The sequence below is a fragment of the Lonsdalea britannica genome (assembly GCF_002111595.1).
GTDB lineage: Bacteria > Pseudomonadota > Gammaproteobacteria > Enterobacterales > Enterobacteriaceae > Lonsdalea > Lonsdalea britannica.
In genome coordinates this window covers 115,343-173,013 of the sequence record NZ_LUTN01000007.1, presented here as the reverse complement: position 1 = coordinate 173,013, position 57,671 = coordinate 115,343, and the positions used below count along the sequence as shown (strand labels likewise).

General features: G+C 57.8%; 44 protein-coding genes, 6 pseudogenes and 1 riboswitch (2 of these 51 running past the window's edge). Of the genes and pseudogenes, 21 read left to right on the top strand and 29 right to left on the bottom strand.

Annotated features, from left to right (window positions below; all coding sequences use genetic code 11):
* The 13 genes and pseudogenes from ftsQ to mraZ all read right to left on the bottom strand — a co-directional run.
* Positions 1–781 carry the 5' portion of a cell division protein FtsQ gene (gene ftsQ / locus AU509_RS08220; RefSeq protein ID WP_085652372.1) on the bottom strand. 77 nt of this gene lie to the left of the window's left edge, so 781 of the gene's 858 nt are visible here — the first part of the coding sequence; its start codon is at positions 779–781; its stop codon lies beyond the left edge, outside the window.
* Between the two features lies 1 nt (position 782).
* Positions 783–1,703 carry a D-alanine--D-alanine ligase gene (locus AU509_RS08215; protein ID WP_094118109.1) on the bottom strand — a complete coding sequence of 307 codons (921 nt, stop codon included), beginning with the start codon at positions 1,701–1,703 and terminating at the stop codon, positions 783–785.
* A 6-nt stretch (positions 1,704–1,709) separates the two neighbouring features.
* Complete coding sequence (gene murC, locus AU509_RS08210) at positions 1,710–3,170, bottom strand: UDP-N-acetylmuramate--L-alanine ligase (RefSeq protein WP_094118108.1); 1,461 nt, start codon at positions 3,168–3,170, stop codon at positions 1,710–1,712.
* A gap of 53 nt (positions 3,171–3,223) precedes the next feature.
* Positions 3,224–4,315 (bottom strand): undecaprenyldiphospho-muramoylpentapeptide beta-N-acetylglucosaminyltransferase, encoded by a 1,092-nt coding sequence (gene murG, locus AU509_RS08205; protein ID WP_085652369.1) that lies wholly within the window; start codon positions 4,313–4,315, stop codon positions 3,224–3,226.
* Positions 4,312–5,511, bottom strand: a complete 1,200-nt coding sequence (ftsW, locus tag AU509_RS08200) for a cell division protein FtsW (protein ID WP_085652368.1) — start codon at positions 5,509–5,511, stop codon at positions 4,312–4,314. Before ftsW ends, murG begins: the two co-directional genes overlap by 4 nt.
* The gene (gene murD / locus AU509_RS08195) at positions 5,511–6,824 is read right to left on the bottom strand and encodes a UDP-N-acetylmuramoyl-L-alanine--D-glutamate ligase (protein ID WP_094118107.1); all 1,314 of its coding nucleotides are present in this window, start codon (positions 6,822–6,824) and stop codon (positions 5,511–5,513) included. Before murD ends, ftsW begins: the two co-directional genes overlap by 1 nt.
* 4 nt (positions 6,825–6,828) lie before the next feature.
* Positions 6,829–7,911, bottom strand: coding sequence for a phospho-N-acetylmuramoyl-pentapeptide-transferase (mraY, locus tag AU509_RS08190; RefSeq protein ID WP_026741705.1), 1,083 nt, complete (start codon positions 7,909–7,911; stop codon positions 6,829–6,831).
* Positions 7,905–9,266, bottom strand: coding sequence for a UDP-N-acetylmuramoyl-tripeptide--D-alanyl-D-alanine ligase (gene murF / locus AU509_RS08185; RefSeq protein ID WP_094118106.1), 1,362 nt, complete (start codon positions 9,264–9,266; stop codon positions 7,905–7,907). Before murF ends, mraY begins: the two co-directional genes overlap by 7 nt.
* Positions 9,263–10,747: a UDP-N-acetylmuramoyl-L-alanyl-D-glutamate--2,6-diaminopimelate ligase gene (gene murE, locus AU509_RS08180; RefSeq protein ID WP_094118105.1), complete on the bottom strand. Its 1,485-nt coding sequence runs from the start codon at positions 10,745–10,747 to the stop codon at positions 9,263–9,265. The genes murF and murE overlap by 4 nt, the downstream gene beginning before the upstream one ends.
* Positions 10,734–12,496: pseudogene (locus AU509_RS08175) on the bottom strand (peptidoglycan glycosyltransferase FtsI). Before AU509_RS08175 ends, murE begins: the two are co-directional and overlap by 14 nt.
* A gap of 23 nt (positions 12,497–12,519) precedes the next feature.
* The gene (gene ftsL / locus AU509_RS08170) at positions 12,520–12,840 is read right to left on the bottom strand and encodes a cell division protein FtsL (RefSeq protein ID WP_026739107.1); all 321 of its coding nucleotides are present in this window, start codon (positions 12,838–12,840) and stop codon (positions 12,520–12,522) included.
* Positions 12,837–13,777: pseudogene (gene rsmH, locus AU509_RS08165) on the bottom strand (16S rRNA (cytosine(1402)-N(4))-methyltransferase RsmH). The gene ftsL and the pseudogene rsmH overlap by 4 nt, the downstream one beginning before the upstream one ends.
* 2 nt (positions 13,778–13,779) lie before the next feature.
* Positions 13,780–14,238, bottom strand: a complete 459-nt coding sequence (mraZ, locus tag AU509_RS08160; protein ID WP_026741699.1) for a division/cell wall cluster transcriptional repressor MraZ — start codon at positions 14,236–14,238, stop codon at positions 13,780–13,782.
* Between the two features lie 875 nt (positions 14,239–15,113).
* Between mraZ and AU509_RS08155 the strand changes: the two genes are divergently transcribed.
* Positions 15,114–15,575, top strand: coding sequence for an L-alanine exporter AlaE (locus AU509_RS08155; protein WP_085652361.1), 462 nt, complete (start codon positions 15,114–15,116; stop codon positions 15,573–15,575).
* A 198-nt stretch (positions 15,576–15,773) separates the two neighbouring features.
* On the opposite strand, the gene cra is transcribed toward AU509_RS08155, so the two are convergent.
* Positions 15,774–16,778: a catabolite repressor/activator gene (cra, locus tag AU509_RS08150; protein WP_094118104.1), complete on the bottom strand. Its 1,005-nt coding sequence runs from the start codon at positions 16,776–16,778 to the stop codon at positions 15,774–15,776.
* 1,044 nt (positions 16,779–17,822) lie between these two features.
* Between cra and leuA the strand changes: the two genes are divergently transcribed.
* The 4 genes and pseudogenes from leuA (at position 17,823) to leuD (ending at position 22,508) form a co-directional block, all read left to right on the top strand.
* Positions 17,823–19,400, top strand: a complete 1,578-nt coding sequence (gene leuA, locus AU509_RS08145) for a 2-isopropylmalate synthase (protein ID WP_094118103.1) — start codon at positions 17,823–17,825, stop codon at positions 19,398–19,400.
* Positions 19,400–20,491, top strand: coding sequence for a 3-isopropylmalate dehydrogenase (gene leuB, locus AU509_RS08140; RefSeq protein WP_094118102.1), 1,092 nt, complete (start codon positions 19,400–19,402; stop codon positions 20,489–20,491). Before leuA ends, leuB begins: the two co-directional genes overlap by 1 nt.
* 2 nt (positions 20,492–20,493) lie before the next feature.
* Positions 20,494–21,894 (top strand): 3-isopropylmalate dehydratase large subunit, encoded by a 1,401-nt coding sequence (gene leuC / locus AU509_RS08135; protein ID WP_094118101.1) that lies wholly within the window; start codon positions 20,494–20,496, stop codon positions 21,892–21,894.
* A 12-nt stretch (positions 21,895–21,906) separates the two neighbouring features.
* Positions 21,907–22,508: pseudogene (gene leuD / locus AU509_RS08130) on the top strand (3-isopropylmalate dehydratase small subunit).
* A gap of 48 nt (positions 22,509–22,556) precedes the next feature.
* Here the strand turns inward: leuD and AU509_RS08125 are convergent.
* From AU509_RS08125 to sgrT, 4 genes are all read right to left on the bottom strand, one after another.
* A complete protein-coding gene (locus AU509_RS08125; RefSeq protein ID WP_085652355.1) occupies positions 22,557–23,462 on the bottom strand; it encodes a siderophore-interacting protein in 906 nt (301 codons plus the stop codon).
* A 219-nt stretch (positions 23,463–23,681) separates the two neighbouring features.
* Positions 23,682–24,023 carry a ribonuclease G gene (locus AU509_RS08120; protein WP_085652354.1) on the bottom strand — a complete coding sequence of 114 codons (342 nt, stop codon included), beginning with the start codon at positions 24,021–24,023 and terminating at the stop codon, positions 23,682–23,684.
* A gap of 291 nt (positions 24,024–24,314) precedes the next feature.
* A complete protein-coding gene (gene proP, locus AU509_RS08115) occupies positions 24,315–25,820 on the bottom strand; it encodes a glycine betaine/L-proline transporter ProP (RefSeq protein WP_085652353.1) in 1,506 nt (501 codons plus the stop codon).
* 292 nt (positions 25,821–26,112) lie between these two features.
* Positions 26,113–26,277 carry a glucose uptake inhibitor SgrT gene (sgrT, locus tag AU509_RS08110; protein ID WP_085652385.1) on the bottom strand — a complete coding sequence of 55 codons (165 nt, stop codon included), beginning with the start codon at positions 26,275–26,277 and terminating at the stop codon, positions 26,113–26,115.
* A 106-nt stretch (positions 26,278–26,383) separates the two neighbouring features.
* On the opposite strand from sgrT, the pseudogene sgrR reads away from it, so the two are divergent.
* From sgrR to ilvN, 7 genes and pseudogenes are all read left to right on the top strand, one after another.
* Positions 26,384–28,041 (top strand): annotated as a pseudogene (gene sgrR / locus AU509_RS08105) (HTH-type transcriptional regulator SgrR).
* Positions 28,042–28,081: 40 nt separating this feature from the next.
* Positions 28,082–28,201: riboswitch (TPP riboswitch) on the top strand.
* Between the two features lie 43 nt (positions 28,202–28,244).
* Entirely contained in the window at positions 28,245–29,228 is a 984-nt protein-coding gene (gene thiB, locus AU509_RS08100) for a thiamine ABC transporter substrate binding subunit (protein WP_085652351.1), read from the top strand.
* Positions 29,204–30,814: a thiamine/thiamine pyrophosphate ABC transporter permease ThiP gene (gene thiP / locus AU509_RS08095; protein ID WP_094118100.1), complete on the top strand. Its 1,611-nt coding sequence runs from the start codon at positions 29,204–29,206 to the stop codon at positions 30,812–30,814. Before thiB ends, thiP begins: the two co-directional genes overlap by 25 nt.
* Positions 30,798–31,514 carry a thiamine ABC transporter ATP-binding protein ThiQ gene (gene thiQ / locus AU509_RS08090; RefSeq protein ID WP_094118099.1) on the top strand — a complete coding sequence of 239 codons (717 nt, stop codon included), beginning with the start codon at positions 30,798–30,800 and terminating at the stop codon, positions 31,512–31,514. The genes thiP and thiQ overlap by 17 nt, the downstream gene beginning before the upstream one ends.
* Positions 31,515–31,611: 97 nt before the next feature.
* Complete coding sequence (locus AU509_RS08085) at positions 31,612–31,731, top strand: ilvB operon leader peptide IvbL (protein ID WP_118894615.1); 120 nt, start codon at positions 31,612–31,614, stop codon at positions 31,729–31,731.
* 111 nt (positions 31,732–31,842) lie between these two features.
* Entirely contained in the window at positions 31,843–33,504 is a 1,662-nt protein-coding gene (gene ilvB, locus AU509_RS08080) for an acetolactate synthase large subunit (RefSeq protein ID WP_094118098.1), read from the top strand.
* A 4-nt stretch (positions 33,505–33,508) separates the two neighbouring features.
* Positions 33,509–33,802 (top strand): acetolactate synthase small subunit, encoded by a 294-nt coding sequence (gene ilvN / locus AU509_RS08075; RefSeq protein ID WP_026739090.1) that lies wholly within the window; start codon positions 33,509–33,511, stop codon positions 33,800–33,802.
* Here ilvN and AU509_RS08070 read toward each other — a convergent pair whose 3' ends face one another.
* The 6 genes and pseudogenes from AU509_RS08070 to AU509_RS08045 all read right to left on the bottom strand — a co-directional run bounded on the left by AU509_RS08070 (position 33,803) and on the right by AU509_RS08045 (position 39,226).
* A complete protein-coding gene (locus tag AU509_RS08070) occupies positions 33,803–34,561 on the bottom strand; it encodes a DedA family protein (RefSeq protein WP_085651819.1) in 759 nt (252 codons plus the stop codon).
* Between the two features lie 175 nt (positions 34,562–34,736).
* A complete protein-coding gene (locus AU509_RS08065) occupies positions 34,737–35,432 on the bottom strand; it encodes an ABC transporter ATP-binding protein (protein WP_085651818.1) in 696 nt (231 codons plus the stop codon).
* Positions 35,425–36,204 (bottom strand): ABC transporter ATP-binding protein, encoded by a 780-nt coding sequence (locus AU509_RS08060; protein ID WP_094118097.1) that lies wholly within the window; start codon positions 36,202–36,204, stop codon positions 35,425–35,427. Before AU509_RS08060 ends, AU509_RS08065 begins: the two co-directional genes overlap by 8 nt.
* The gene (locus tag AU509_RS08055; RefSeq protein WP_094118096.1) at positions 36,194–37,237 is read right to left on the bottom strand and encodes a branched-chain amino acid ABC transporter permease; all 1,044 of its coding nucleotides are present in this window, start codon (positions 37,235–37,237) and stop codon (positions 36,194–36,196) included. Before AU509_RS08055 ends, AU509_RS08060 begins: the two co-directional genes overlap by 11 nt.
* Positions 37,237–38,134, bottom strand: a pseudogene (locus AU509_RS08050) (branched-chain amino acid ABC transporter permease). The gene AU509_RS08055 and the pseudogene AU509_RS08050 overlap by 1 nt, the downstream one beginning before the upstream one ends.
* A gap of 27 nt (positions 38,135–38,161) precedes the next feature.
* Positions 38,162–39,226 carry an ABC transporter substrate-binding protein gene (locus tag AU509_RS08045; protein WP_409359755.1) on the bottom strand — a complete coding sequence of 355 codons (1,065 nt, stop codon included), beginning with the start codon at positions 39,224–39,226 and terminating at the stop codon, positions 38,162–38,164.
* Positions 39,227–39,720: 494 nt separating this feature from the next.
* On the opposite strand from AU509_RS08045, the gene AU509_RS08040 reads away from it, so the two are divergent.
* The 3 genes and pseudogenes from AU509_RS08040 to rluA all read left to right on the top strand — a co-directional run bounded on the left by AU509_RS08040 (position 39,721) and on the right by rluA (position 46,145).
* On the top strand, positions 39,721–42,096 hold the full coding sequence (locus AU509_RS08040; protein WP_094118095.1) for a DNA polymerase II: 2,376 nt from the start codon (positions 39,721–39,723) through the stop codon (positions 42,094–42,096).
* Positions 42,097–42,518: 422 nt separating this feature from the next.
* Positions 42,519–45,423, top strand: a pseudogene (gene rapA / locus AU509_RS08030) (RNA polymerase-associated protein RapA).
* Positions 45,424–45,491: 68 nt separating this feature from the next.
* Entirely contained in the window at positions 45,492–46,145 is a 654-nt protein-coding gene (gene rluA / locus AU509_RS08025; RefSeq protein WP_094118094.1) for a bifunctional tRNA pseudouridine(32) synthase/23S rRNA pseudouridine(746) synthase RluA, read from the top strand.
* 67 nt (positions 46,146–46,212) lie between these two features.
* Here rluA and djlA read toward each other — a convergent pair whose 3' ends face one another.
* Positions 46,213–47,100, bottom strand: a complete 888-nt coding sequence (gene djlA / locus AU509_RS08020; RefSeq protein ID WP_094118093.1) for a co-chaperone DjlA — start codon at positions 47,098–47,100, stop codon at positions 46,213–46,215.
* A gap of 150 nt (positions 47,101–47,250) precedes the next feature.
* Between djlA and lptD the strand changes: the two genes are divergently transcribed.
* The 6 genes from lptD to apaH all read left to right on the top strand — a co-directional run bounded on the left by lptD (position 47,251) and on the right by apaH (position 54,093).
* On the top strand, positions 47,251–49,644 hold the full coding sequence (gene lptD, locus AU509_RS08015) for an LPS assembly protein LptD (RefSeq protein ID WP_176223465.1): 2,394 nt from the start codon (positions 47,251–47,253) through the stop codon (positions 49,642–49,644).
* 100 nt (positions 49,645–49,744) lie between these two features.
* On the top strand, positions 49,745–51,040 hold the full coding sequence (surA, locus tag AU509_RS08010; protein WP_085651808.1) for a peptidylprolyl isomerase SurA: 1,296 nt from the start codon (positions 49,745–49,747) through the stop codon (positions 51,038–51,040).
* Positions 51,040–52,041, top strand: a complete 1,002-nt coding sequence (pdxA, locus tag AU509_RS08005; protein ID WP_094118092.1) for a 4-hydroxythreonine-4-phosphate dehydrogenase PdxA — start codon at positions 51,040–51,042, stop codon at positions 52,039–52,041. Before surA ends, pdxA begins: the two co-directional genes overlap by 1 nt.
* Positions 52,034–52,852, top strand: a complete 819-nt coding sequence (gene rsmA / locus AU509_RS08000; RefSeq protein WP_094108419.1) for a 16S rRNA (adenine(1518)-N(6)/adenine(1519)-N(6))-dimethyltransferase RsmA — start codon at positions 52,034–52,036, stop codon at positions 52,850–52,852. The genes pdxA and rsmA overlap by 8 nt, the downstream gene beginning before the upstream one ends.
* A 15-nt stretch (positions 52,853–52,867) precedes the next feature.
* On the top strand, positions 52,868–53,245 hold the full coding sequence (gene apaG, locus AU509_RS07995) for a Co2+/Mg2+ efflux protein ApaG (RefSeq protein WP_026739075.1): 378 nt from the start codon (positions 52,868–52,870) through the stop codon (positions 53,243–53,245).
* Between the two features lie 2 nt (positions 53,246–53,247).
* Positions 53,248–54,093, top strand: coding sequence for a bis(5'-nucleosyl)-tetraphosphatase (symmetrical) ApaH (apaH, locus tag AU509_RS07990; RefSeq protein ID WP_094118091.1), 846 nt, complete (start codon positions 53,248–53,250; stop codon positions 54,091–54,093).
* Between the two features lie 162 nt (positions 54,094–54,255).
* On the opposite strand, the gene AU509_RS07985 is transcribed toward apaH, so the two are convergent.
* The 4 genes from AU509_RS07985 to AU509_RS07970 all read right to left on the bottom strand — a co-directional run.
* Positions 54,256–56,142, bottom strand: coding sequence for a PhoX family protein (locus tag AU509_RS07985; protein WP_094118090.1), 1,887 nt, complete (start codon positions 56,140–56,142; stop codon positions 54,256–54,258).
* A 208-nt stretch (positions 56,143–56,350) separates the two neighbouring features.
* Positions 56,351–56,833 (bottom strand): type 3 dihydrofolate reductase, encoded by a 483-nt coding sequence (folA, locus tag AU509_RS07980; protein ID WP_094118089.1) that lies wholly within the window; start codon positions 56,831–56,833, stop codon positions 56,351–56,353.
* Positions 56,834–56,938: 105 nt separating this feature from the next.
* Complete coding sequence (locus AU509_RS07975) at positions 56,939–57,409, bottom strand: threonine/serine exporter (protein WP_085651801.1); 471 nt, start codon at positions 57,407–57,409, stop codon at positions 56,939–56,941.
* Positions 57,400–57,671: the 3' end of a threonine/serine exporter family protein gene (locus AU509_RS07970; RefSeq protein ID WP_085651800.1), read on the bottom strand. 505 nt of this gene lie beyond the right edge of the window; 272 of the gene's 777 nt are visible here — the last part of the coding sequence; its start codon lies off the right edge, out of view — the gene reads right to left on this strand; it ends in the stop codon at positions 57,400–57,402. The genes AU509_RS07975 and AU509_RS07970 overlap by 10 nt, the downstream gene beginning before the upstream one ends.

Genomic DNA, 57,671 nt, shown 5'->3' with positions numbered 1-57,671 from the left:
TAAACGCCGGACCCCAACCTACCGCCGCGCCTGAGTCGTAACGCAGATCCACGTAGTTAATCCGTTTGTTCCCGTCCTTCGCCTGCTGTTGAAGAAGCGGATACAACTCAATAAATCGCGCCAGACGGCGAGCCTGATCGTCGCGTCCCAACTGCAGGCGGATATCGTCTTCCAGACCGACCTGCCAGGAATGGCGCGCGGTCATCGCAACCATTTTCAGCTGGAACTTGCCGGCGCTCAGTATCTGGTTCATGTTCCGATACCCTTCCAGCACGTCGGCTTCGCTGCCTTCCGGCCCGTACAACATCGGCATCTTCTTATTACCGATACGTTCCGCCGGAACGCTGAAGGCGTTTCCGTCGCTGTCCACCATCAGCTGGTCATTCCAACGTGCGAAGGGCACGTATTCAACCAGATGAATCTTTAATTCGTCCGGCCACTGCTTGCGCACGCTAGCCTGTTTTATCCACGGCAGCCGTTCAATCTGCTGCTGGATGACGTTGACGTCCTGCGTCATAAACGTGCCCGGCGCTCCGAGCGACAGTATCGCCTGACGAATGTCGTCGTTGGTGGTGTAGGTTCTTTCCCCCGTCACCACCAGCCGAGACAGCGGCAGCCGGCTGGCATCTTGCATCCATCCCACCACCATCCAACTGCCCCAGGCGATGGTACCCACCACCATCAGCAGGAAAATCATGCCTGCCAGTTGGCCGCCATTGCTGCGACGCGCGCCGTTCGATTCGGGTTCGCGTCCGCGTGTGTTTAGCGCCGCTTGCGACATATCAGCTCGCCAGCTCCAAAATACGTGTCACCAATTGTGGAAACGTCAGGCCATGTTGTTTGGCGGCCATCGGTACCAGGCTGTGCTCGGTCATCCCCGGAGAGGTATTCACCTCTAACAGGTAAAATTTGCCGTCGTCGTCCATCATCACATCAACCCGTCCCCAGCCGCTGCAGTCCAGCGCGCGGTAGGCCGCCAGCGAGAGAGAAGCCAGTTCGCTTTCCTGCTCCGCGGTCAGACCGCTGGGGCAAAAGTAACGGGTGTCTTCCGACTCGTACTTCGCCTGATAGTCGTAGAACGTGCCCGTCGCCTGAATGCGGATCGACGGCAAGGTTTCGTTACCGAGAATAGCCACCGTAAACTCCGGACCGCTCAACCATTTCTCCACCATCACGTTTTCGTCATGATGGAAGGCCGCTTCCAACGCCGCAGGTAAGGCTTCAGCCTGTTCGACTTTGCTCATTCCGACGCTGGAACCTTCCCGACTCGGCTTGACAATCAATGGCATACCGAGAGGTTCTACTAACTTTAGCAAACCAGATGGATTACTGCGCTGAAACTGATGCCGATTCAGCACGATATAAGGTGCTACCGGCAAATTTGACGCCTGCCAAATCTGCTTGGTGCGACACTTATCCATCGTCAGCGCCGACGCCATCACGCCGCTGCCGGTATACGGCAGGCCCAGTTGCTCCAGCGCGCCCTGCATGGAGCCGTCTTCGCCTCCACGCCCGTGCAGCGTGATGAATACCCGGGTAAAGCCTTGTTCTTTGAGGTAACTGACCGGGAAGTCGCTGGGGTCTACCGCGCGCGCATCCACTCCTGCTTCACACAGCCCGGCCAATACGGCCTGCCCCGAGAGCAGAGAGATTTCGCGTTCTGCGGATGAACCACCCAGCAATACAGCCACTTTCTCAGTCATTTACTTTTACCCTTTGACCTGCGGCTGTAAGCGAGAATCCGCCAGCCTGCGGGCCAGTTTGCCGATATTACCTGCGCCCTGAACCATAACGAGGTCACCATCTTGCAGTGCCGGTGCCAACAATTCAGGTAAAGTCTCTACATCCGGTACCAAAATCGGATCAATCCTACCTCTTCCGCGAATAGTACGGCATAAAGAGCGGCTATCAGCCCCAGGAATAGGCGTTTCCCCTGCTGAGTAAACATCCAACATCAGCAAAACATCCACCTGAGACAGCACATGCGCGAAGTCGTCATACAGATCGCGCGTACGCGTATAGCGGTGAGGCTGGAAAACCATGACCAACCGTTTTTCCGGCCAGCCCGCTCGCGCCGCTTTAATCGTGGCGTCCACTTCCGTGGGATGATGGCCGTAGTCATCGACCAGCATGACCGCGCCGCTTTTACCGTTTACCGACTCCAGCGGATATTCGCCCAGGAAGTCAAAACGACGACCGGTGCCTTCGAAACGTTCGAGCGCCCGCAGGATCGCGTCGTCTTCAATCCCTTCTTCTGAGGCGACCGCAACCGCCGCCGCCGCATTCAACGCATTGTGGCGGCCAGGCGCATTCAGGGTCACGTGCAGCAAAGGTTTCCCCTGACGCTCCAGCGTAAAGTGGCCTTGAGCTCCTGTCTGACGGTAGCTGGCAATACGCACATCGGCATCGTCACAGAATCCGTATGTCGTCACGTGGCGTCCTACACGCGGCAGCAGTTCACGGACCACCTGATCGTCCAGACACATCACCGCGTGTCCATAAAACGGCAGGTTGTGCAGAAAGTTGATGAACGTCTGCTTCAGATTCTCAAAATCACCCTGATACGTGTCCATATGGTCGGCTTCGATATTGGTCACGATCGCCGCCATCGGCTGCAAATGCAGGAAAGACGCATCGCTTTCGTCCGCTTCTGCAATCAGGTAGCGGCTGGATCCCAGTCGCGCGTGCGTGCCTGCCGCTTTCACCAGTCCGCCGTTAACGAAGGTGGGGTCCAGACCGGCTTCCGCGTAAATACTGGTCACCATCGCCGTCGTCGTCGTTTTACCGTGAGTTCCCGCCACAGCAATGCCATGACGAAACCGCATCAGTTCCGCCAGCATTTCGGCCCGGCGGATCACCGGAATACGCGCTTCCTTCGCGGCAATGATTTCCGGGTTGTCGCCGGAAATGGCGCTGGAAACGACCACTACGCTCGCGCCGTTCACATTTTCCGGACGGTGGTGGAAATAGATCTGCGCGCCTAAATCACTCAGCTGCTGAGTAACGGCATTCGGTGCCAAATCGGAGCCGCTAATCTCATAGCCTTCATTAACCAGAACTTCGGCGATACCGCCCATGCCGGCACCACCGATGCCAACAAAGTGGATGTGCCGGACGCGATGCATCTCGGGCACGATTGAACGCAGTTTCGCCAGTTGTTGTGTATTCACTTTTACCTATCGCTACCTAATTGATCGCCGTCCTGTGTCCGGCGATGTCATGATTAATGTTGAACCGCTGCCACGTCTTGTGTACGCGCCGCCGCGACGACTTCCGCCGCAACGCGCTCGGTCGCATCAGGAATGGCGACCGATTGGGCCTTCTCGGCCATGTCGCGCAGCGTAGCGCGGTCCCAGCCGGCCAAGACATCGCTGACGGCGTCAACGCTGATCTGGGCCTGCTCGATAATTTTGGCCGCGCCCGCCTGTTCCAGCGGCAACGCGTTCCAGTACTGCTGCCGATCCTTATGTTGGAACGGCACGAAAAGCGCCGGCAAACCAGCGGCGGCGATCTCACTGACCGTCAGCGCCCCGGAACGGCAGACAACGACATCGGCCCAGGCATAAGCCTCGGCCATATCATCAATAAACTCGACCACGTTATGCTGCGGCTGTCCGGCTGCCGCATACGCTGCCTGCACGTCGGCTTGCGCGCCTTTACCAGTTTGATGCCAAAGGGTGATTCTGTCGCCCAGCGTGGCGGCCACGCCCGGCAACGTCTGATTCAATACCCGAGCGCCCTGGCTGCCGCCGATAACCAATACCCGGATAGGTCCGCTACGGTCAGCCAGGCGTTCCGCCGGTAACGGCAGCGCCAACACGTCAGTGCGCACAGGGTTTCCGACCACGGGCGCTTTAGGAAATGCGCCCGGAAACGCCTGCAGAACCGTTTTCGCAATACGCGACAGCCAGCGGTTGGTCAGCCCGGCGATGCCGTTCTGTTCATGCAACACAACCGGAATGCCGCACAGCCACGCCGCCAAACCGCCGGGACCGGACACATAGCCGCCCATGCCCAGCACGACGTCCGGCTGGTATTGGCGCATGATCGCCTGTGCCTGACGCACCGCGCGGAATATACGTACCGGCGCGCTGATCAACGCCTTAAGCCCTTTGCCGCGCAGACCGGAAATGCGGATAAAATCAATCTCAATCCCGTGCTTCGGCACCAAATCGGCTTCCATACGGTCAGCGGTGCCCAACCAGCGCACCTGCCATCCCTGCGCCATCAGATGATGCGCCACGGCCAATCCGGGGAACACATGGCCCCCGGTTCCGCCCGCCATCACCATCAAACGCTTGCCTTCGCCACTCATCGGGCACTCCTCGTAAACGCCTGCGCTTTCGTCAGACGCGTCTCATAATCTATGCGTAACAGCAGTACGATGGCGGTCGACATAATCAACAGACTGGACCCCCCGTAACTGACCAGCGGCAGGGTTAACCCTTTGGTCGGCAACATGCCCGCCGCGGCTCCCACATTGACCAATGTTTGGAAACTGAACCAAATGCCGATGGAACACGCCAGGAACCCTGAAAAGCGCTGATCGATCTGCAGCGCGCGGCGTCCAATCGACATCGCCCGAAAGGCGACGAAGAATATCATTAACAACGCTAAAACCACACCGATATAGCCCAGTTCTTCGCCTAAAATGGAGAAAATAAAGTCAGTGTGCGCTTCCGGCAGATATTCCAGTTTCTGAATCGAATTACCCAGTCCCTGCCCCCACACTTCGCCGCGTCCGAACGCCATCAGCGACTGCGTCAGCTGATAGCCGCTGCCGAACGGATCATCCCAAGGGTTCCAGAACGATGTCACACGGCGGATACGGTACGGTTCCGCAATAATCAGCAGACAGACCGCGAAAATGCCGCTGCCGATAATCGCCAGGAACTGCCAGAGTTTGGCGCCCGCCAGGAACAGCATGGCTAGCGTCGTAATAAACAACACCACGACGGTGCCGAGGTCAGGCTGCGCCAGCAGCAGCACCGCCAGCACCACCATCACGCCCATCGGTTTACAGAAGCCCCAGAAGTTGTTTCGCACCTCTTCGACTTTGCGCACCATGTAGCTGGAGAGGTAGCAGAACAGCGCCAGCTTCGACAACTCGGCAGGCTGTATGCGCAACGGCCCCAGCGAAATCCAGCGGGAGGCACCGTTGACCGAACTCCCGACGACCAAGACCACCAACAGCAGCACAATGGCCACCAGCAGCAGTACCGGGCTGTAACGCTGCCAGACTTCCATCGGCACTCGCATGGTGATCAGCGACAAACCGAACGCCAGCGCCAGATAGAGTCCGTCGCGCTTGGCGAACAGGAACGGGTCGCCAGCGAGGCGTTGTCCTACCGGCATGGAAGCGGAAGTCACCATCACGAAGCCGATGACCGCCAGTCCGAGCGTCAGCCACAGCAGCGTACGATCGTACAGCACGGCGCTGAGGTTATCGCTTTCGCGCGTCCCCATGACCCAGCGTCTCAATCGTTCCACTACTGCTCCTGCCATTTGCATCAGCCCAGTTCCTCCGCCAAACGTGCAAATTCATCGCCGCGCTGCTCAAAGCTGCGGAACTGATCCAGACTCGCGCAGGCTGGGGACAGCAAGACCACGTCGCCCGGGCTGACCTGCTGAGCAATGAGCGTCATCGCCTGCGCCAGGGTCTCGGTACGCTGAGCGACGTCAGGACGCAGCGCCGCCAGCAGATCGCCATCGCGACCGAAACAGTACAGCCGCACCTTATCGCCCTGAAGATAGGGCTTCAGCGGCGAGAAGTCGGCAGATTTGCCGTCTCCGCCCAGCAGCAGATGCAGCGTGCCGTCGATGCGCAAACCGCTCAGCGCCGCCTCGGTACTGCCGACGTTGGTCGCTTTCGAGTCGTTGATCCAGCGCACCTCGTTGCGATCCAGCACCAGTTGGAAACGATGCGCCAGACCGGTAAAGCCAGTGAGCGCGGCCAGCGCGGAAGCGCGCGGAATGCCCACCGTATCGGCCAGCGCCAACGCGGCGAGCGCATTGGTATAGTTATGCTGTCCGACCAATTTGATTTCACGCGTATTGATCACGCGCTCCCCATTAACCCGCAGCCAGGTTTCGCCCTGCTGCCGATTCAGGTGATAGTTGCCCACGTCCACGCCGAAGCTTAGACAGCGGTCGTCAGCCCCGCGCACCGGCATGGTCAGCGCATCATCGGCGTTCACCACGCAGACCGCGGCGTTTTCGTAAATGCGCAGCTTCGCGGCGCGGTACTGTTGCAGACCTAACGGATAACGGTTGGAATGATCTTCCGTCACATTCAGGATGGTGGCCGCCGCGGCATGCAGGCTACAGGTTGTTTCCAGCTGGAAGCTGGACAGTTCCAGCACGTACAGCTGGCACTCCTGCTTGAGCAATTCCAACGCGGGGACGCCGATGTTGCCGCCAACGCCTACCGACCAACCGGCCGCACGCGCCATATCTCCCACCAGCGTGGTGACGGTGCTTTTACCGTTCGATCCTGTAATCGCGACGATCGGCGCCTGCGCCTCGCGGCAAAACAGCTCGATATCGCCGACGATCTCAATGCCTGCCTCCGCAGCGTCGCATAATGCAGGCGTGGCCAGCGCGATACCGGGGCTGGCCACGATCAGGTCGGCGTCCATCAGCCAGTCTTCCTGTAAACCGCCCACATAACGTTCGACCTGCTCAGGCAGTTTATCCAGACCAGGCGGACTGACACGGGTATCCACCACGCGAGGCGTCACCCCGCGCGCAAGGAAGAAATCAACACAGGAGAGCCCGGTCAGGCCCAACCCGATAATGACGACTTTTTTACCCTGATAGTCCATGTCGTTACCGTACCTTCAGTGTGACGAGTCCAATGAGCACCAGCATCAGAGAAATAATCCAGAACCGCACAATCACGCGCGGTTCCGGCCAACCTTTAAGCTCATAGTGGTGATGAATCGGCGCCATGCGGAAAATCCGCTGGCCGCGCAGCTTAAAGGAGCCAACCTGCAGGATCACCGACAGCGTTTCGACCACGAACACGCCTCCCATGATCACCAGTAAAAATTCCTGACGCAGCAGCACGGCGATCGTCCCGAGCGCGCCGCCCAGCGCCAGCGAACCGACGTCGCCCATAAAGACCTGCGCCGGATAGGTGTTGAACCACAGAAACCCGAGTCCCGCGCCGACTATCGCCGTACACACCACCACCAGTTCGCTGGCATGGCGGATATACGGAATATGCAGATAGTTGGCGAAGTTCATGTTCCCCGTCGCCCACGCCACCAGCCCAAAGCCCGCGGCGACAAACACCGTCGGCATAATCGCCAGACCGTCCAGACCGTCAGTCAGATTGACGGCGTTGCTGGTGCCGACAATGACGAAATACGCCAGCACCACATACATCAACCCTAACTGCGGCATGATGTCTTTAAAGAACGGTACGACCAGCTGCGTCGCTGGCGTATCTTTGCCGATGGCATACATGGAAAAGGCGACGATCAGCGCCAACAGCGACTGCCAGAAATACTTCCAGCGCGCGATCAGCCCTTTAGTGTCTTTACGTACAACCTTGCGGTAGTCGTCCACGAATCCGACGATGCCGTAGCCCAGCAGTACCAGCAACACGCACCAGACGTAAGGGTTAGACAGGTTGACCCACAGCAGAACGGAAATCGTGATCGAAGCCAGTATCATCACGCCGCCCATCGTCGGCGTACCGCGTTTGCTGAAGTGCGACTCCGGCCCTTCGCTGCGAACGACCTGACCAATCTGTAAACGCTGTAACCAAGCAATCAAATGCGGCCCCATCCAGAGCGAGATCACCAACGCAGTCAGCAGGCTGACGATGGCTCGAAACGTCAGGTAGGAAAAGACGTTGAAGCCGGAATAAAATTTGACCAATTGTTCGGCCAGCCACACTAACATGTTGCCTTCTCCTGTAATGCGCGTACTACCTGCTCCATCGCAGCGCTGCGTGAGCCTTTTATTAAAATGGTAATCACTGTGTGTTCCGCCAACAGCGCCCGAAGACGGTCGACCACGGCGGCTTTATCCTGAAAATGTTCACCCTGCCCGCTGGCCTGGCTAATCCATTCGCTCAACGTGCCGACGCTCAGCACCAGGTCGATACCAGCGATTCGTGCCGCCTCGCCGACCTGACGGTGACAGGCTTCTGCTTCCTGCCCCAACTCCGCCATGTCACCGACGACCAGTACCCGATAACCCGGCATGTCCGCCAGCACCTGCACCGCCGCCGTCAGAGAACCCACGTTGGCGTTGTAGCTGTCGTCGAGCACCCGTTGTTCACCGCCCAGAGAGAGCGGGAACAAACGCCCCGGCACCGCCTGAAGCTGCGCCAGCCCAGATTTCACGTCCTCCAGCGATGCACCGACGGACATCGCCAGCGCCGCAGCCGCCAGCGCGTTGGCGATGTTGTGTTTACCCGGCAACGGTAACGTGACCTCAACCTCGCCGATCGGGCTGTGCAGGGTGAACGTCGTCCCCTGCGCTTGCACCGCGACATCGCTGGCGAAGAAGTCCACATCCTCTGCGGCTTCCGGCGAAAAACGCCAGACGGTTTTCTGCGTCAGCGTCGTTTGCCAATGCGGCCAGTCATTGCTGTCGGCGTTAAGAATGGCAACGCCATCAGCGGGCAGACCGTTGAAGATTTCGCCCTTAGCCTGCGCAACACCGGCCAGCGACCCGAACCCTTCCAGATGCGCCGCCGCAATATTGTTGACCAGCGCCGTTTCCGGCCGCGTGAGATCGGCGGTGTAGGCAATCTCGCCGATGTGGTTCGCGCCCAGCTCAATGACGGCGAAATCATGTTCCGGCGTCAGTCGAAGCAGCGTCAACGGTACGCCGATGTCGTTATTCAGATTACCGGCGGTATACAGGACATTGCCGCACTGCCGCAGAATCGCCGCGGTCATCTCTTTGACCGACGTCTTGCCGGACGAACCGGTCAGGGCGACGACGCGGGCCGACGATTGCTGCCGTACCCAGGCAGCCAGCGCGCCGAGCGCCAGCCGCGTATCCTTAACAATGAGCTGCGGCGCCGAAACGGGTAAGCGCTTACTCACCACCAGTGCTGCCGCGCCCTGACTTATCGCATTCTCGGCATAGTCATGGGCATCGAATTTCTCGCCCTGCAACGCCACAAACAGGCAGCCTTCCGTCAGATGACGGGTGTCCGTCGAGACGGCGTCGATCGCCAGATCGTCCCCTTCCAGACGGGCGTCTAATACGTTCGCCAATTGGCTCAGCGTTACGCGAATCATGCCACCACTCCCAACAGGCGTGCGACCGTCATGCGGTCGGAGTAATCCAGCCGCTGATTGCCCACGATCTGATAATCTTCGTGACCTTTACCGGCCACCAGCACCACATCATCCGGTCCGGCATGCATTACCGCGCTGCTGACCGCCGCTGCTCGACCTTCAATCGTCTGCGCTCGTCCGGCGTCCATCAGGCCGCTCAGGATATCTTTGACGATAGCCTGCGGCGCTTCGCTGCGCGGATTGTCGTCCGTCACGATGACCCGGTCGGCCAGCTGTTCCGCTACCGCTCCCATAAGTGGGCGCTTACCTCTATCGCGATCGCCCCCGCAGCCGAACACGCACCAGAGCTGCCCCTGACAGTGCAGTCTTGCCGCCTCCAGCGCTTTTTCCAGCGCGTCGGGCGTGTGGGCGTAATCAACGACTACGGTGGGTTTCCCTTCGGCATGGAAGACTTCCATCCGACCGCACACCGGCTGGATCGCCGTCGCCGTTTCAGCCAACGACTCCAGCGGATAGCCCAGCGCCAGCAGCGTCGCCAGCGCCAGCATAATGTTACTGACGTTGAACTCGCCCATCAGGCGGCTATGGATCATAGCCGGACCCCAACTGGAGTCCACCTGCGCGGTGAAACCGCTGTCATGATATTCAACGCGGGTCGCCTGCAGCCAACGGCTCCGACCCTCTGGCCGCGCTGAGCCCAGCGTCACGGCCACCGCATCAGGAAGCCGACTCAACCAGCGTCGACCCACTTCGTCGTCCGCATTGATAATCGCTTCACCGACCTGATGTTCCGCGAAGAGCGCCCATTTGGCCTCTTCGTAATGCGCCATGTCGCCGTGATAGTCGAGATGGTCGCGGCTCAGGTTGGTAAATACCGCGGCGGCGAAAGGCAGCGCGGCAACGCGATGCTGCACCAGTCCGTGGGAAGAGACTTCCATGGCGGCAAACGTCGCGCCCGCATCTACCAATTGGCTAAGCGTCTGCTGTACGCCGATGGCCGATCCCGTGGTGTTTTCCGCCGGGGTTTCCCGACCCAGCAAACCATTGCCGATGGTACCCATGACCGCGCTGGTTTCGCCCAGCGCCTGGCTCCACTGCGCCAGCAGCTGGCTGGTGGTCGTTTTGCCGTTGGTGCCGGTCACGCCGACCAGACGGAGTCTCTCTGCGGGCTGGCGGTAGAAACGTCCCGCCAGCGCCGAAAGCCGCTGATTAAGCTCATCCAGATAAATCACCGGCACGCCGTGCTTTTCACACACGGTGCCTTCCGGATTTTCCTCATCCGCTTGGGCGATCACCGCAGCCACACCTTGAGCGATGGCCTGCGCAATATAGCGTCGCCCGTCGGTTTGATGTCCGACGATGGCGACAAAAACGTCGCCCGCCGCGGCAATGCGGCTGTCCAGCGTCATGTCCCGCAGCGCGCGCTCGGGAACGTTGGCAACCCACGGCGCCAGCAAATCGTGCAAATTACGATCTGTCACCTGAGCCCTCTTTTCGGTTAATAACGAATTCATTTTTCTCCCCCGTCGCCAGGGCATCCGGCTCGATGTTCATGGTGCGAAGCACGCCGCCCATGATGGCGCCGAAGACCGGCGCGGAGACCGCACCGCCATAGTATTTCCCGGCCTGCGGGTCATTGATGACCACGACCAGCGCGAAGCGAGGATTACTGGCCGGGGCAACACCGGCGGTGTAAGCGATGTATTTGTTGATGTACTTGCCGTCCGGCCCGACTTTCTTGGCCGTACCGGTCTTGATGGCAATGCGATAGCCTTTGATGGCGGCTTTCGAGCCGCCGCCGCCCGGCAGCGCGACGCTCTCCATCATGTGCACCACGGTGCGTACGATGTTTTCAGGGAAAATACGTTCTCCCGGCACCGGCGGGTCGACTTTGGTAATGGAAAGAGGGCGATAGACGCCGAAGCTGCCGATTGTGGCGTACATCCTGGCCAGCTGCAGCGGCGTGACCATCAGACCGTAGCCGAACGAGAAGGTCGCGCGTTCGATATCCGCCCAGCGCTGGCGGTGAGGAAACAGCCTGAACTTTCGCCGACCAGCCCGAGGTTGGTGGGCTTGCCCAGACCAAAGCGAGAGTAAGTATCCACTAACACCGAAGAAGGCATCGCCAGCGACAGTCGTGATACGCCGACGTTACTCGATTTCTGCAGTACGCCCGTCAACGTCAGTTCGTTGTAGCGCGCTACGTCTTTGATTTCATGTCCGTTGATGTAATACGGCAGCGTATTTAGCACGCTGTTCTCTTTCACCACGTTGCGCTGTAGCGCGGACATCACCACCATCGGCTTCACGGTGGAACCCGGTTCGAAGATATCGGTGATGGCGCGGTTACGGATAACGTCGTTGGTGGTGCCGGACAGGTTGTTCGGGTTGTAAGACGGGCTATTGGCCATCGCCAGCACTTCGCCAGTGTTGACGTCAACCAGCACGGCAGTGCCGGACTCCGCCTTGTTGAAAGCGACGGCGTTATTCAACTCACGATAAACGAGCGCCTGCAGGCGTTCGTCGATGCTCAACATCAGGTTGTGCGCGGCCTGGCTGTCGACGGAGGAGATATCTTCAATCACGCGCCCGAATCGGTCTTTTCGTACGGTACGTTCGCCCGGTTGGCCGGTCAGCCAACGGTCGAAACTCTTCTCGACGCCTTCGATGCCCTGCCCGTCGATGTTGGTAAAACCGATCAAATGAGATGTCACCGGACCTGAAGGGTAGTAGCGACGGGACTCCTGACGCAGATTGATGCCCGGCAGCTTCAGTTTGTGAATGTATTCGCCGATAGCGGGGTTGATCTGACGCGCCAGATAAACGAAACGGCCGTTGGGGTTGGCGTTGACCTTGGTGGAGATTTGATCGAGCGGCATCTCCAGCGCGTCGGCCAGCGCTTTCCAGCGCGTATCGAGCGTGATGCCGCCGTGGTCGTTCACTTCCTTGGGATCGGCCCAGATAGCATTGACCGGGACGCTCACCGCCAGCGGACGACCCGCGCGATCGCTAATCATTCCGCGCGCGGTGGGCACTTCCTGCACGCGCAGAGAGCGCATGTCGCCTTCGCGCACCAGTTTATCCGGCGCAATGACCTGCAGATAGGCGGTACGCAGCATCAGGCCGACCAGACAGATCAGAATCCCCCCGCAAAGCAACGCAAAACGCCAGCTGACGAAGCTGGCATGTTCTTCCTGACGTTTCAACCTTCCGGTGCGTGCGGGTTTCATTTATTGAGTAATAACCTGTCAGTTCATTGTTTAACCACAATATTTTCCTGCGAAGGATCGACGTGTCCCATGTAGAGTTTTTCTATCGCGTTCTGCTCGACACGGCTATGGTCGCCCAGCGCATTCTCTTCCAGAATCAGGTTGCGCCATTCGATATCCAGCGCATCCCGTTCCAGCAGCAGGCGCTCGCGTTCTGCTGTCAGCAGACGAGTACGATGCGCCGTCGTCACTACGAGTACGGCCGAAATCAAAACAGCGACCAGCAACAGCAGCGGCAGTTTGCCGTGCCGCAGCAGATCTTCTGCAATGACGCCAGCCAACGAGTGACGTTCGTGCCCGATCATGAGGACAATCTCTCAGCGAAACGCAGTACGGAACTACGCGCGCGCGGGTTCTCCGCGACTTCAGCGTCGGACGGCTTCATTTTTCCTGCGATCTTCAGGGTTCTTCCCCCCTGTTCGCGGAGCTGCTCTTCCGTCAACGGCAGACCGGCAGGTACCTGCGGCCCACGGCTGTTATGACGGATAAAACGCTTCACGATGCGGTCTTCCAACGAGTGGAAGCTGATCACCGACAGTCGACCTTCGGGCGCGAGGACATCCAACGCGCCGTTGAGCGCACGTTCAATCTCTTCGAGTTCACTGTTGATATAGATACGGATGGCCTGGAAAGAGCGCGTTGCCGGGTGTTTGTGCTTTTCACGAATCGGACTGGCGGCGGCAATCAGCTCGGCCAGCTCTTTCGTGCGCGTCATCGGTTCAGTCTGATTACGCTCAACGATGGCGCGAGCAATACGGCGAGCGAAACGTTCTTCGCCAAAGGTCTTGAGAACCCAGGCGATATCTTCCGCTTCCGCTTTCATCAGCCATTCGGCGGCAGAAACGCCGCGGGTAGGATCCATACGCATGTCGAGCGGGCCGTCACGCATAAAGGAGAAACCGCGCTCCGGATCGTCGAGCTGAGGCGACGAGACGCCGAGATCCAGCAGTACGCCGTTGATTTTCCCCGTCAGCCCGCGCTCTTCAACGTATTCAGCAATGGAAGAGAAAGGACCGTGGATGATAGAGAAGCGCGCATCGTCAATGTCGCTGGCGGCGGCGATAGCTTGAGGATCGCGATCGATTGCCAGCAGGCGACCCTCCGGCCCCAAATGGGACAGAATCAGACGGGAGTGACCGCCGCGGCCAAACGTACCGTCAATGTAAATACCGTCGCCGCGAATGTTCAGCCGTTGACGGCCTCATCCAACAGCACGGTCGTGTGTTTAAAAGTTTCTGTCATGACTATAGAGATAAGTCCTGCAATCGATCAGATAGCGGTTCCTGAGTCGATTGTTCAGATTCGATGTCTTCCTTGACTTGTCGATACCAGGTCTGTTCATCCCACAGTTCAAACTTGTTGAACTGCCCGACCAGCATCACTTCTTTTGTAAGTTTTGCATGTTGCCGCAGCGTGGACGCGATTAATAAACGCCCGGCACCATCCATTTGGCACTCACTGGCGTGTCCCAGCAGCAAACGCTGAACGCGACGTTCGGCGGGATTCATGCTCGACAGGCGAGAGAGCTTCTGTTCGATGATTTCCCACTCAGGCAAGAGATAAAGCAGTAGACATGGCTGGTGGAGGTCAATGGTACAAACCATTTGCCCCTGCGCTTCCTCGTTCAGTACGTCCCGGTATCGGGTCGGAACGGCGAGCCGTCCTTTACTGTCGAGATTGACCAGACTTGCCCCACGAAACATGGTTGTATTTAGCCCTTCATGCCATTTTCTACCACTTTGCCCCACAAATTCCCACGATTCAGAGTTTACGGAGGGGAGGAAAACCTTGTCAAGCAAGTACGGAAGTGGGCAGGCATTATTTTCGGTGACTTTACGCGGGGGAAAAACAGTTAAAAAAACACCAGTAAAAAATAATGAGTATTAAGGCTGTGATTATTTAAGAGAAATTATCCGGGCCTCAACGAACGCGTGAAAGATATACGCTTTACCCGCTAATGAAATATTATTTTCACAGCCACATATCGTTACGTATTTTTTATTTTCGGAAAAACCCAAGTTTCTCGTCAAACCCTGATTTGTCAGTATTTTTCGACAATCCCTTTTGCCAAAAAAGAAGGGTCTTAAATCTTCGATGCGGTTTTGAATTGTAAAAATAAATTTTTTAATGAGAAAAACACAATGTTTTCTATTGAGAATGTTTTATCAACGAAGACGTCCACGCTCCCGCGCAGTTTATCAGATGCAGAAAGACTGTTTATATTTACAGTATCAATGTCTCATGCCTGTCTAATAATAATCAGCTGGGTCTGAAGCTGAGCCGTTTGTATATAATAGAAAGTCAGACAACATTTCTCACATCGCCCTCCTCATTTACAGACGCAATGCTTTGTTTTAAATCACCATTTACATCATTGGCATAATAATAAAATGCCAATAACTATTTATACGAATAAACCAGCTTTAAATACCAAAAAAAACAATAAAATAAAAATTTATCGCTACTCTATAAATTATATCCAGTGATGTAGACTATTAAAAAGGCAATGACGCGAAATAAAACACCGATAAACTTAGGTGTTTCTGTTTCTATCCCCGACGCACTGGAGCCTATCGGCATGTTCACCTCCTTCTTACGCCTACGCAACGCGCTGGCTGACATCGTTGCCATGGTGATTTACTGTTTCGTTACGGGCATGGCGATTGAGATATTGATTTCAGACATGTCGTTCCAGCAGTCACTCTCTTCACGCCTGCTTTCCATTCCGGTCAATATGGTGATTGCGTGGCCTTATGGCATCTACCGCGATCGCATCGTAGCTTTCGCCCACAGTTTGGCGCCCCAATCCTGCCGAAGCAAAAACGTCGCTGATCTTATTGCCTATGTGAGTTTTCAGTCGCCGGTTTATATGGCTATTTTGCTCAGCATTGGCGCCAACGCCTCGCAAATTGCGACGGCCGTAGGGAGTAATGCCGTGATATCGATGGTCATGGGCGTGGCCTACGGTTATTTCCTGGAATATTGCCGTCAGCTGTTCCGCGTATCCCGCAAAAGTCCGGAACGACTTGCGACGCATTAAATGACCGGCAGGAAATGGCGTAAAACGGTAAAAGTTTTTTATAAAAGGGGACTTTTCTTAGGAGAAAACTTGGAAATAACGCGTTCTGAGTAAAAATTCGGAAAGAGATATCCAAATGACGTGTCATAAATGGCGATGATCATGGCGGGAATAACAGGAACTGCCGGAAAGATATCGACCCGGCAATTCCCTGTCGGCTTAACGACGGCTTAACGAACCTCGGCGATAAAGGCTGCGACGAATACGATACAGCCCCGCCTTCGGCCTGCGCGGTTCATCCAGACTCGCCAGCACCAGCTCCAGTACCCGTTCGGCCACTTCCCGATGACGCTGGGCGACGGACAACACCTGGCACTCCAGGAAATCCAGCAGCTCATTATCGCCGAAGGTGGCGATAGCCAGATTGTTAGGCAAACGCCCGCTTTGCTTCAGAGTCACGTCCATCACGCCCTGCAACAGCGGGAACGAGGTGGTGAACAGCGCCTCCGGCATCGGATTGTGCTGCAAATAGTCCGTGAATATCGCCGCCGCCGCGCTACGTTCGTAGCTGTTCGCATAGAGATATTGCACCTGACGGGGGTCGCTCTCCCAGGCCTGACGAAAACCTTGTTCACGCAGGAAGCTGACGGAGAGCTCTGGCAACGCCCCCAGATACAGCACCCGTTCAGCCGGAATGTTGCGCAGCTCTTGCGCCAGCATTTCCGCATCTTCCATATCCGCTCCCACCACGCTGGTGAAGTGCTCGCGATCCAGGGCACGATCCAACGCGATAATCGGCAAAGGATCTTTCACCCAACGCTGATAGAACGGATGTTCCGGAGGGAGCGACGTGGACACGATAATGGCATCGACCTGACGCTGCAGAAGATGTTCGATACAGCGCATTTCGTTATCGGGCTGATCTTCCGAACAAGCAATCAGTAATTGATAGCCGCGCTGGCGCGCCTGACGTTCCAGATAGTTGGCGATACGGGTATAGCTGGTATTTTCCAAATCGGGGATAACCAGACCGATAGAACGCGTTCGCCCGGCACGCAACCCGGCAGCCACGGCGTTTGGATGATAATTGTGTTCCCGTACCACAGCCATGACCTTTTCAACGGTCTTATCGCTCACGCGATACTGTTTCGCCTTTCCGTTGATGACATAACTGGCCGTCGTACGCGAAACCCCCGCAAGACGCGCAATTTCATCCAGTTTCACTGGTAACCCCTTAATAAGTCAGATAATGAAGAATTAATGGAATGATAGCCATAAACTAACCAGGGATATCTGTTCGATCTAACCGCATAACTTTCCGGTCAGCAACCGCTTTTATCACAGTATGATGACACGCATAGACTATTTAGTATTGCCCTGGTCCCGCCGGGCTGCGCCGGGTTATAACGGTAGCCCAACGCCCTCCCTTCGGATCAACGCATTGAGCGCATCAATCCCTACTCATGTCTTGTCCACGATATTCTCGGAAACAATCCATCCTCATGCATAGGTGAAAACGACGTCGCCAGCCTGAAAAAACCGTCGAACGCATTTTTCTGACAAAATTCCCCGCTCGGTCGATTTTTTTATTCGCGTCAAAAGACGTTTTAAACGCGGATTTTCGAGGGATAACGTCCGGGCATTTTTGCCCCTCACAAACGCGGACGCATTAACATAATGTCAGTTAATGCAGCAGGCAAACCACGCACATTTCACACGCTTGCACGCATTCGGGGAATTCTCTGCCAAAAGCACTTTTACTACGTTAAAACTCCAAAAGAATTGGCCTTGGTCTGAAAATATTCCACGACCTTGAAACAGGTCAGCAAAAAATATTATCGGCGCTTATCCCTTTTTCTGCTCGAAAATGCCCTGTTTTTATCTTTGATGCGGCGATACCACCTGCTCAAGCATTCAGCATATCAAGCAATGGGGTCGTCTATTTTTAAGACGACTTAGACCGATTTTATCGCCGAAATCAGGCCGAGAAATCCCGCTTTGCCGCAAAAATCAAACGTTGACATACCCACAGTATTCAAGTACCAATAATAGAGAAGCAATTGACTAACAAACATTGGAAGATAATCAGCATGTCTCACTTCGCTAAACTACTAGGCCTACTACTCATCGCATCCAATATGCGCGGTATGCCGGTGGGCGAAATTCACAGCTGATTTTCACGCCACACCTTCAAGAAACCCGCGCCGTTGCGCGGGTTTTTTTTTACTCGCCGGGCGTCAGAATTAACAAGACAAAGGAACCAGAGCGATGAGCCAAGAAGTGATTATTTTCGATACCACATTGCGTGATGGTGAGCAGGCGCTGCAGGCCAGTCTGAGCGTTAAGGAAAAGATTCAAATCGCCATGGCGCTGGAACGCATGGGTGTCGATGTGATGGAAGTCGGCTTCCCGGTCTCTTCGCCTGGTGACTTTGATTCCGTTCAGTCCATCGCCCGGCAGATCAAAAACAGCCGCGTCTGCGCGCTGGCCCGATGTGTAGAGAAGGATATCGACGTCGCGGCGGAAGCCCTGAAAGTGGCTGAAGCCTTCCGAATTCATACCTTCATCGCCACCTCGCCGATGCATATCGCCACCAAGCTGCGCAGTACGCTGGACGACGTGGTTGAGCGCGCGACCTATATGATCAAACGCGCTCGTAACTACACCGACGACGTCGAGTTCTCCTGTGAAGATGCCGGACGAACGCCGATTGACGATCTGAGCCGTGTGGTGGAAGCCGCGATCAACGCTGGCGCCCGCACTATCAACATTCCAGATACCGTCGGCTACACCCTGCCCCATGAATTCGGCAACATCATCGCTTCTCTGTATCAACGCGTTCCCAACATCGACAAAGCCATCATCTCCGTGCATACCCATGACGATCTCGGTCTGGCGGTCGGCAATGCCATGGCGGCAGTCAACGCGGGCGCCCGTCAGGTCGAAGGGACACTGAACGGCATCGGCGAACGCGCCGGTAACTGTGCGCTGGAAGAAGTCATCATGGCGATCAAAGTACGTCAGAAGCTGATGAATCTGCACACCAACATCAACCATCAGGAAATTTACCGCACCAGCCAGATGGTCAGTAAGATCTGCAACATGCCGATCCCGGCTAACAAAGCCGTCGTGGGCGCTAACGCCTTCGCCCACTCTTCTGGCATTCATCAGGACGGCGTTCTGAAGAATCGTGAAAACTACGAAATCATGACCCCGGAATCCATCGGCCTGAAGGAAGTGCAACTGAACCTGACGTCGCGCTCAGGCCGTGCCGCTGTGAAGCACCGCATGGAAGAGATGGGCTATAAGGAATGCGACTACAACCTGGACGATCTGTACACCGCGTTCCTGAAACTGGCGGACAAAAAAGGCCAGGTGTTTGATTACGATCTGGAAGCGCTGGCGTTTATTAACAATAAGCAAGAAGACGCCGCCCTCTACCGTCTGGATTATTTCAGCGTACAATCAGGCTCCAGCGTCATGGCCACCGCCTCGGTCAAACTGGCCTGCGGCGAAGAAATTAAATCTGAAGCCGCCACCGGCAACGGCCCGGTCGACGCCGTCTACAAAGCCATCAACCGTATCACCGGTTTCGATATCAGTCTGGTTCAGTACCAGCTGTCCGCCAAAGGTCACGGTAAAGAAGCGCTGGGCCAGGTGGACATCGTCGTCGAATATCAGAACCGCCGCTTCCACGGCGTGGGTCTGGCGACGGATATCGTCGAATCCTCCGCGAACGCCATGGTGAACGTGTTGAACAATATTCAGCGTGCGCAGATGGTTGAAAAGGAATTACTGCGTTTGCAGCAGCAGAACAACAAACAAAATAGTCAGGAAACAGTGTGATGAACAAAAGCTACCATATCGCCGTACTGCCTGGTGACGGCATCGGCCCGGAAGTCATGGCTCAGGCATACAAAGTGCTGGAAGCCGTACGCCAACGTTTTGGTTTGAACATAACGACCAGCGAATATGACATCGGCGGCGCCGCTATTGACCGTCAGGGCACGCCGCTGCCGAAAGACACCATTACCGGCTGCGAGCAGGCGAGCGCGATTCTGTTTGGCTCCGTCGGCGGTCCGAAATGGGAACATTTGCCACCGGCAGAACAGCCTGAGCGCGGCGCATTGCTGCCGCTGCGTAAACACTTCAGCCTGTTCAGCAACCTGCGCCCGGCGCGTTTGTACCAGGGACTGGAAGCGTTCTGTCCGCTGCGCGAAGATATCGCGGCGAAAGGCTTCGACATTCTGTGCGTACGCGAGCTGACCGGCGGGATCTATTTCGGCCAGCCGAAAGGCCGCGAAGGCAGCGGCAAGGATGAACGCGCTTTCGATACCGAGATCTATCACCGTTTCGAAATCGAACGCATCGCCCGTATCGCCTTCGAATCCGCACGTAAACGCCGCCATATCGTGACGTCCATCGACAAAGCCAACGTGTTGCAGAGCAGCATTTTGTGGCGTGAAGTCGTCACAGAAATCGCCAAAGATTACCCGGATGTGAAGCTGAACCATATGTACATCGATAACGCCACGATGCAGATGATCAAAGATCCTGCGCAGTTCGACGTGGTGCTGTGCTCCAACATCTTCGGTGACATTCTGTCCGACGAATGCGCCATGATCACCGGCTCCATGGGCATGCTGCCATCCGCCAGCCTGAACGAATCTGGTTTCGGGCTGTACGAACCCGCTGGCGGTTCCGCACCGGATATCGCAGGTAAAGACATCGCCAACCCGATTGCACAAATCCTGTCCGCCGCTCTGCTGCTGCGTTACAGCCTGGGTGAAGATGCCGCCGCCTCCGCCATTGAGCAGGCGGTCAATCATGCGCTGGAAGCTGGCTACCGTACGGGCGATTTGGCTCGCGACGGCAAAGCCATCGGCACCAGTGAAATGGGTGACGTGATTGCCCGTTATGTCGCGGAAGGGGTGTAATCATGGGTAAAACGTTATATCAGAAATTATTCGATGCGCACGTCGTGTACGAAGCGGAAAACGAAACGCCGCTGCTGTATATCGACCGTCATCTGGTGCATGAAGTGACCTCGCCTCAGGCGTTCGACGGTCTGCGTGCGAAAGGACGTCAGCTGCGTCAGCCCGGCAAAACCTTCGCCACGATGGATCACAACGTCTCCACCCAGACTCGCGACATCAACGCGAGCGGCGAGATGGCCCGTATTCAGATGCAGGAGCTGATCAAAAACTGCCAGGCGTTCGGCGTTCAGCTGTACGACCTGAACCATCCTTATCAGGGTATTGTTCACGTGATCGGTCCTGAGCAGGGTATGACGCTGCCGGGCATGACCATCGTCTGCGGCGACTCCCACACGGCTACCCACGGCGCGTTCGGTTCGCTGGCATTCGGCATCGGGACGTCCGAAGTTGAACACGTCATGGCGACGCAGACCCTGAAACAAGGCCGCGCGAAAACCATGAAAATCGAAGTGACCGGCGATGCGGCTCCGGGCATCACAGCCAAAGACATCGTATTGGCGATCATCGGCAAAACCGGCAGCGCTGGCGGCACCGGGCATGTGGTCGAGTTTTGCGGCAAGGCTATCCAAGCGCTGAGCATGGAAGGCCGTATGACCCTGTGCAACATGGCGATTGAGATGGGTGCGAAAGCCGGTCTGGTCGCCCCGGATGAAACGACGTTTGCCTACCTGAAAGGTCGTCAGTTCTCGCCGAAAGGCGAAGAATGGGAAAACGCCGTCGAATACTGGAAGACCATGAAGTCAGACGCGGATGCGCAGTTCGACAGCGTCGTCACGCTGAACGCCGCCGACATCGCCCCGCAGGTCACCTGGGGCACCAACCCCGGTCAAGTGATCGGCGTGAATCAGGCCATCCCGGCACCGGAATCCTTCAACGATCCGGTTGAGCGCGCCTCTGCCGAGAAAGCGCTGAATTACATGGGTCTGAAAGCGGGTATCAAACTGACCGACGTCGCCATCGACAAAGTCTTCATCGGCTCCTGCACCAACTCGCGGATTGAAGATCTGCGCGCTGCGGCCGCTATTGCCAAAGGCCGCAAAGTGGCTGCGGGCGTGCAGGCAATGGTCGTTCCCGGCTCTGGTCCGGTAAAAGCGCAGGCAGAAGAGGAAGGTCTGGACAAGATCTTTATCGAAGCGGGCTTCGAATGGCGCCTGCCTGGCTGCTCAATGTGTCTGGCGATGAACAACGACCGTCTGAATCCGGGCGAGCGTTGTGCTTCCACCAGCAACCGCAACTTCGAAGGTCGTCAGGGTCGTGCCGGACGGACTCATCTGGTCAGCCCCGCAATGGCCGCCGCGGCTGCGGTGACCGGGCGTTTCGCCGACATTCGTGAACTGAACTGAGAGGGATAACCCATGACTAAATTTACTCAACATACTGGTCTGGTCGTCCCGCTGGACAACGCCAACGTCGATACCGATGCCATCATTCCCAAGCAGTTTCTGCAGAAGGTCACCCGCACCGGTTTCGGTCAGCACCTGTTCAATGACTGGCGTTTTCTGGATGACGCAGGCCAGCAGCCTAATCCTGAATTTGTGCTGAACCAGCCTCGTTACAAAGGCGCCAGCATCCTGCTGACCCGTGAAAACTTCGGCTGCGGTTCATCCCGCGAACATGCGCCTTGGGCGCTGACCGACTACGGCTTCAGCGTGGTGATCGCGCCGAGCTTCGCCGATATTTTCTACGGCAACGCTTGAATAACCAGCTGCTGCCGGTGCGGCTGAGCGACGCCGACGTCGACGAACTGTTTGCCCTGGTGGAAAACAATGAAGGCATGACTTTCACCGTCGATCTGGAAGCTCAAATCGTGAAAGCAGGCGATAAAAGCTATTCGTTTGAAATCGATAGTTTTCGCCGCCACTGCATGATCAACGGTCTGGATAACATCGGCCTGACGCTGCAACACGAAGCGGCGATTGCCCGCTACGAGGAAACGCAGCCGACATTCCTGCGCTAAGCCTCACCGTGTCATGATGCTCAGGGCTCGCTTCGGCGGGCCTTTTTTTTACCGCTCCCGACGCGGCCCCTGACACCAGTAAGCCATAAACGCCATCGACTCGCGCGCAACGCCCCGCTCGCCCACCAGATATCGCCGTAAGGCTTTCACCACCGATGATTCAGCGGCCACCCAGCCGAAAAACTGTCCGTGCTGACTCTCCGCCCTTTCCCACAACAGCTCGTCTTCCGGGACGTCCGATAACTCAACGACGGGAGGCTCGTTTTGGGTCTGCGACAAGAGAAGCTCATCGCGCACCGCATCCAACAGACGCTCGCCGTGGTTTGCTCCGCTTTCTTCGCGCGGCAACCAATGGATGTCGGCGAAGGTGAAATGGCTGAAATCCAGACAGTCGGCGCGCAGAGGCAGTTCGATAAAGGCCTGCACCTGTGGCGGCGACGCCAGCCCGGCCAACTGCTCCAGAATCCCCTTTACGGCGGGAAATGCGGTTTCATCGGCGATCAGCAGCACCCGACGGGTCTGTTCGGTAGGACACCATTCATAACCGCCTTGGCTGTTCTCCGAGGCGGCGCAGGGCGCCACTACCTGAAGGCGAGCGCCCGGCTCGGCGCTCATCGCCCACGATGACGCCGGGCCTTCCGTACCGTGGATGACGAACTCCACCTCCAGCTCCCCCGCTGCCGCATTAAGACGACGGAGGGTATAGGTTCGCGCAATGGGACGCTGGCGTTTTGGCAACGCCAGTAGCTCGGCATACCAGTTAGCGACATCCGGCAATTGAGACGGCGTACCATCAATGGCGGGGAACAGGAGTTTGATGCGCTGATCGGGCGCGCCGGTGGTCATCTCGCGAACCGACTCACCGCTGAAAACACAGCGCATCATCGACGGGCTCAGCGTCTGTTTACGCGCTAATGCCACCTCGAAAATCTTGTACTCTTTCGATCCCGCCATGCTCATTCCTCTGGTTTTTCACCGTGTCCGAACGAGGAATGTTAGCATTCAACTGATAATGAGAACAATTATTGATACAGGGATTTACAGAAGGTGGTCACGGCTTCGCAGCGTGAGGTGAAGGTGAGAAATGTGGGCGTTCAAAACGGGTCTGATGGGGGAGATGACTAAAGAAATGGCATTCATCACGTTGCGATCAATGCCATTGTTTTGATGGAATTAGCGCAGCATTGCGCCCGCTAACGACGCCATCAATGCGGACATAACAAATATAGAGAAAAATACCGAGATCAGAGCCAGAACGAAGGCAAACAGACCAGCTCTGTTCCAGCTATTCTGTACGCGTTTAAACGTCTCGACATCATCATAATCGGCGTTCTGCCAGGCCCACTCGTTACCCTTGAAGCCACACACAAACACCCAAACGATATTCAACAGAGGAACAAAGCACAGCAGCGGCAGGTAAGTTTTGTTGCCCACGCCCCAGATGACGTTGAACATAAATGCGCCCCAGTTCCATCCTTTTACTTCTCTTGGTACTGCTTTTCCATATTCGGCCATGTGTGAGTTTTCCTTTCAAAATATGACAAAATAAATCGCAGCGGACAATACAACGGGCACCATTTAAGCTTCAACTATTTTGTGGTGATAATATGATCACCTAAATACTTCACTTAATTGATTATTATAAGGTGAGCGTTTTAACGGCCAGTGCGGGGATACAGCACCGTGTTCGACAGCGATTGAGTAGAAAAAAGATTTCGGGGGAGAAAAAATCAGGCAGAGGCCCAGTGGGCGTCTGCCTGATTGAGTATCAGGAAAGCAGAACACTTTCCTGAAAGCGTCTAACGATTACTCGTTGATGCGAGGATGCTGGTCGATCAGCGACTGGCGTTTCTTCTCCAGCTCGGTGATCTGTTCGTTAATACCTTCGATTTTATGCTCGATATTATCGTGATGCTCACGCAGCAGCTCTTTGGCTTCGCTCAGGTCGGAAGCGGCCGGCGTCGCGCCTTTCAGCGGCTTGTTAGCTGTTTCCTTCATGAAGATACCTGTGACCAGACCAATCACGGCAATCACCATCAGGTAGTAGGCCGGCATAAACAGGTTGTTGCTGGCTTCAACCAGCCACGCAGTCGCCGTCGGCGTCAGACCCGCAATCAGGATAGAGATGTTAAAGGCACTGGCCAGCGCACTGTAACGGATGTGCGTTGGGAACATCGCGGGCAGCGAAGACGCCATGACACCGGTAAAGGCGTTCAGAATGATGGCCAGTATCAGCAGACCCAGGAAAATCAGGCCGATGGCGCCGCTGTTGATCATCATGAAGCAAGGGATCGCCAGCAGGAACATCGCCACGCTGCCGATAACGACAAACGGTTTACGTCCGAATCGGTCGCTCAACAGTCCCATCACCGGCTGAACGAACAGCATCCCGATCATAATGGCGATGATAATCAGCACACCGTGGTTCTCGGAATAGTGCAGGTTATGCGACAGGTAGCTTGGCATATACGTCAACAGCATGTAGTAGGTGACGTTGGTGGCAATGACCAGACCCGTACAGGACAGCAGACTTTTCCAATGCTTAGTGGCGATCTCTTTGAACGAGACTCTCGGTCCGCTGCTCAAGCCGTCGCGATCGTCTTTTTCCATCTTCTCAACGTGCTGCTGGAACGCCGGCGTTTCCTCCAGCGCATGACGCAGGTAGAGACCGATGATGCCTAGCGGCAACGCCAGGAAGAACGGAATACGCCAGCCCCATTCCAGGAACGCCGCTTCGCCGATGATGGCGGAGATCAGCACCACGACGCCCGCGCCCAGCACAAACCCGGCGATGGAGCCGAAGTCCAGCCAGCTTCCCATGAAGCCACGTTTCCGGTCCGGAGAATATTCAGCGACGAAAATCGACGCGCCGGTATATTCGCCGCCCACAGAGAAGCCCTGGGCCATTTTGGCCAGCAGCAACAGTATCGGTGCCCAGATCCCAATGGAGTTATAGGACGGTATCAACCCGATACAGAAGGTACTGACCGACATGATAATAATGGTGATGGCCAATATTTTCTGACGGCCATATTTGTCGCCCAACGAGCCAAAGAACAGCCCGCCCAGAGGACGAATCAGGAAGGGAACGGAGAATGTCGCCAGCGCGGCGATCATCTGGACGCTGGGGTTAGCGCCGGGGAAAAAGACCTGACCCAGTGCGTAAGCCACAAAGCCATACACACCGAAATCGAACCATTCCATGGCATTGCCGAGCGCAGCTGCGGTAATGGCTTTACGTAAACGCGTGTCGTCGATAATGGTGACATCGCCCAAAACGATGGGCCGTGCCTTTCTTCTGCGTAACTTCATAGTGAATTATTTTACCTGTTTTAATGTAATAGACTGAATTGAAACGTCTCACTGAAGGATGGTCACATCAAGATAGTTTTTTATTTCGCTATAACCGATTAACCCAGTTTCATTTACTAGCATGTTACCATAGGTTGAATGTTTATATCGACTTTGACGTTCCTTTACTCACTTCCATAGTCCATATTAGCATAAGATACCGTCACTTATTTCGGGCAAAAAAAAGCCGGCGGAATAACCACCGGCCGGTGAAAGCTTCACCATCACTCAGAAAACAGAAACCTCGTCACAGTCAGATCCAGTGACGGTACTCCTCATCAGACATCTTCTCCGTCTGCCACTGCGTCACCTGCATCAGCAGCGCCAGACGCTGAGACGACGACAACCAGCGCCCCCACGCCGAGTGTCCCAATGACAGGATGTTGCGATAACTCCGATACAATCGTGATAGTGCCATCGTCATACCCTCCAACCGTTCATTATTTGCGCTTTCGTTATGACAAAGTATCAACGTAAGATAGGGGAAAATATATTGATGACTTTAGGCCGCGGAGTTCCCCTTTATGTCCTCATCTCGACTGCAACAACAGTTCATCCGGCTCTGGCAGCACCTGCAAGGTCAGCCTACTGACACTACGCTGCAGGAGCTGACAGGCGTACTCAACTGCTCGCGACGACATATTCGATCGCTGCTGCGAGCCATGCAGGAAGAGGGATGGTTGACCTGGGAAGCCGAAGCGGGACGAGGAAAACGCTCACGTCTCAGCTTCCTCTATACCGGCCTGGCGCTCCAACAACAGCGGGCGGAAGACCTGCTGGAGCAGGATCGGATTGACCAACTGGTGCAGTTGGTGGGGGACAAATCGCAGGTGCGGCAGATGCTGCTTTCCCACATCGGGCGCAGTTTCCGACAGGGCAAACATTTGCTGCGCATCGCCTACTACCGGCCAATGCGCAATCTTCTGCCCGGCTCCGCGTTGCGACGCTCGGAAACGCATCTGGCCCGCCAGATCTTTAGCGGGTTAACCACCATAAATGAGGAAAATGGGGAACTCCTGCCGGATTTAGCGCACCATTGGCAGCAGGTGTCGCCCCTACACTGGCGTTTTTATCTCCGCCCCGCCGTACGTTTCCATCATGGTCGGGAACTGACGATGGAAGATGTGATCGCCTCTCTGCAACGCATCACCGCCATGCCGCTGTTTTCTCATCTCTGCGCCATTGAATCGCCCATGCCTTCCGTGCTGGATGTGCGGCTGACGACACCCGATATCTGGTTGCCCTGGCTGCTAGGCAGCGTGTCCGCGATGATTTTGCCGCAGGAGTGGAAAACGCTGCCCGATTTTACCCGCCACCCGGTGGGAACCGGCCCTTACGCCGTGCTGCGCAACAGCAATACCCAGTTGAAAATCAATGCGTTCGACGACTATTTTGGCTATCGCGCGCTGATTGACGAAGTCAGCGTTTGGGTGTTGCCGGACGCACTGGATGCGCCCTCCTGCTCGCTTCAACTGCAAAACGACAACTCGCCCAACAACGAGCTGGAGAACCGGTTAGAGGAAGGCTGTTATTTTCTGCTGTTTGACCGGCGCTCGCCGCTGGCCTCACGCCCGGAGATCAGGGACTGGCTGTGTCAGGCTCTGAGCCCGGTCGCCCTGCTCGGACTCGCGGACGAAACCTATCAATGCAACTGGTCCCCGGCCTACGGCCTGCTCCCGCGCTGGCACCACGCCCAGCCACGTCTGGCGCAGGACAAACCCGCCGACCTCACGCATCTGACGCTCACCTTTTATCATGAGCATGCCGAGTATCAGGACATCAGCGACATCATTCGTCGACTGCTATCGGCCCACGGCGTCACGCTGTCGGTCCGCCGTATCGACTATGCTGAGTGGTATCAGGCGCCGAGCCGAGCGACATCTGGCTCGGCAGCGCCAACTTCTATCTGCCGCTGGAGTTCTCTCTGTTCGCCCTGCTCTATGAACTGCCGCTGATGCAGCACTGTTTGGATCGGGATCTGGCCGAAGACGCCAGCCTGTGGCGTCAAGGCAGTGGGTCGCTGGCGGATTGGAGCCAGTCGCTCGTGACTCAGCAGCAGATCCACCCGCTGTTCCACCACTGGCTGCAACTGCAAGGCCAGCGCAGCATGCGCGGCATTCGGATGAATACGCTGGGATGGTTCGATTTCAAATCCGCCTGGTTCGTGCCGCCGGAAAACTGACGCGCGCTTTGACTCCGGGCATGAAGTCTCTACAATGCGTGAGTTCTCAACGGGGTGCGATAAAGTCCGGAGCCTTCATACCGTCCGCTTTACGCTGAGAAAATACCCGTCGAACCTGATCCGGTTAATACCGGCGAAGGGATTTGGGAGTGCTTTTCGGCTTGCTCAAAGACCTTTGCCACCCTTTTTCTCAGGAGTGCAAAGTGTTAAAAAAATTACTGTCCTGCCTGTTGATTCTCTCTGCTCCGGCGTTGGCGAAGCCTACGCTGACCGTCTACACCTACGACTCCTTCACCTCGGAATGGGGACCCGGTCCCAGCGTGAAAACCGCGTTCGAAAAAGAGTGCGACTGCGAACTGAAATTCGTGGCGCTGGCCGACGGCGTGGCGCTGCTCAATCGCCTGCGGATGGAAGGAAAGCGTTCGCAGGCCGATATCGTGCTGGGTCTGGACAACAACCTGCTAGAGGCGGCTGAACGCACCGGTCTGTTCAGTAAACGAACGGTCGATACCGACTCCCTCTCGCTGCCGGGCGGCTGGCACAACGACACCTTTGTGCCCTATGACTACGGCTACTTCGCCTTTATCTACAATCGCGACAAACTCAAAACCCCGCCGCGCAGCCTGCACGAGCTGGTCGACAGCCCGGAGCCATGGAAAGTCATTTATCAGGATCCGCGCACCAGCACGCCGGGCCTCGGGCTGCTGCTTTGGATGCAAAAAGTCTATGGCGACGACGCCCCGCAAGCCTGGCAGAAGCTGGCAGCGAAGACAGTCACCGTGACTAAGGGCTGGAGCGAAGCCTATGGCTTGTTCCTGAAAGGCGAAGCCGATCTCGTGCTGAGTTACACCACCTCGCCCGCTTATCACATGATCGAAGAGAAGAAAGACAACTATGTCGCGGCGCCCTTCAGCGAGGGCCACTACCTACAGGTGGAAGTCGCCGGTCGTCTGGCGAGTAGCCAACAACCCCAGTTGGCTGAGCGTTTCCTGAAGTTCATGGTCAGCCCGGCGTTCCAGCAGTTGATCCCGACCACCAACTGGATGTACCCGGTCATCGACACCCCGCTGCCCGCCGGGTTCCAGCATCTGGACAAACCGGCGACCACGCTGTCGTTTACGCCGGAGCAGGTCGCCACGCAACGTAATGACTGGATTCAGGCATGGCAACGCGCCGTCAGCCGCTAATTCCCGGCTGGCTCTGGCCCGGCGCTCTCGCCGCCCTGCTGCTGATCGCGGTCGCGGCGCTGGCCTTCGGCGCCTTGTGGCTTCAGGCGCCGCAGAATCCGTGGCGCGCGCTGTGGCAGGACGACTACCTGTGGCACGTCGTTCGCTTCACCTTTTGGCAGGCGTTGCTCTCGACGCTGCTGTCGACCCTCCCGGCGATTTTTCTGGCGCGTGCGCTGTATCGCCGCCGTTTTCCGGGGCATCGCTGGCTGTTGAGGCTATACGCCATGACGCTGGTGCTGCCGGTGTTGGTGACCGTATTCGGTCTGTTGAGCGTGTACGGGCGACAAGGCTGGCTCTCGCAGCTGGCGGCGGCCTTCGGCCTGCCTTACGCGTTTTCTCCCTACGGGCTCGGCGGGATACTGCTGGCGCACGTTTTCTTCAACCTGCCGCTGGCCACGCGCCTGATGCTACAGGCGCTGGAAGGTATCGCCACCGAACAGCGGCAGATGGCCGCCCAGCTTGGCATGGGGGAGTGGCAGCACTTCCGCATCGTGGAGTGGCCCTGGCTGCGCCGACAGCTCCTGCCTGCGGCCGCGCTGATCTTTATGCTCTGTTTCGCCAGCTTCGCCGTTGTGCTGTCGCTGGGCGGTGGCCCCAAGGCCACGACTATCGAGCTGGCGATCTATCAGGCGCTAAGCTTCGACTACGATCCGGCGCGCGCTTCGCTGTTGGCGCTGATTCAGATGGTATGCTGCCTCGGTCTGGTTCTGCTCAGCCAGCGACTGGCCAAACTGCTGCCGGTCGGCTACAGCCAGCAAGCGCGCTGGCGTAATCCTCAGGACTCGCGGTTCAACCGCATAACGGACGCGATGTTAATCGTTGCCGCGCTCTTACTCCTGCTGCCGCCATTACTGGCCGTGGTGGTGGACGGACTGAACGCCTCCCTGCCTGCCGTGCTCCGTCAACCCGCGCTGTGGGATGCGCTGTGGACCTCGCTAAGGGTCGCGATACTCTCCGGTCTGTTGTGCGTACTGCTGACGCTGATGCTGCTGTGGAGCAGCCGGGAACTGAAGCTGCGCCGCCGCCATCTTTCCGGCCAGCTATTGGATCTCAGCGGCATGCTGATTCTGGCGATGCCCGGCATCGTACTGGCAAGCGGATTTTTCCTGCTGCTAAACAGCACCGTCGGACTACCGACATCTCCCCTGTGGCTGGTGGCGACGACGAATGCGCTGATGGCGATCCCCTATGCGCTCAAAGTGCTGGAAAATCCCATGTATGACATCGCCGAACGCTACAACCTGCTGTGTCAGTCATTGGATATCCGCGGCTGGCGGCGACTGCAAACCATCGAGTTACGGGCGCTGCGGACACCGATCGCCCAGGCGCTGGCGTTCGCCTCTATTCTCTCGCTGGGCGATTTCGGCATCATCGCGCTATTCGGCAATGAGCAGTTCCGAACGCTGCCCTTTTATCTGTACCAGCAAATCGGCGCTTACCGCAGCGCCGACGGCGCGGTGACCGCCCTACTTTTGCTGTTGCTGTGTTTTGTTCTGTTCACTCTGATTGAAAAACGGGCGGGCGCTCATGATCGTTCTCGATAAACTGACCTATCTCTACCAGCACCAGCCGATGCAGTTCGATTTGCATGTAGAAGCCGGTGAACGCGTGGCCGTGCTTGGCCCCAGCGGCGCGGGAAAAAGTTCGCTCCTCAGCCTGATCGCCGGTTTTCTCCCGGCGGAGAGCGGCCAGCTTATGCTAAACGGCGTCGACCATCGCCAGACGCCACCGGCCAAAAGACCGGTATCTATCCTGTTTCAGGAAAATAATCTCTTTCCCCATCTGACGCTGTCGCAGAATATCGCGCTGGGACTGCATCCCGGGCTCAAGCTGACGCCGCCGCAGCGCGAGGAGTTAGCTCGCATCGCTGAACGCGTCGGGTTGACTGCGCTGCTGGATCGTCTGCCGTCTCAGGTGTCCGGCGGCCAACGCCAGCGGGCGGCGCTGGCCCGTTGCCTGTTGCGTCAGCAGCCGATTCTGCTGCTGGACGAACCGTTTTCCGCGCTCGACCCGGCGTTGCGCGCGGAGATGCTGACGCTGGTCGACAGCGTGTGCCGCGACCGCCAGCTGACGCTGCTCATGGTGTCGCACCATCTCGACGATGCCGCCCGTATCGCCGATCGCACGGCGCTGGTGGTCGACGGCCGCGTGGCTTACGACGGCTCCACACATGCCCTCCAACAGGGCCGTGTCGCCGCCGCCGGTATCCTTGGGATCGCCCCCATTGAACAGAATAAAAACTGATGGCGAACAGGTTTTGACCTTTTCACGGTTGTGGGTTATTGTCTGCCACAGCCCATGTGAAAATGGTTTGTCCATACACATGGTTTAAAAAAAACCAATGACAGGATTCTCCGTGAAACACACGTCCTCCACGCTAGCACTATCCAACACCGCGCTTGTCGATGCGGTCGTCGTCGTGCGCCTAGTGGTCGTCGTCGTGGTCGGCAACGCGCCGTAACGGGTTCGAATCCAGAAGAGATTCTCAAACCCCGCCGGCGCCAGCCGAGCGGGGTTTGTTCTTTCTGCCCCCCGCTCCCAAACTGCACCGGCTCTGATAAAGGATATGACTATGCGTTATACCGGAGCTGAGCTGATCGTCCACATGCTGGAGCAGCAAGGCATCACGACCGTCACGGGTATTCCCGGCGGGGCCGCCCTGCCGCTGTACGATGCGCTGGGACAAAGCCGAACCATTCGCCACGTATTGGCGCGACACGAACAAGGCGCGGGCTTCATCGCTCAGGGCATGGCGCGCGCCAGCGGCAAAGCGGCGGTCTGCATGGCCTCCAGCGGCCCCGGCGCGACCAACCTGCTGACCGCGATTGCGGATGCGAAACTCGATTCCATTCCGCTGGTCTGCATCACCGCTCAGGTCTCCTCCAACATGATCGGCAGCGACGCCTTTCAGGAAGTGGACACCTACGGCATCTCCATCCCCGTCACCAAACACAACTATCTGGTGCGCGACATCAACGAGCTGGCCCACGTGATGAACGAGGCGTTCCGCATCGCGCAGTCAGGTCGCCCCGGCCCGGTGTGGATCGACGTGCCGAAAGATGTGCAGACCGCCACCATTGAGCTGGACGCCCTGCCGGCGCCTGCGCCGAACGACGCACCGGTGGCCGCCGAACCGCAGGCCCTCGAGCAGGCGGCCGCGATGATCAACGCCGCCAGCCGTCCCGTGCTGTATCTCGGCGGCGGGATCGTCAGCGCCGGCGCGCATCAGCAGGCGATCCAGTTAGCGGAGTCCGCAGGGATCCCCACCACCATGACCCTGATGGCGCTCGGCGCCATGCCCGCCGATCATCCGCTGTCGCTGGGTATGTTGGGCATGCACGGCGCACGATCCACCAACATGATCCTGCAACAGTCCGATCTGTTGATCGTTCTGGGCGCGCGTTTCGACGATCGCGCTATCGGCAAAGCCGAGCAGTTCTGCCCGAACGCCAGCATTATTCACATGGACATCGATGCCGCCGAGCTGGGCAAAATCCGTCAGCCGCACGTCGCGCTGCATGCCGATGTCGCTAAAGGATTGACGCAGCTGCTGCCGCTGATCGAGCCGCAGACGCGCGCCGAATGGCGCCAGCAGGTCAGTGCATTGCAGCAGGAATATCCCGCCAATCTGCAGCAGGACGATCCGCTGAGCCACTACGGACTGGTTCATGCCGTCGCCGAATCGCTGGACGACAGCGCCATTATCTCCACCGACGTCGGCCAGCATCAGATGTGGGTCGCTCAGTCGTACCCGCTGCGCCGCACGCGCCAATGGCTGACATCGGGCGGTTTAGGGACGATGGGATTCGGCGTACCGGCCGCTATCGGCGCCGCGCTGGCGGAACCCGATCGCACGGTCGTATGCTTCTCCGGCGACGGCAGTCTGATGATGAATATTCAGGAATTGGCGACGCTGGCCGAACAGCGCCTTAACGTCAAAATCGTGCTGATGAATAATCAGGCGCTGGGCATGGTGCACCAGCAGCAGGATCTGTTTTACGAACAGCGTTACGTGGCGTCCGACTACAGCTATCAGGCCAATTTCCTGGCGATTGCCGCCGGTTTCGGACTGGCGACCTGTGATTTGAATGCGGCGAAAGATCCGCAGGCCGCGCTGCGCGACATCATGAAGCAGCCGGGTCCGGCGCTGATTCATGCGCTGATCGACGTGAACGAAAAAGTGTATCCGATGGTGCCGCCGGGTGCCGCCAACATTGAGATGATTGGAGATTAATTCTATGCAGACCGCATCCTCTTCAACCCAGGTCACGCTTGAGCTGTCCGTCCGCAACCATCCCGGCGTCATGTCGCATGTCTGCGGCCTGTTCGCGCGCCGGGCGTTCAACGTGGAAGGCATCATGTGTATGCCGCTGCCTGGCGGTGAACAAAGCCGCATCTGGCTGCTGGTGAACGACGACGACCGTCTGGCACAGATGATCAGTCAGGTGGAAAAGCTGGAAGATGTGTTGCAGGTGCGCCGCCACGGCGACGACACCCGCATTTTCGAGCAGGTGGCGGAGTTCTACCGCTGATCAGCCGTAGAAGATCTGCAACAGCAGGTGCAGGTAAACCGACATCAGCGGGTGCCGCCACAGCAGCACCAGACTGATCGCCGCCACGATCGTCGCTGTCGGCGCCAGCCAGCGTAACCGCGCTGGCGTCAGCCATCCCTCCGACGGTGCTCGGCGTGTCCGCCATGCACGCCACAGCAACCATCCGGCGGACCAGGTCAGCACCGCAGCGGTCAGCAACAGCCAGCGGAAGCTGCCGCTGTCCGCCGCCGCGGGGATATCGATCGCCACCCCCGCCAAAATACCCGGCATCAGATATACCGGCGGCCAGGTCAGGCAGCCGATGATATTGGGTAACGCAAATCGCTTCGGCGGCAGTTCCAGCATACCGGCGACCATCGGGATGAGCGGCCGGGTCGGACCGATAAAGCGCCCGACCAGAATGGTCGCGAGATGGTGCTGATGCAGCATTTTTTCGATGCGATAGAGATAGGCGCTGTGTTTCTGGACAAATGACCAACCGTGCAGCCGGTCTTTGAAGCGCCAGCCGATGTAATAGGAAATCCAGTCCCCCAGCAGGCAGCCGATAATGCCAACCCCCCAGGCCGGATAAAGTCCCAGGTGTCCGCTGCCGATCAAAGTGCCCAGCGACGCCATCATTAAGGTGCCCGGTAGCAGCAGCCCCACCAACGCCAGCGACTCAAGAAAAGCCACCAGCAAAACGGCCAGCAGTGAATAGGCCAACGATTGAGTAACCAAGTGCTCAAGCCAGGCTTGCATAAATCCCTACTTATCTGCGCTAAAAATCAGGACTTCGGGATAATAGCAGAAAACCGCCGGACGACAGCGCTTCCCTCGCCGACGGCACGACGGCCTGGCGATCGCCCCCCATATAAACATTGCAAAGACCAATTCCTGCGGATGCAGCAGGCGACGGCAACGCCGCCGCACTACGTCAACCGCCGAGATACAGGGTCTTCACCTCGGGATTCGCCAGCACTTCCTGTGCGGGTCCATGCAGGACGATCTTACCGTTTTCCAGCACGTAGGCCCGGTCGGCGATTTTCAGCGCTGCGGTCGCATTCTGCTCAACCAGCAGGATCGTAATCTTCTCCTCGCGCAGTTGACGAATGATGTTGAACAGCTCGCCCACCACCTTCGGCGCAAGGCCCAGACTCGGCTCGTCCAGCATCAGCAACGCCGGTTCACTCATCAGCGCCCGGGCAATCGCCAGCATCTGCTGTTCCCCGCCGCTCATCGTGCCCGCCAGCTGCGCACGCCGTTCTTTCAGACGGGGAAACATCGCATACATCTTGTCGCGCAGATAGCTGAACCTCACCGGGTTGTTGTACGCCCCCATCCGCAGATTTTCTTCGATGGTCAGGTTGGTGAACACCTTGCGCCCTTCCGGCACCAACGCCAGCCCCTGACGCACGATCTGATGCGTCTGACGGTGGGAAATATCTTCGTTGAGAAAATTGACCGCGCCGGTGGATTTCACCAGATTGATGATGCCATTCAGCGTCGACGTTTTCCCGGCGCCGTTACTGCCAATCAACGTCACAATCTCGCTGTTGTTGACCTCGATATCGATCCCTTTCAGTCCCTGAATCAGACCGTAAAAAACCCGTAGATCGGTCGCTTTAAGCATAATCGATGTCCCCCAGATACGCGGCGATGACGTCAGGATGGTTGATGGCTTCGTTCGGCGTGCCGCTAAACAACGCCTTGCCGTAGTCCAGCACCATCACCCGCTCGCACAGGGAGTTCACAAACGACATATCATGTTCAATCAACAACACCGTCAGTCCAAAATCCTTTCGCATTTTGAAAATCAGCTGCGCCAGTTCCGCCGTCTCGCGGGGGTTCATCCCTGCGGCAGGCTCGTCAAGCAACAGCAGCTTGGGCGACGTCGCCAGCGCCCGCGCAATTTCCACCTTACGCTGATTGCCGTAACTCAGGTTGGTCGCCAGCGAATGGGCGTGTTCGGCGATGCCGATATAGTCCAGCAGCTGCATCGCCTTTTCCCGCGCACGCTTCTCCGCCGTGAAGAAACGCCCACAGCGCAGGGCGGCTTCGAGGAAAGAGTAATGAATAAAGCGATCGAGTCCGATCAACACGTTGTCGAGCACCGTCATGGACGGGAACAACCGGATGTTCTGGAACGTTCTGGCGATCCCCCGGTTCACCACCTGATTCGGTTTCAGCCCGGTCAGCGCCTGAGACTCCAGTTCCACCGTGCCGCCGGTTGGCTTGTAGTTGGCCGTAATCACGTTGAACAGCGTGGTTTTGCCCGCGCCGTTCGGTCCGATCAAACCGAAGATCTCCGCAGGCGCAATGTGAAAGCTAACGCCGTCAATGGCGCGCAGTCCGCCAAATTGCATGGTGACGTCCGCAACGCGAAGTAGTGCCTCATTTGCCATTCTGACGCCTCCCGCGTATTTCCCAAATTTCCCGTTTGCCCAGCAGCCCTTCGCGTGCGAACAGCATGATGATCAACAGCACCAGCGAGAACACCACCATACGCAGGCCGGGATGCGATCCCAGATCCTGACCGAACAGCGTCAGCGGCTGATCTAGGAAGCGCAGCCACTCGCCGCTCCCCACCACGACGATCGTCCCCAGGATCGCGCCGGTGGTGCTGCCCAATCCGCCCAGCACGATGATGATCAACAGCTGGAAGGTCAGCATAAAGTCGAACAGATCCGGGGAGATGATGGTGAGCAGCGAGGCCAACAGGCCGCCGCCGATACCTTCGAAAAAGGCGCTGGTCGCAAAGGCGCAGGTTTTGATGCGGAAGGTATTGATGCCCATCGCAATCGCGGCATCTTCGTCATCGCGCACCGCCTTCATCGCCCTTCCATACTTGGAGTAGACCAGCTGCAGGACGAACAGCACGGCGACGATCGCAATGAACCCGCACCAGTACAGAATATGATCCGCCTGCGGGATCTCATTCAGTCCGATAGCGCCATTGGTGATTTGCGGGTTGTTGATCGCCAGGATCTTGATAATGAAACCAAAGCCCAGTGTGACGATCGCCAGATAATCGCCCCGTACGCGAAAGACCGGGAACGACAGACAGACGGCCACCACCGCGGCGCAGATGCCGCTGATGACCAGCGCAGGCAGAAACGTCGTGTGCAGGGCCAGAATGAACGGACTGGGCGACGCCATTTCGAACATGTCCGTTTTGTTGTCTGCGGTCAGCAACAATAGCGCCGTGACGTAAGCGCCGATGGCAACAAAACCGTTCGGCTCCAACGACAGCTGGCCGGTGACCCCGTTGATCAGGTTGTAGCTGACCGCCAGGATCATGAAGATAAAGATGTTGCAGATAATGCGAAGCACATAATCATTGAACGCGTTTTGCAGGGTAAAAAGCCCTAAAAAAGCCAGCGCGAACAGGACGATATAGCACAACAGCAGCGAAGAGGAGGTCTGCGGCATTCTCATCAGAAGCGGCTCCTTTCCAGTCGTTCATCACCCATGATGCCCACCGGTCTGAACAGCAGCACCAAAATAAGAAACATGAAGGCGAAAGCATCTTTGTACCCGCCCAATTCCGGGAAAACGGCGACCGCCACCACTTCGGTAAAGCCAGAATAAAGCCGCCGATGACCGCCCCGGTCACGCTGCCAATTCCGCCCAATACCGCCGCGGCGAAAGCTTTCAGGCCGATCAAGACCCCCATTAGCGGATCGATAGTCGGGTAGCTGATGGCATAGAACACCCCACCCAGCGACGCCAGCGCGCTCCCCAGCGCAAACACCAGCGAAATGATGTGGTTGGCATCAATCCCCATCAGGCGCACGGTATTGACGTCGAACGCCACCGCGCGGATCGCCATCCCTTGTCGGGTGCGGTACAGAATGAACAGAATGATCGCCAGCAGCACCAGGGTGATCAGCGGCACCATCCACGCTACCTGCGTGATCACGATGTGGCCGATCGTCACGGTTTTGTTGAAAAACGGCGGCGATTCAAAGAAACGCGGGCTACCGCCGAACACGACGTTGAAGAGGTTCTCCAGAAAGAAGCTGACGCCGATGGCGGTGATCAGCATGGAAATTTTGGACGCCTGCCGCAGCGGGCGATAGGCGATGCGATCGATGGCGACCCCAAGCAGGGCCGAGACCAGCACCGAAAATAGAATCGCTGCCCCGAAAGGCAGCCCGAAGGAGGTAAAGGCGATCAGCGCCAGAAAGGCGCCGACCATCATGATATCCGCATGGGCGAAGTTAATCAGCCGTAGTACGCCATACACCATGGTGTAACCAATCGCGATCAGCGCATACATACTGCCAAGCTCATGCCATTGACCACCTGCTGTAAAAAAACGGCAAAATCCATTGTGCGCTCCTTACTACATCCCGCCGATTAAGGATTGACCACCGTTTTAAACGCCAGCTGCCCGTTCTTGACTTCGTTGATGACCGCAGGACGGATCGCATCGCCGCCTTTCAGGGTCAGCGTCCCTGTAATGCCGGTAAAGTTGGTGGTCGCACGCAGGTTTTTGTTCACACAGACGCGGTCGTGCGGGTCGCTACACTTATTCATCGCCGCAATAATCATCTTGTAGGCGTCTGCCGTCATCGCGCCCCAGGTATGGGTCGGTTCTTTATATTTGGCGGTCCACGCCTGAATGAACTTCTCGCCGTCCGGCGTCTGCTCTTTCGCATTCGGCGAGTAGTAGTCGGTGGTCATGTAACCTTCCACCGCATCCTGACCGAGTTTGAAGAAGATCGGATCGGCCGCCAGACCATCGCCGCCCACCACCGGCACTTTCAGCCCCAGCTGCTTGGCCTGTACCGCAATCAGCGCGCCTTCGGTGTAGTAAATCGGCATGTAGATCATATCGACGTTGTGCGATTTCACCGTCGAGAGCTGCGCTTTGAAATCTTTGCTGCCGCCCGGCGCCTGCACTTCGACAGCGATAGTGCCGCCGTTTTTCACAAACTGATTGCGGAAAGCGCGCGCCAGACCGACCGAGTAGTCGTTGCTGCTGTCGAACATGATGGCCGCTTTCTTGGCCTTCAGATCGCGGCTGGCCAGGTTGGCGCCGACCACCCCTTGGAAGCTATCGGAGAAGCACACCCGGCTGACGTACTCGCGATTACGGGTGACGCGGTCGTTGGTCGCTGTCGGAGAGATCAGCGGCGTTTTGGTGTCTTCCGCCATCTTGGTCATCGCCAGCGTATTGGTCGACGTCACCTCGCCAATCACCGCATCCACTTTGTCGCTGGAGACTAAACGCTGCATGGCGTTGGCGGCTTCCACCTTGTCGCTCTTGTCATCGATGATAATCAGCTTGACGGTGTCGCCGTTCGCCAGCTTCGGCTCCATGGCATTAATCAGATCCACCCCTTTCTGAGAAGGCTGGCCATAACCGCTCAACGCGCCGCTCAAGGGCAGCACAACACCGATTTTGACTTCGTCCGCCATGACATTCGCGGCCGCCAGCGCAGAGGACACACAGACTGCCGCTATCGTTGTTTTGAAAACTCTTCTCTTCATGTTCCGCCTCGTCAATGAATAGTGGTTTACGTTCCCATCGTGAAATGAAGCTGTGTATAGGACTATAGCCAGCAAAAATGCGCACGGGCACAACCCGCACCACAATGGAAAAATCAGCAATTACCATGCCAATAAGCCGGGCCGGATAAACACGTTATTAATCAATTAATAAATCAGACATAACCGGAAGTGATTGCCTTAAACGGCGGCGACAGGCATCAGTTGCACCACAAGGACCCCGCGCTGCTTTCGCATGGTGCGAATATTGCCCCGGCTTTCATAAGACAAATCAATCATTCGGACGCCGGGCGCACCGCGATTGTCAGCATTGCCTCACCAGGTGGCAGGCGAAAAAGGCTGGACAACCACTGTATGAATAACCACACTTAATGACGACTTTCTTCTTCATACGGCCTGAGGTTATGACTGCTTCCTCCCCGCGTCAGGGCTTTGTGCTCACCCGTCATTGGCAAGATACGCCGGCCGGCATTCAGGTCGAGTTCTGGCTCGCCACCGACGACGGCCCGCAGCGGGTGCGTCTTCCTCTGCAACAGGCCGTGGCTTTTGTTCCGGCCCGTCATGAAGCGGACGTCCGCGCCGCGCTGAACGGCGAGAGAAAGGCCGAACTGCGCCCGCTGGGAATGAAAAGTTTTCACCACGAAGATCTACTCGGCCTCTACTGCCCGCAATACCGCCAGTTACAGCGTATCGAGAAACGGCTGCAAGACGTCGGCATACCGGTTTATGAAGCGGACATTCGCCCGCCAGAGCGCTTTCTGATGGAGCGCTTCATTACGGCGCCGGTCTGGTTCGATGGCGACGCCGGGCCGGAAGGACGTCTCATCAATGCCAGAATGAAACCCGAACCGCACTATCGTCCGCCGCTGCGCATGGTGTCGCTGGATATCGAAACTAACCGCCACGGCGAGCTGTACTGCATCGGTCTTGAAGGCTGCGGCCAGCGGCAGGTGTTTATGCTGGGTCCGCCCAACGGCAACCCGGCTGACGCGGGCGACCTCACGCTGACGTATGCGACCAGCCGCCCCCAGCTGCTAGAGCAGCTCAACCACTGGATCCAGCAGTACGATCCCGATCTGATCGTCGGCTGGAATCTGGTGCAGTTCGACCTGCGGGTGTTGCAAAAACACGCCGAACGCTACGGCATTCCGCTGCGGCTGGGCCGTCAGCAGGCGGAGCTAGAGTGGCGGGAACATGGCTACAAACAGGGGCACTTTTTCGCCAGCGCGCCCGGACGACTGATTGTCGACGGTATTGAAGCGCTCAAGTCCGCCACCTGGAACTTCGCCTCCTTCAGCCTGGAGTTTGTCTCGCAGACGCTGCTGGGCGAGGGCAAGGCGATGGATAACCCCTACCAGCGGATGGATGAGATTGACCGCCGCTTCGCCGAAGACAAACCCGCCCTCGCCCACTACAACCTGAAAGACTGCGAGCTGGTCACGCGCATCTTCGACAAGACCGAACTGCTGCCGTTCCTGCTGGAACGCGCCAGCCTCACCGGTCTGGCGGCAGACCGCAGCGGCGGCTCCGTGGCGGCGTTCACCCATCTCTATCTGCCCCGGATGCACCGGGCAGGCTTCGTTGCCCCCAACCTTGGCGAGATCCCGCCGGAAGCCAGTCCCGGCGGCTTCGTCATGAACTCCCGTCCGGGCTTGTACGACTCCGTGCTGGTACTGGATTATAAAAGCCTGTACCCCTCCATCATTCGCACCTTTCTGATCGACCCCGTCGGACTGACCGTCGGGATGCGGCACCCGGACGAACAGCATGCGGTTGAGGGCTACCGTGGTGCATGGTTTTCCCGCGAGCAGCACTGTCTGCCCGCGATTGTCGACAGCATCTGGCAGGAGCGCGAGGCGGCGAAACGCAGCGGCAACAAGCCGTTGTCGCAGGCGCTGAAAATCATCATGAATGCCTTCTACGGCGTACTGGGCTCAAGCGGCTGCCGCTTCTTCGATCCCCGACTGGCCTCCTCCATCACCCTGCGCGGGCATGACATCATGCAGCAAACGCAGGCGCTGATTGAAGCGCGCGGCTATCAGGTGATCTACGGCGATACCGACTCGACCTTCGTCTGGCTCAATCACGCTCACAACGATCGGGAAGCGGACGCCATCGGCCGGGAACTGGTGCAGTATGTAAACGCATGGTGGCGCGAACATCTGGCGCAGACTCAGGGCCTGGAATGCGCACTGGAGTTGGAGTACGAAACCCATTATCAGCGTTTCCTGATGCCCACGATTCGCGGCGCGGAACAGGGCAGTAAAAAACGCTATGCCGGACTTACGTTGAACGCCAGCGGCGAGCCGCAACTGGTGTTCAAAGGGCTGGAGACCGTGCGCAGCGACTGGACGCCTCTCGCGCAGCAGTTCCAGCAGCAGCTCTACGCGCGGATTTTCCGTCGTGAGGACTATCAGGAGTGGGTGCGCGAGTATGTGCGCAAAACGCAGAACGGCGAGTGGGATGACCAGTTGGTCTACCGCAAGCGGCTACGCCACAAACTCAGCGAATACCAGCGCAATGTTCCGCCGCAGGTGCGGGCCGCCCGAATGGCCGACGAGTACAACCGTGAGCACGGGCGTCCGCTCCAGTATCAAAACGGCGGCTGGATCAGCTATGTCATGACCGTCAACGGGCCTGAACCGCTGGAAACCCGCCATTCGCCGCTGGATTACCCACACTACGTCGAGAAACAGCTGCAACCGGTGGCGGATGGGATTCTGCCCTTCCTGCACGACGATTTCACGATGCTGGTCACCGGACAAATGGGGCTGTTTTGATGCACCGACGGCGGTTTGGCAGGTGACGAACGCGCGTCCATCCAGTACCATAACGCCCTTTCCGAATCCGGCGGTATTTTCGATAAGACCTTGCGCTGTCGTCAGCCCATGCATTCAGATTCGGGCCGTATCCGCGCAGGACGGCGCCTGGCGCAGGCCTTTCAGGCCAACGTCATCGAATGCGCGAGCGGCGCACACGTAGCGGGGCGACTTTCGCCTATCGCGCCGACAGGCCGTCAGCGCGCTCGCAAATGACGGCAGGACATCGCTAACTCACACATAACAACATGGGTCATGCCGACCGGGCGCCTGCCATACCACGACGGGCAATGCGGCATTTACGCCTTTTTCCCGGCAGGGCGGCCGACAATGACTGTCATTCAGACAATTTTCGACAACGACGAGTATCGAGCTAAGCACATATGCCTTTTACACTTGGTCAGCGCTGGATCAGCGACACAGAAAGCGAATTAGGATTGGGAACGGTAGTGGCGGTTGATGCCAGAATGGTTACCCTGCTGTTCCCAGCCAGCGGCGAGAATCGCCTCTATTCCCGCAATGATGCCCCCATCACCCGGGTCATGTTCAATCCGGGCGATACCGTCACCAGCCATGAGGGTTGGCAGATGCAGGTCGACGAAGTCATCGACGAAAACGGTCTGCGCACGTATATCGGCCTGCGGCTCGACGATGAAACGCCCGCCCTGCTGCGCGAAGTGTTTCTGGACAGCAAACTGACTTTCAATAAGCCGCAGGATCGCCTGTTCGCCGGCCAGCTTGACCGGATGGATCGCTTTGCTCTGCGCTATCGCGCCCGTCAGCACCTGCACGCTCAGGCCCTGCAGCCGTGGAACGGTTTGCGCGGGATGCGCGCCAGCCTGATCCCCCACCAGCTGTATGTCGCGCACGAAGTCGGCCAGCGCCACGCGCCGCGCGTTCTGCTGGCGGATGAAGTGGGTCTGGGAAAAACCATCGAAGCCGGATGATCATCCATCAACAGCTGCTGTCAGGCCGTGCCGAGCGCGTGCTGATCGTGGTGCCGGAAACCTTGCAGCACCAGTGCTGGTGGAAATGCTGCGCCGCTTCAACCTGCTGTTCTCACTGTTCGACGACGAACGCTACGCCGAAGCACTGCTGGATAGCAGCAACCCGTTCGAAACCGAACAGCTGATTATCTGTTCGCTGAGTTTTGTCCAGCGCAACCCGAAACGTTTTGAACAGCTGGCCAACGCCAACTGGGATCTGCTGGTGGTCGACGAAGCGCATCACCTCACCTGGAGCGAAGCCGAGCCGAGCCCGCAGTATCAGGCTATCGAGCGACTGGCGAGTGTCACCCCGGCGGTGCTGCTGTTGACCGCGACCCCGGAACAGCTGGGTCAGGAAAGTCACTTCGCCCGCCTGCGTCTGTTGGATCCGAACCGCTTCCACGACTACGCCGAATTTGTGGCCGAGCAGCAGCGCTATCAGCCGGTGGCCGATGCGGTGACCCAGCTGCTGACCGGCGACGAGGCCAGCCCGGAGGATCTTCAGGCGCTGACGTCGCTGCTGGGCGGACAGGACATCAGCGAGCTGCTGCAAGCCATCAACGCCTCGGACGAGGATGCAGCGCGTTCAGCACGCGAAGAACTCATCACCCTGCTGATGGACCGCCACGGCACCAGCCGCGTGCTGTTCCGTAACACCCGTCAGGGCGTGCAGGGCTTCCCGGAACGTCAGCTACAGACCATCCCGCTGCCGCTGCCTTCTCAGTATCAGACGGCGATCAAGGTTTCCGGCATCATGTCCGGCGCCAAAACCTCCGAGAAGCGCGCTCAGGACATGCTGTATCCCGAGCAAATTTATCAGCAGTTCGAAGATGAAAACGCCACTTGGTGGAGCTTCGATCCGCGCGTAGAGTGGCTGCTCGACTACCTGACCAGCCATCGCGATGAGAAGGTGCTGGTGATCTGCGCCAAAGCCGCCTCGGCGCTGCAGTTGGAACAGGCGCTGCGCACGCGGGAAGCCATCCGCGCCGCGGTATTCCATGAAGGTTTGTCGATTCTGGAACGCGACCGCGCCGCCGCCTACTTTGCCTCGGAAGAGGAAGGCGCTCAGGTGCTGATCTGCTCCGAAATCGGCTCCGAAGGCCGCAACTTCCAGTTCGCCAGCCATCTGGTGATGTTTGACCTGCCGTTCAACCCTGACCTGCTGGAGCAGCGCATCGGGCGTCTGGATCGTATCGGTCAGGAGAATGACATCCAGATTCTGGTGCCTTATTTGGAACAGACCGCGCAGGCGCTGCTGGTCCGTTGGTATCACGAAGGTCTGGACGCATTCGAACATACCTGCCCGACCGGCCGCTCGATTTACGACAGCCATTACGATCGTCTGATCGGTCTGCTCGCTCATCCGGAAGAGCAGGACGGCGTCGACGACTTTATTCGCGAATGCCGTGAACAGCACGATGCGCTGAAAGCCCAGTTGGAACAGGGTCGCGACCGCCTGCTGGAAATGCATTCCAACGGCGGCGAACAGGCGAAAAAGCTGTCCACCGATATCGCCGCGCAGGACGACGACGTCACGCTGGTCAACTTTGCGCTCAACCTGTTCGACATCATCGGCATCCATCAGGAAGATCGCAGCGACAACCTGATCGTATTGCGTCCGTCGGAACATATGCTGGTGCCGGACTTCCCCGGTTTGTCTCAGGACGGCTGTACGATCACCTTTGATCGCGAGCAGGCGTTGTCCCGCGAGGATGCGCAGTTCATCAGTTGGGAGCACCCGCTCATCCGTAACGGACTGGATCTGATCCTGTCCGGCGATACCGGCAGCTGCGCCGTATCGCTGCTGAAAAACAAAGCGCTGCCGGTCGGCACGCTGCTGGCGGAACTGGTGTATGTGGTAGAGGCGCAGGCGCCGAAAAAACTGCAGCTCACCCGTTTCCTGCCGCCGACGCCGGTACGCATCCTGCTGGATCGCAAAGGCACCGATCTGGCCGCGCAGGTGGAGTTCGAAAGCTTCAACCGCCAGCTGGCCGCGGTCAACCGCCACACCGCCAGCAAACTGGTGAACGCCGTCCAACCTGACGTGCATGACATGCTGCAAAAAGCGGAGCCGCTGGTCGCCGAACAGGCCCGGAAGGTGATTGCGACGGCCACCCAGTTCGCCGATAAAGCGCTGCGGCACGAGCTGGAACGCCTCACGGCGCTCAAAGCGGTCAACCCCAACATCCGCGAAGATGAGCTACAGGCGCTGGAAACCCAGCGGGAACAGGTGCTGCTGAATCTCGAACAGGCAAACTGGCGTCTGGACGCCATCCGTCTGGTCGTGGTTTCACACCAATAACAGCGGCATGATGGCGCTTATCACTCACGCGGCAGGGGTTCCCCCTTGCCGCCCGCTCGGAGCCAGTCATGGAACCCTATAACCCGCCGCAAGAACCCTGGTTACAGGTGCTGTATCAGGATGACCATCTGATGGTGGTCAACAAACCCAGCGGCCTGCTGTCCGTTCCCGGCCGCGCGCCGGAAAATCGCGATAGCATCATGAGTCGGATTCAGGCGGAACATCCGTCGGCTGAATCCGTTCATCGCCTGGATATGGCGACCAGCGGGGTCATTGCCGTTGCCCTGACCAAAGCGGCCGAGCGTGAGCTCAAACGCCAGTTCCGCGAACGAGAGCCGAAAAAGAGCTACATCGCCCGAGTTTGGGGGCATATGGCGCAGGACGAGGGGATGGTCGATTTACCGCTGATTTGCGACTGGCCCAACCGCCCCAAGCAAAAAGTCTGCTTCACCGAGGGCAAGTCTGCGCAGACCCTGTGGGAGGTGCTGTCTCGCGACGACGACGGCACGACCCGGGTGAAACTGATGCCGATCACCGGCCGCTCCCATCAGCTGAGGGTGCACATGCTGGCTATCGAACACCCGATTCTGGGGGATGGTTTCTACGCACCGCCCGCCGCACGGGCGATGGCATCGCGTTTGCAATTGCACGCGCAGGAGCTGTTTATCACTCATCCGGCATCGCATGAGCCGATGCATTTTCGCTGCGAACCGGATTTTTGACGAAGTGTTCGAAGTGTGAGTAGCAACAGGAGAGAGGGCGTCGACGAAGACGAGGGGCGAGGAAACGTTAACGCGTAAACTTGTGAACCTTGAGGAATTCGTAGGCCGCCTGAATGTCCTGCGCTTTGCGCTTCGACAGTTCGATCATCCGAGGCGACAGCCCCTTCCCCACCACCTTGTCCGGATGATGTTCGCTCATCAGCTTGCGATAAGCCCGCTTCACCGTCGCCGCATCATCATGGGAACGTACCCCCAGTGTCCGGCAGGCGCTCTCCACGGTCGGCCCACGCGGATATGTCGGCGGCCGCTGATACTGAGAGCGTCCATCGTATGACTGCCCCCGACGCTGATGCGCATTACCGCCCTGCTGGGACCAACCCCCCGTGCCGTGCCGAGACTGCGCATGTGATTGTTGCGTCGTGCGTTCCATCGTGCGCAGGAAAAGCTCGAATTGCGCCCGCGTCACGCCCAGCTCATCGGCGAAAACATACAGCAGCCGACGCTCGTTGGGATGCAGCGCGCCGTCGATGAAGGCGACCTGCAGTTGAATTTCCAAAAACAGGCGAACCATATCAAAACGGCCAATGCAGACATCGCGCAGTTTCCGCAGCTTGCCGCGCACTGGGAACTGACGAGACTTGCCTTCGCGGAATGCCTGTTGAGCCGCGTTGCGCGCTTCGCCACGCAACTCCAGCCGGTCCATAACGTGGGTCGCGGCGACAATATCCGCCTCCGTCACCCGGCCTTTCGATTTGGTGAGATGGCCCATCGCCTGAAACGTGGTGATGTAAAACAAGGCCTGCCGAGAGGAGTGTGCGGAAAAAGCCGTGCGTCGACGCGACGAACGGGCTTTGTCAAATAAATGACCCACCAACAGCCCGATAATCACTGCACTGACGCCACCGCTGGACGCTGCGCCCATCGCTAGCCCCAGCAACTTTCCCCAATAGCGCATATACTCCTCAAATCCTCATGCCGTCGGCTAAAAATTGCTTTATCATACCCGTCATTTATCTTTGCTCCTAACGGCAGCGCGTAGAAAACGGCGGGGATTTAGCACTGGCACTGCGCCAGCGCGTGATATAGTCTCTGACGGTTTGCCGGCATGATGCCCTTGATGACGGAACACCTGATACCGCGTATGAAAAAAAGTTTCCCAACTCTGCTGGCCTCGTTAGTGTGGTCAGCGCTCTACAGCCAGCAAGCCATGGCGGACCTCGCCTCTCAGTGTATGCTCGGCGTACCGACGTATAATCGTCCGCTGGTGACCGGCGATACCGGCCAGTTGCCCGTTCACATTCAGGCAGATCACTCCCAGGCGAACTACCCCGATAACGCCGTATTCACAGGCAATGTGAATATTGAGCAAGGCAATCGGGTCATGACCGCGAAGGAAGTCGAGCTGAATCAGTTACAGCAGGCGGGTAAAACTGACCCGACCCGCACGGTAACCGCCACTGGCGATGTTCATTACGATGACAACCAGGTGATCCTGAAAGGGCCTAAAGCCTGGTCTAACCTGAACACCAAAGACACCGACGTCTACGAAGGCGACTACCAGATGGTCGGACGTCAAGGCCGCGGCGATGCCAACAAGATGAAGCTGCGCGACGACAACCGTTACACCATTCTGGAAAACGGCACCTTCACGTCCTGCCTGCCGGGTGATGACAGCTGGAGCGTCGTGGGTTCAGAAGTCATCCATGACCGGCAAGAAGAAGTGGCCGAAATTTGGAACGCGCGATTCCGCATCGCCGGCGTCCCGATTTTTTACAGCCCGTATCTTCAGCTCCCCGTAGGCGACCGCCGCCGCTCCGGTTTTCTGATCCCGAACGCCAAGTATGGCAAAAACAACGGCTTTGAGCTGATTACGCCGTACTACTGGAACATCGCTCCAAACTTCGACGCCACCATTACGCCACACCTGCAAACCAAGCGTGGACTGCAATGGGAAAACGAATTTCGTTACCTGACCCGCGCAGGCGCCGGTGTGTTCGAGCTGGACTGGCTGCCGAACGATAAACAGTACGACAAACAGATCAAAGCGGGCACCTATGAGGCAGACAGCAACACCACCCGCTGGCTGACGTACTGGCAACACAGTGGTGTATTCAATCAGGTTTGGCGTTTCAACGTCGACTACACCAAGGTCAGCGACCCGTACTATTTCACGGATTTAGAGTCCAAATACGGCTCTACCACCGATGGCTACGCGACCCAGAAGTTCAGCGCTGCCTACGCCGACCGCAACTTCGACGCCACGCTGTCGACGCGCAGCTATCAGATATTCAGCAGAACCCCGGATGTCTACCGCGCGCAGCCGCAGCTCGACATGAATTACTACCGCAACGATATCGGTCCAATCGACATGCACCTGTACGGGCAGGCGGTGAAATTTACCAACGTCAACCCGGATATGCCGACGGCGACCCGCCTGCACGCCGAGCCGACCTTTAATCTGCCGCTGTCCAACGGCTGGGCGAGCCTGAATACCGAAGCCAAACTGATGGCGACCCACTATCAGCAGACCAACCTGTCCAACTACAACAGCGCTAACCCGAACAACCAACTGGATGACTCGGTCAACCGAGTATTGCCGCAGTACAAAATGGACGGAAAGCTGGTCTTTGAACGGGATATGGATTGGGCGAAGGGCTACACCCAGACGCTGGAACCGCGGGCGATGTACCTCTACGTGCCGTACCGCGACCAAAGCCGCATAAAGAGCTATGACTCGACTCTGCTGCAGAGCGACTATGCCGGTTTGTTCCGCGACCGCACCTATGGCGGCCTGGACCGTATCGCCTCCGCTAACCAGGTGGCGAGCGGGGTCACTACCCGCCTGTACGACGACGCGCTGGTGGAACGCTTCAACGCCTCCCTCGGTCAGATTTACTACTTCGAGCGTCCGCGTACCGGCAACACCGACTCGTCGCTCGACAACAACTACCACAACGGCAGCCTGACCTGGGCCGGCGATACCTACTGGAAGATCGCCGATAGCTGGGCCATCCGCGGCGGCGCGCAGTACGACGCGCGCGTGGATAACTTCACGGTCGGCGACGCCGTGCTGGAATACCGCGGCGGCGGCGAACGGATGCTGCAGTTGAACTACCGCTACGCCAGCGCGGAGTACATCCAGTCCATGCTAAACAGCAGCAGCGCCCTTCCGGCCTACCAGCAGGGGATCTCTCAGGTGGGGATGACCGGCAGCTGGCCGCTGTCCGAGCGCTGGGCCGTCGTCGGCGCGTACTACTACGACACCAAGATGAACCAGCCGGCCGATCAGCTGATTGGTCTGCAGTATTCCACCTGTTGCTGGGCGGTGAATGTCGGCTACGAAAGAAAGATCACCACCTGGAACACTGCCTCCAACAGCAGCGTCTACGACAACAAAGTGGGCGTGTCGTTTGAACTGCGCGGTCTGAGCAGTAACTACAGTTTGGGCACGGACAAAATGCTCGCTAACGGTATTTTGCCGTACCAACGCTCTTTCTAATGGTGTACCGCCGGGAACTCTGGCCGCAATAAGCGTCTAATACCGGTAGCAAATCAACATTTAACCCGCCTTCGGGCGGATGACATTTAATGGGAAAGGTATGAACAACTGGAAAGCACTGATTCTGGGACTGACGCTGAGCGTCTCGACAGCGTTTGCCGCGCCGCAGGTCGTTGATAAAGTCGCCGCGGTGGTGGATAACGGCGTCGTGCTGGAAAGTGATGTCAATGGATTACTGCAATCGGTCAAGCTGAACGCACAGGGCGCCGGTCAGCAATTGCCCGATGACGCCACCCTGCGCCATCAGATCCTCGATCGCCTGATCGTCGACAGCATCGTGCTGCAAATGGCCCAAAAGATGGGCGTTCAGATCACCGATGAGCAGCTGGATCGCGCCATCAGCGGCATCGCGGCGCAGAACCGCATGACGGTCGCTCAGATGCGCGGCCGACTGGCGCAGGAAGGCATCAGCTACGACACCTACCGCAGTCAGATCCGCAAAGACATGACCATCGCCGAAGTGCGCAATAACGAAGTGCGTCGTCGCATCACCATCCTCCCGCAGGAAGTCGATGCGCTGGCCAAGCAGGTTTCCAATCAGAATACCGGCGATACCGAAGTCAATCTGAGCCACATCTTGCTGCCGCTGTCGGAAAACCCGACGCAGCAGGAAGTCGATCAGGCTGAAGATCTGGCGAAACGTCTGGTGAAAGAGGCGAATCAAGGCGCGGACTTCGGCAAGCTCGCCATCACCTACTCCGCCGATCAACAGGCGTTGAAAGGCGGTCAGATGGGCTGGGGCAAACTGCAAGAACTGCCAACGCTGTTCGCAGAAAGCCTGGTGCAGGCACAGAAAGGCCAGATCGTCGGCCCGATCCGTTCCGGCGTCGGCTTCCACATTCTGCGCGTCAATGACATCCGCGGCGAAGACAAAACGGTATCCGTCACGGAAATGCACGCCCGCCACATCCTGCTCAGACCGTCGGTCATGATGACGGACGATCAGGCCCGCGCCAAACTGCTGGACGTCGCTCAGCAGATCAAGAGCGGCAGCACCAGCTTCGCCGCGCAGGCGCGTCAGCTGTCGCAGGATCCGGGTTCCGCCAATCAGGGCGGCGATCTGGGTTGGTCCTCTCCGGACGTCTACGATCCGGTATTCCGCGACGCGCTGCTGAAACTGCATAAAGGCGAAATGAGCCCGCCGGTTCACTCCTCCTTTGGCTGGCATCTGATCCAGCTGATGGACACCCGTCAGGTCGATAAAACCGACGCGGCGCAAAAAGAGCGCGCTTACCGTATGCTGTTTAACCGTAAATTCGCGGAAGAAGCGCAGACCTGGATGCAGGAAAAACGCGCTGCCGCCTACGTTAAAGTCATGGATGGACAAAGTAACTAATGTCGAGTGAACTCAGCATTCCACGCATCGTGATCACGCCCGGCGACCCCGCCGGGATTGGTCCCGATCTGATCGTCTCGCTGGCCCAACAGGCATGGCCGGTCGAGCTGGTGGTCTGCGCCGATCCCGCGCTGCTCGAGAGCCGGGCGCGGACGCTGAATATCCCGCTGACGGTGCGGGAGTATCTTCCTGCTCAGCCCGCGCAACCTCAACAGGCCGGTACGCTGACCGTCCTCCCGGTCAAACTTGCGGCGACCGTCGTTCCCGGCCAGTTAAACGTTGAGAACAGTCGCTACGTCGTCGAGACGCTGACGCAGGCCTGCGACGGCTGCCTGCGGGGCGAATTTGCCGCGCTAGTCACCGGTCCGGTCCACAAAGGCATCATCAACGAAGCGGGCGTGCCGTTCACCGGGCATACCGAATTCTTTGCCGAACGCAGCCATTGCGAACGGGTCGTCATGATGCTGGCGACCGAGGAGCTGCGCGTCGCGCTGGCGACAACGCATCTGCCGCTGAGAGACGTGGCCGACGCCGTTGACCGCCAATGTCTGCACGAAGTCATCACCATTCTCGATCACGATTTGCGGACCAAGTTCGGTATTGCGAACCCGTCGATCTACGTGTGCGGCCTGAACCCCCACGCGGGCGAAGGCGGCCACATGGGTCGGGAAGAGCTGGACGTTATCATTCCGGCGCTTGATGAGCTGCGGGCGAAAGGCATTCAGCTGGTCGGCCCGCTGCCGGCAGATACCTTGTTCCAACCCAAATATTTACAGCCGGCGGATGCCGTGCTGGCGATGTATCACGACCAGGGATTGCCGGTTCTGAAGTATCTGGGCTTCGGCCGGGCAGTCAACATCACGCTGGGTCTACCGTTTATCCGTACCTCGGTCGACCACGGCACGGCGCTGGAGCTGGCCGCCACTGGCCAGGCCGATCCCGGCAGCTTCAGCACCGCCCTAACTCTTGCTATTAAAATGATTGCTAATCGTAATGAATAATCGAGTACACCAAGGCCACTTCGCCCGTAAGCGTTTCGGGCAAAACTTTTTACACGATCACTTTGTGATCGACAGCATTGTCTCTGCCATTCACCCGCTGCCGGATCAGGCGCTGGTGGAAATCGGCCCTGGCCTGGGTGCTCTGACCGCGCCGGTGGGAGAACGACTGAATCACTTTACCGTCGTCGAGCTGGACCGCGATCTGGCCGCACGGCTGGAAGTCCACCCCACGTTGAAAGATAAGCTCACTATCATTCAGCAGGATGCCATGAAAGTGGACTTCGCCGAGTTGGCGCAGCAAATCGGCCAGCCTCTGCGGGTCTTTGGCAACCTGCCGTATAATATTTCCACACCATTGATGTTTCATCTGTTCAGCTATACTCAGGCTATCCGCGACATGCACTTTATGTTGCAGAAAGAGGTAGTCAACCGGTTGGTGGCAGGGCCGAACAGTAAAGCCTATGGCCGTTTGAGCGTGATGGCGCAATACTACTGTCAGGTTATCCCGGTACTCGAAGTTCCTCCCACCGCGTTCAGACCTGCGCCGAAAGTCGAGTCGGCGGTCGTGCGGCTGGTGCCTCACACGACGTCGCCTTATCCTCAGGTCGACACCCGCGTGCTGAGCAGGATCACCACTGAAGCCTTCAATCAGCGCCGTAAAACGCTGCGCAACAGTTTGGGCAACCTGTTCACGCAAGAGCAGTTGGCGGAACAGGGCATCAATGCCAACGATCGCGCGGAAAACGTGACCGTAGAGCAGTATTGCAAGCTCGCTAACTGGCTTAGCAATCATCCTACGGCGCAGGAATAAACTGGAGTTGTCGTCATGATCAACGCGCCCCGAGTTTGCATACAGGTTCAGAGTTTCTACGTAGAAGCACAGTCTGCGCCGGAAGAAGATCGCTACGTCTTTGCTTACACCATCACGATCCGCAATCTGGGACGCCACGACGTCAAACTGATGAGCCGTTACTGGCTCATCACCAACAGCAACGGGCGTCAGACTGAAGTTCAGGGCGAAGGCGTCATCGGCGTTCAGCCCGTCATTCATCCCGGCAGTGAATTCCAATACACCAGCGGCGCCATTCTCGAAACGCCGTTGGGAACGATGGAAGGCCACTACCAGATGCTCGACCATCAGGGTGAGACTTTCCAGGAATCTATCCCGGTATTCCGTCTGGCAATCCCTTCACTGATACACTAATTATGGCTACCTATCTTGTTGGCGACGTTCACGGCTGTTTCGTTGAACTGGAAGCGCTATTGGCGCAAGTTTCTTTCGATCCCGCGCGGGATACGCTGTGGCTGACCGGCGACCTCGTCGCCCGCGGCCCCGATTCATTGCGGGTGCTGCGTTTCGTACGTTCGCTAGGCTCCTCGGTGCGCATGGTTTTAGGCAATCACGACCTGCATCTGCTGGCGGTTTACGCCGGCATCAGCCGTCCCAAAACCAAAGACCGGCTGGAAGCGTTGCTCGCCGCGCCGGATATCGACGATCTCATCAACTGGCTGCGTCGTCAGCCGGTGCTGCAGGTCGATGAAGATCTCAAGCTGGTGATGGCCCACGCCGGGATCACGCCGCAGTGGGATCTGGACACGGCGCAGATGTGCGCGCACGAAGTCGAGTCCATCCTGAGCAGCGACAGCTATCCGTTGTTTCTGGATGCGATGTACGGCGACATGCCGAATAACTGGCTGCCGGAGCTTAGCGGACTGCCGCGCCTGCGCTTCAGCACCAATGTCTTCACCCGCATGCGCTACTGCTTTAACGGCGGACAGCTGGATATGATGTGCAAAACGCCGCCGGCGCAGGCACCTTCCCTGCTTAAACCGTGGTTCAATTTACCTGGACCGGTGCCGAGCGAATACGCCATCGCCTTCGGGCACTGGGCATCGCTGGAAGGCAAAGGCACGCCGGAAGGCATTTTCGCGCTGGATACCGGCTGCTGCTGGGGCGGCTCGCTAACGCTGCTTCACTGGGAAACGCAGCGCTATTACCGCCAGCCGTCTCAGTTCGTTCGGCGGGATGACAACGCGCCAAACGCCGAGTAACGAGCCAAAGTCTAAGCGGCGCTCATCGTTAACGATGACTGCTGAAAAGTAAAAAGAGATGCCATTCGGCATCTCTTTTTTTGCTCACGTGAGAGCGCGTTTCAATGCTCCCAGGTCATCATTAAGCAGACTATCGTTGACCTCAACGTTCGAATCATGGTCCTACGCGCCAATCACGCCGCCGTCCCGCCGCGTCACCATCACTACCGAAGAGCGGGGCCGCACGCTGTTGTGCGGGAAGTGCGAATCGCCCTCTTCGCCCGGATGCTGCACATTGACGAACATCGTTCGATAATCCTGCGTGAAGGTGATACCGGTTAATTCGCAGGATTTCGGTCCCACCATGAAACGTTTGATTTCACCGCTGAGAGGATCGCCCGCCAACATCTGATTATTGCCCTGCCCAACGAACTCACCCGTGTTGCTGTAATTGCCGTCCGTCAAAATCCACAGCCGCCCTTCCCTGTCGAATCCCAGCCCATCTGGACTATTAAAGGTATTCTCCGCCGTGATGTTAGGCGTCCCGCGATTGACGCCTTCCGGGTGCGCGATCGGGTTGCCGCACAGCGCATACATATCCCACTCGAATGCTCTGGCCGTGGCGTCGCCGTGTTCGTCCCAGCGAATAATCTGTCCATAGATGTTCTTCGGACGCGGGTTGGCGGGATTTACCGGCATGCCAGTCTCACCACGCTTACTGTTGTTAGTCAGCGTGCAGTAAGCACGACCATCGTGCGGATTAACCGCGATCCACTCGGGACGATCCATGCGGGTCGCGCCCACCTGCGATGCCGCTTTACGAGCGAAGGTCACGACTTCCGCCTGACTGTGAAAACCATTGTCCGGCGTCAGTCCGTTCTCTCCGAACGTCAACGCAATCCAACGCCCTGTCCCTTTCAGCGGCGTGCCTGCCGCATCGCCGTCAAACTGGGCCACATACAGCGTGCCTTCATCCAGCAGGCGATGGTTGTTCGCCGGATTGACGTGATCCACCTTCGCATGGGACACATATTTGTAGATGAATTCGCCGCGCTCATCGTCCCCCATATACACCACCAGCCGCCCATCCTGCGCCACGGTGACCGCCGCATTTTCATGTTTAAAGCGCCCCAGCGCCGTACGCTTGATGGGCGTCGACGTCGGATCCAACGGATCAATCTCCACAATCCAGCCGTGTCGGTTGAACTCATTTGGATGACGGCTCACGTCGAAGCGTTCGTCGAAGTCGACCCAGTTACGCTCCGGCTCGTTCACCTCCAGCGTATAGCGCTCCTGATCCGGCGTCGTGCGATAGTTGGCGTCACGCGTACCAAAATAGGTATCGAAGTTTTCTTCACAGGTGAGGTAGGTGCCCCACGGCGTTTTGCCGTTAGCGCAGTTGCCGAACGTACCCAGCACGCGGGTACCGGTCGGATCCGCCGCGGTTTGCAGTAAGGCGTGACCGGCGGCCGGCCCGCTGAACGTCATGGGCGTGGTCGCGGTGATGCGGCGGTTGTAGCGCGACGGGCGCATGACCTGCCAGCTTACGGAGTCGCCGACGCGCTGCACGGCGACGATAGAAACCCCGTGCGCGGCCTGAGATTTGCGCACATCTTCGAGACTGGCGGCCTTCTTGCCGCCGTGGGCAAAAAGGTAGGGTTCATTGACGTATTCGTTGTTGATCGCCATGACGCCGTGGCGTTCGTCTATCGGAAAGAAACTCATGCCGTCATTGTTATCCCCGAATTGCAGGGCTTGCTCCGCCGCGGTGTTACGCCCATGAGGATCGAACGCCGCCGCGCCATCCACCAGCGGATCGCCCCACGAAATCAGCACCTCGGCACGATAGCCCGGCGGGACGATCACCTCATCCGCGGCGGAAGCCGCTATCCCTTTAAAACCGAGTAACGCACTGCCCGATGGCGTACTCTGCGCACGGACGCCGAACGACAAAACGCCGCCACCCAGAAAACTGGCCATTCCCAACGCCCCTGCTCCGCCAAACACCAGTCGGCGGCGACCTGCATCAACCTGATTTTCGGCCTTCACGTTATCCACATTGCTCGTCATCGTTCTATTTCCTCATTTCGGATAGGCGAGCCGCACGGCGAACGTACGGCATGAAAACGGACTTACGGTAGCGGATAAAGATAGGTGAATAATATTACCGAAAAGTGACATTCATCTGAGTGTAAGAAATCTGACCACGGGCGGCATGAGAGGCATGATTCGGGAGATAAAAAAACCCGCCGACAGGCGGGTTTGAGAAGATGGGGGGTTAGCGACGTTCCAGTATTTCGAAGCAGTAGTGATGAGAGTTACGTTCATCCGCTTCGTGAAACTCGCTGAACGTGGAGCGCCACTCATCCGGCTCATAGTCCGGGAAGTGAGTGTCTCCTTCGACCTCGGCATCAATGTGCGTCAGATAAAGCCGTTGCGCCAGAGGCAACATCTGTCGGTAGATACTGCCCCCGCCGATGACCATGATCTCTTCGACATCGCCCGCCTCCGCCAGTGCGGCCTCCGGTGACGTCACCCAAATTACGCGGTCATCGTCGCCCGGCTGACTGCTGATCACGATATTACGCCGTCCCGGCAGCGGCTGACCGATGGAGCGGAACGTGTTGCGTCCCATCACAATCGGCTTATCGAGCGTATTACGCTTGAACCACGCCAGATCGGCAGGGAGATGCCAGGGCATGGCATTTTCCATCCCAATAACCCGATCCACCGCCATCGCCGCAATCAAACTAATAACCATGGTAGAACCCTGTAGGCAAAAAAATTGTTGCCACTATACGGAAAGCCGGTTCGGGCGTCGATAAATGAACGGTATCCAAATTTGTTCTCAGAGGTCTCTGATTTGTCATACCCCCGGACGCCGGTGATAAACCCACAATCCGGGCAGCGACAGTCCAATGGAGAGCGCGCCGACAATGAAGCTGGCCTTGAGAAATTGGGTAATCAACTGCTGCATCAACGCTTCGCTGTAGCCCTGATGCGACAGCTCCACCACCGAGATCATCGCGGTATAGGCGGAGATGCCGGGGAACATCGGGATCACCGCCGCAACGGTAAACACTTTGGGGTGCGCCAGCAGCCAGCGCGACCAGTGAATCCCCAGCGCACCAATCAGAATCGCGGCCAGCATGGAAGCCCATTCGATATGCAGGCCGAAATGGATCATCAGAAAGCGGGAGCCATGTCCCAGCGCCCCGAGCGCGGCGCAATAGTGCAGCGCCCTGACCGGTACGTTGAACACGATGGCGAAACCGAGCGCCGGCACGGCGGCCAGCGCCATATCCTGCAACAGTAACCAGAGAAGATCTAGGCCCATCCGCGTAGCCCCCATATCGCCATTGCCGACACCACGCCGATGCAGGTGGAGAGCGTCAACAAACTGGCGATCGCCCAGCGCGCCAGCCCGGTATTGACGTGTCCTTTAAACATATCAGCCACCGCGTTAATCAAAGGGAAGCCAGGCACCAACAGCAGCACGCTGGCCGCCATCGCCACCGTGGCGGAGTTCTCCAGGCCCGGTACGCGCATCAGCAAACCGGAGGCAGAGGTGGCAACAAAGGCGGTGATGCAGAAGTTGA

Excerpts from the sequence above, each read along its gene's own strand:
- ftsW (WP_085652368.1), bottom strand. The coding sequence starts at position 5,511 with ATGCAAATGGCAGGAGCAGTAGTGGAACGATTGAGACGCTGGGTCATG.
- AU509_RS07975 (WP_085651801.1), bottom strand. The coding sequence starts at position 57,409 with ATGGGCCTAGATCTTCTCTGGTTACTGTTGCAGGATATGGCGCTGGCC.
- ilvN (WP_026739090.1), top strand. The coding sequence starts at position 33,509 with ATGCAGACCGCATCCTCTTCAACCCAGGTCACGCTTGAGCTGTCCGTC.
- AU509_RS08045 (WP_409359755.1), bottom strand. The coding sequence starts at position 39,226 with ATGGCGGACGAAGTCAAAATCGGTGTTGTGCTGCCCTTGAGCGGCGCG.
- thiP (WP_094118100.1), top strand. The coding sequence starts at position 29,204 with ATGGCAACGCGCCGTCAGCCGCTAATTCCCGGCTGGCTCTGGCCCGGC.
- leuB (WP_094118102.1), top strand. The coding sequence starts at position 19,400 with ATGAACAAAAGCTACCATATCGCCGTACTGCCTGGTGACGGCATCGGC.
- proP (WP_085652353.1), bottom strand. The coding sequence starts at position 25,820 with ATGAAGTTACGCAGAAGAAAGGCACGGCCCATCGTTTTGGGCGATGTC.
- AU509_RS08125 (WP_085652355.1), bottom strand. The coding sequence starts at position 23,462 with ATGGCGGGATCGAAAGAGTACAAGATTTTCGAGGTGGCATTAGCGCGT.
- AU509_RS08070 (WP_085651819.1), bottom strand. The coding sequence starts at position 34,561 with ATGCAAGCCTGGCTTGAGCACTTGGTTACTCAATCGTTGGCCTATTCA.
- rluA (WP_094118094.1), top strand. The coding sequence starts at position 45,492 with ATGGAACCCTATAACCCGCCGCAAGAACCCTGGTTACAGGTGCTGTAT.
- ftsL (WP_026739107.1), bottom strand. The coding sequence starts at position 12,840 with ATGATCGGGCACGAACGTCACTCGTTGGCTGGCGTCATTGCAGAAGAT.
- lptD (WP_176223465.1), top strand. The coding sequence starts at position 47,251 with ATGATGCCCTTGATGACGGAACACCTGATACCGCGTATGAAAAAAAGT.
- apaG (WP_026739075.1), top strand. The coding sequence starts at position 52,868 with ATGATCAACGCGCCCCGAGTTTGCATACAGGTTCAGAGTTTCTACGTA.
- AU509_RS08065 (WP_085651818.1), bottom strand. The coding sequence starts at position 35,432 with ATGCTTAAAGCGACCGATCTACGGGTTTTTTACGGTCTGATTCAGGGA.
- leuA (WP_094118103.1), top strand. The coding sequence starts at position 17,823 with ATGAGCCAAGAAGTGATTATTTTCGATACCACATTGCGTGATGGTGAG.
- murG (WP_085652369.1), bottom strand. The coding sequence starts at position 4,315 with ATGAGTGGCGAAGGCAAGCGTTTGATGGTGATGGCGGGCGGAACCGGG.
- pdxA (WP_094118092.1), top strand. The coding sequence starts at position 51,040 with ATGTCGAGTGAACTCAGCATTCCACGCATCGTGATCACGCCCGGCGAC.
- AU509_RS08085 (WP_118894615.1), top strand. The coding sequence starts at position 31,612 with ATGACAGGATTCTCCGTGAAACACACGTCCTCCACGCTAGCACTATCC.
- AU509_RS08060 (WP_094118097.1), bottom strand. The coding sequence starts at position 36,204 with ATGGCAAATGAGGCACTACTTCGCGTTGCGGACGTCACCATGCAATTT.
- folA (WP_094118089.1), bottom strand. The coding sequence starts at position 56,833 with ATGGTTATTAGTTTGATTGCGGCGATGGCGGTGGATCGGGTTATTGGG.
- mraY (WP_026741705.1), bottom strand. The coding sequence starts at position 7,911 with ATGTTAGTGTGGCTGGCCGAACAATTGGTCAAATTTTATTCCGGCTTC.
- AU509_RS08155 (WP_085652361.1), top strand. The coding sequence starts at position 15,114 with ATGTTCACCTCCTTCTTACGCCTACGCAACGCGCTGGCTGACATCGTT.
- djlA (WP_094118093.1), bottom strand. The coding sequence starts at position 47,100 with ATGCGCTATTGGGGAAAGTTGCTGGGGCTAGCGATGGGCGCAGCGTCC.
- surA (WP_085651808.1), top strand. The coding sequence starts at position 49,745 with ATGAACAACTGGAAAGCACTGATTCTGGGACTGACGCTGAGCGTCTCG.
- apaH (WP_094118091.1), top strand. The coding sequence starts at position 53,248 with ATGGCTACCTATCTTGTTGGCGACGTTCACGGCTGTTTCGTTGAACTG.
- AU509_RS08040 (WP_094118095.1), top strand. The coding sequence starts at position 39,721 with ATGACTGCTTCCTCCCCGCGTCAGGGCTTTGTGCTCACCCGTCATTGG.
- ilvB (WP_094118098.1), top strand. The coding sequence starts at position 31,843 with ATGCGTTATACCGGAGCTGAGCTGATCGTCCACATGCTGGAGCAGCAA.
- thiQ (WP_094118099.1), top strand. The coding sequence starts at position 30,798 with ATGATCGTTCTCGATAAACTGACCTATCTCTACCAGCACCAGCCGATG.
- AU509_RS07985 (WP_094118090.1), bottom strand. The coding sequence starts at position 56,142 with ATGACGAGCAATGTGGATAACGTGAAGGCCGAAAATCAGGTTGATGCA.
- mraZ (WP_026741699.1), bottom strand. The coding sequence starts at position 14,238 with ATGTTTCGTGGGGCAAGTCTGGTCAATCTCGACAGTAAAGGACGGCTC.
- AU509_RS08055 (WP_094118096.1), bottom strand. The coding sequence starts at position 37,237 with ATGAGAATGCCGCAGACCTCCTCTTCGCTGCTGTTGTGCTATATCGTC.
- murD (WP_094118107.1), bottom strand. The coding sequence starts at position 6,824 with ATGGACTATCAGGGTAAAAAAGTCGTCATTATCGGGTTGGGCCTGACC.
- leuC (WP_094118101.1), top strand. The coding sequence starts at position 20,494 with ATGGGTAAAACGTTATATCAGAAATTATTCGATGCGCACGTCGTGTAC.
- sgrT (WP_085652385.1), bottom strand. The coding sequence starts at position 26,277 with ATGGCACTATCACGATTGTATCGGAGTTATCGCAACATCCTGTCATTG.
- AU509_RS08215 (WP_094118109.1), bottom strand. The coding sequence starts at position 1,703 with ATGACTGAGAAAGTGGCTGTATTGCTGGGTGGTTCATCCGCAGAACGC.
- murF (WP_094118106.1), bottom strand. The coding sequence starts at position 9,266 with ATGATTCGCGTAACGCTGAGCCAATTGGCGAACGTATTAGACGCCCGT.
- AU509_RS08120 (WP_085652354.1), bottom strand. The coding sequence starts at position 24,023 with ATGGCCGAATATGGAAAAGCAGTACCAAGAGAAGTAAAAGGATGGAAC.
- rsmA (WP_094108419.1), top strand. The coding sequence starts at position 52,034 with ATGAATAATCGAGTACACCAAGGCCACTTCGCCCGTAAGCGTTTCGGG.